55 protein-coding genes (2 of these 55 running past the window's edge) are annotated in these 55344 nt (G+C 69.8%); 27 read left to right on the forward strand and 28 right to left on the reverse strand.

Going from position 1 to position 55344, the window contains the following annotated elements; translation table 11 throughout:
- Positions 1–93 carry the 3' portion of an ArsR/SmtB family transcription factor gene (locus tag ACIO3S_RS13335; protein WP_400464074.1) on the forward strand. It extends 261 nt beyond the left edge of the window, so 93 of the gene's 354 nt are visible here — the last part of the coding sequence; its start codon lies beyond the left edge, outside the window; its stop codon occupies positions 91–93.
- Between the two features lie 17 nt (positions 94–110).
- On the opposite strand, the gene lhgO is transcribed toward ACIO3S_RS13335, so the two are convergent.
- The 3 genes from lhgO to ACIO3S_RS13350 form a co-directional block, all read right to left on the reverse strand.
- Positions 111–1295, reverse strand: coding sequence for an L-2-hydroxyglutarate oxidase (gene lhgO / locus ACIO3S_RS13340; protein WP_400464077.1), 1185 nt, complete (start codon positions 1293–1295; stop codon positions 111–113).
- A complete protein-coding gene (locus ACIO3S_RS13345; RefSeq protein WP_400464080.1) occupies positions 1292–1639 on the reverse strand; it encodes a YciI family protein in 348 nt (115 codons plus the stop codon). Before ACIO3S_RS13345 ends, lhgO begins: the two co-directional genes overlap by 4 nt.
- 109 nt (positions 1640–1748) lie before the next feature.
- The gene (locus ACIO3S_RS13350; protein ID WP_400464083.1) at positions 1749–2654 is read right to left on the reverse strand and encodes a patatin-like phospholipase family protein; all 906 of its coding nucleotides are present in this window, start codon (positions 2652–2654) and stop codon (positions 1749–1751) included.
- Positions 2655–2880: 226 nt separating this feature from the next.
- On the opposite strand from ACIO3S_RS13350, the gene ACIO3S_RS13355 reads away from it, so the two are divergent.
- Both ACIO3S_RS13355 and ACIO3S_RS13360 read left to right on the forward strand, forming a co-directional pair.
- On the forward strand, positions 2881–3555 hold the full coding sequence (locus tag ACIO3S_RS13355) for a Pr6Pr family membrane protein (RefSeq protein ID WP_400464086.1): 675 nt from the start codon (positions 2881–2883) through the stop codon (positions 3553–3555).
- Positions 3556–3651: 96 nt separating this feature from the next.
- The gene (locus ACIO3S_RS13360; protein ID WP_400464089.1) at positions 3652–4605 is read left to right on the forward strand and encodes a hypothetical protein; all 954 of its coding nucleotides are present in this window, start codon (positions 3652–3654) and stop codon (positions 4603–4605) included.
- Positions 4606–4723: 118 nt separating this feature from the next.
- Here ACIO3S_RS13360 and ACIO3S_RS13365 read toward each other — a convergent pair whose 3' ends face one another.
- Positions 4724–5695, reverse strand: a complete 972-nt coding sequence (locus tag ACIO3S_RS13365; protein ID WP_400464092.1) for a GNAT family N-acetyltransferase — start codon at positions 5693–5695, stop codon at positions 4724–4726.
- Positions 5696–5736: 41 nt separating this feature from the next.
- Positions 5737–6786, reverse strand: a complete 1050-nt coding sequence (locus ACIO3S_RS13370) for a LacI family DNA-binding transcriptional regulator (protein WP_400464094.1) — start codon at positions 6784–6786, stop codon at positions 5737–5739.
- 148 nt (positions 6787–6934) lie between these two features.
- Here ACIO3S_RS13370 and ACIO3S_RS13375 point away from each other — a divergent pair, with 148 nt between their 5' ends.
- Genes ACIO3S_RS13375 through ACIO3S_RS13390 form a run of 4 tightly spaced genes read left to right on the forward strand, consistent with a single transcriptional unit; the run spans position 6935 to position 11720 of the window.
- Positions 6935–8203, forward strand: a complete 1269-nt coding sequence (locus tag ACIO3S_RS13375; RefSeq protein ID WP_400464096.1) for an extracellular solute-binding protein — start codon at positions 6935–6937, stop codon at positions 8201–8203.
- A 28-nt stretch (positions 8204–8231) separates the two neighbouring features.
- Positions 8232–9230 carry a carbohydrate ABC transporter permease gene (locus ACIO3S_RS13380; protein WP_400464099.1) on the forward strand — a complete coding sequence of 333 codons (999 nt, stop codon included), beginning with the start codon at positions 8232–8234 and terminating at the stop codon, positions 9228–9230.
- Positions 9214–10092: a sugar ABC transporter permease gene (locus ACIO3S_RS13385; protein ID WP_400464102.1), complete on the forward strand. Its 879-nt coding sequence runs from the start codon at positions 9214–9216 to the stop codon at positions 10090–10092. Before ACIO3S_RS13380 ends, ACIO3S_RS13385 begins: the two co-directional genes overlap by 17 nt.
- A gap of 14 nt (positions 10093–10106) precedes the next feature.
- Entirely contained in the window at positions 10107–11720 is a 1614-nt protein-coding gene (locus ACIO3S_RS13390; RefSeq protein WP_400464105.1) for a glycoside hydrolase family 13 protein, read from the forward strand.
- A 93-nt stretch (positions 11721–11813) separates the two neighbouring features.
- On the opposite strand, the gene ACIO3S_RS13395 is transcribed toward ACIO3S_RS13390, so the two are convergent.
- The 3 genes from ACIO3S_RS13395 to cobA form a co-directional block, all read right to left on the reverse strand.
- Positions 11814–12617 (reverse strand): TrmH family RNA methyltransferase, encoded by an 804-nt coding sequence (locus ACIO3S_RS13395; RefSeq protein WP_400464108.1) that lies wholly within the window; start codon positions 12615–12617, stop codon positions 11814–11816.
- 130 nt (positions 12618–12747) lie between these two features.
- Positions 12748–13488 carry an NYN domain-containing protein gene (locus ACIO3S_RS13400; RefSeq protein WP_400464111.1) on the reverse strand — a complete coding sequence of 247 codons (741 nt, stop codon included), beginning with the start codon at positions 13486–13488 and terminating at the stop codon, positions 12748–12750.
- 57 nt (positions 13489–13545) lie between these two features.
- Positions 13546–14772, reverse strand: a complete 1227-nt coding sequence (gene cobA, locus ACIO3S_RS13405) for a uroporphyrinogen-III C-methyltransferase (RefSeq protein ID WP_400464114.1) — start codon at positions 14770–14772, stop codon at positions 13546–13548.
- 69 nt (positions 14773–14841) lie between these two features.
- Here cobA and ACIO3S_RS13410 point away from each other — a divergent pair, with 69 nt between their 5' ends.
- The gene (locus ACIO3S_RS13410; protein ID WP_400464117.1) at positions 14842–15369 is read left to right on the forward strand and encodes a YbhB/YbcL family Raf kinase inhibitor-like protein; all 528 of its coding nucleotides are present in this window, start codon (positions 14842–14844) and stop codon (positions 15367–15369) included.
- Between the two features lie 50 nt (positions 15370–15419).
- On the opposite strand, the gene ACIO3S_RS13415 is transcribed toward ACIO3S_RS13410, so the two are convergent.
- The 3 genes from ACIO3S_RS13415 to ACIO3S_RS13425 all read right to left on the reverse strand — a co-directional run bounded on the left by ACIO3S_RS13415 (position 15420) and on the right by ACIO3S_RS13425 (position 18013).
- Positions 15420–16082 (reverse strand): response regulator, encoded by a 663-nt coding sequence (locus tag ACIO3S_RS13415; RefSeq protein WP_400464120.1) that lies wholly within the window; start codon positions 16080–16082, stop codon positions 15420–15422.
- Positions 16083–16199: 117 nt separating this feature from the next.
- Positions 16200–16841 (reverse strand): FMN reductase, encoded by a 642-nt coding sequence (locus tag ACIO3S_RS13420; protein WP_400464123.1) that lies wholly within the window; start codon positions 16839–16841, stop codon positions 16200–16202.
- Positions 16838–18013, reverse strand: a complete 1176-nt coding sequence (locus ACIO3S_RS13425) for an LLM class flavin-dependent oxidoreductase (protein ID WP_400464638.1) — start codon at positions 18011–18013, stop codon at positions 16838–16840. The genes ACIO3S_RS13420 and ACIO3S_RS13425 overlap by 4 nt, the downstream gene beginning before the upstream one ends.
- 162 nt (positions 18014–18175) lie before the next feature.
- Here ACIO3S_RS13425 and ACIO3S_RS13430 point away from each other — a divergent pair, with 162 nt between their 5' ends.
- From ACIO3S_RS13430 to ACIO3S_RS13440, 3 genes are read left to right on the forward strand one after another with little or no spacing between them, the layout of a single operon-like run.
- Positions 18176–18973 (forward strand): ABC transporter permease, encoded by a 798-nt coding sequence (locus ACIO3S_RS13430; protein ID WP_400464126.1) that lies wholly within the window; start codon positions 18176–18178, stop codon positions 18971–18973.
- Positions 18966–19793, forward strand: a complete 828-nt coding sequence (locus ACIO3S_RS13435; protein WP_400464129.1) for an ABC transporter permease — start codon at positions 18966–18968, stop codon at positions 19791–19793. Before ACIO3S_RS13430 ends, ACIO3S_RS13435 begins: the two co-directional genes overlap by 8 nt.
- Position 19794: 1 nt before the next feature.
- Positions 19795–20742, forward strand: a complete 948-nt coding sequence (locus ACIO3S_RS13440; protein ID WP_400464132.1) for an ATP-binding cassette domain-containing protein — start codon at positions 19795–19797, stop codon at positions 20740–20742.
- 12 nt (positions 20743–20754) lie between these two features.
- Here the strand turns inward: ACIO3S_RS13440 and ACIO3S_RS13445 are convergent, their stop codons facing one another.
- Genes ACIO3S_RS13445 through ACIO3S_RS13455 form a run of 3 tightly spaced genes read right to left on the reverse strand, consistent with a single transcriptional unit; the run spans position 20755 to position 24933 of the window.
- The gene (locus tag ACIO3S_RS13445; RefSeq protein ID WP_400464135.1) at positions 20755–22128 is read right to left on the reverse strand and encodes a condensation domain-containing protein; all 1374 of its coding nucleotides are present in this window, start codon (positions 22126–22128) and stop codon (positions 20755–20757) included.
- A complete protein-coding gene (locus tag ACIO3S_RS13450; protein WP_400464138.1) occupies positions 22109–23551 on the reverse strand; it encodes a condensation domain-containing protein in 1443 nt (480 codons plus the stop codon). Before ACIO3S_RS13450 ends, ACIO3S_RS13445 begins: the two co-directional genes overlap by 20 nt.
- Entirely contained in the window at positions 23548–24933 is a 1386-nt protein-coding gene (locus tag ACIO3S_RS13455; RefSeq protein ID WP_400464141.1) for a condensation domain-containing protein, read from the reverse strand. The genes ACIO3S_RS13450 and ACIO3S_RS13455 overlap by 4 nt, the downstream gene beginning before the upstream one ends.
- Positions 24934–25260: 327 nt before the next feature.
- Here ACIO3S_RS13455 and ACIO3S_RS13460 point away from each other — a divergent pair, with 327 nt between their 5' ends.
- From ACIO3S_RS13460 to ACIO3S_RS13470, 3 genes are read left to right on the forward strand one after another with little or no spacing between them, the layout of a single operon-like run.
- On the forward strand, positions 25261–26613 hold the full coding sequence (locus tag ACIO3S_RS13460; RefSeq protein WP_400464144.1) for a hypothetical protein: 1353 nt from the start codon (positions 25261–25263) through the stop codon (positions 26611–26613).
- A gap of 1 nt (position 26614) precedes the next feature.
- The gene (locus ACIO3S_RS13465; RefSeq protein ID WP_400464147.1) at positions 26615–28030 is read left to right on the forward strand and encodes a hypothetical protein; all 1416 of its coding nucleotides are present in this window, start codon (positions 26615–26617) and stop codon (positions 28028–28030) included.
- 30 nt (positions 28031–28060) lie between these two features.
- Positions 28061–29002: an alpha/beta hydrolase gene (locus ACIO3S_RS13470; protein WP_400464150.1), complete on the forward strand. Its 942-nt coding sequence runs from the start codon at positions 28061–28063 to the stop codon at positions 29000–29002.
- Here ACIO3S_RS13470 and ACIO3S_RS13475 read toward each other — a convergent pair.
- From ACIO3S_RS13475 to ACIO3S_RS13485, 3 genes are read right to left on the reverse strand one after another with little or no spacing between them, the layout of a single operon-like run.
- Positions 28982–30538 carry an amino acid permease gene (locus ACIO3S_RS13475; RefSeq protein WP_400464153.1) on the reverse strand — a complete coding sequence of 519 codons (1557 nt, stop codon included), beginning with the start codon at positions 30536–30538 and terminating at the stop codon, positions 28982–28984. The genes ACIO3S_RS13470 and ACIO3S_RS13475 overlap by 21 nt on opposite strands.
- A 40-nt stretch (positions 30539–30578) precedes the next feature.
- Positions 30579–31337 (reverse strand): ethanolamine ammonia-lyase subunit EutC, encoded by a 759-nt coding sequence (gene eutC, locus ACIO3S_RS13480; protein ID WP_400464156.1) that lies wholly within the window; start codon positions 31335–31337, stop codon positions 30579–30581.
- Positions 31334–32734, reverse strand: coding sequence for an ethanolamine ammonia-lyase subunit EutB (locus ACIO3S_RS13485; protein ID WP_400464159.1), 1401 nt, complete (start codon positions 32732–32734; stop codon positions 31334–31336). The genes eutC and ACIO3S_RS13485 overlap by 4 nt, the downstream gene beginning before the upstream one ends.
- Before the next feature lie 216 nt (positions 32735–32950).
- Between ACIO3S_RS13485 and ACIO3S_RS13490 the strand changes: the two genes are divergently transcribed.
- Positions 32951–34741 carry a BCCT family transporter gene (locus tag ACIO3S_RS13490; protein WP_350840411.1) on the forward strand — a complete coding sequence of 597 codons (1791 nt, stop codon included), beginning with the start codon at positions 32951–32953 and terminating at the stop codon, positions 34739–34741.
- Positions 34742–34787: 46 nt separating this feature from the next.
- Here ACIO3S_RS13490 and ACIO3S_RS13495 read toward each other — a convergent pair whose 3' ends face one another.
- The 5 genes from ACIO3S_RS13495 to ACIO3S_RS13515 all read right to left on the reverse strand — a co-directional run bounded on the left by ACIO3S_RS13495 (position 34788) and on the right by ACIO3S_RS13515 (position 38701).
- A complete protein-coding gene (locus ACIO3S_RS13495) occupies positions 34788–35456 on the reverse strand; it encodes a nitroreductase family protein (protein WP_400464162.1) in 669 nt (222 codons plus the stop codon).
- A gap of 18 nt (positions 35457–35474) precedes the next feature.
- Positions 35475–36236 carry a sulfite exporter TauE/SafE family protein gene (locus ACIO3S_RS13500; RefSeq protein WP_400464165.1) on the reverse strand — a complete coding sequence of 254 codons (762 nt, stop codon included), beginning with the start codon at positions 36234–36236 and terminating at the stop codon, positions 35475–35477.
- Positions 36237–37325 carry an SPFH domain-containing protein gene (locus tag ACIO3S_RS13505; protein WP_160022691.1) on the reverse strand — a complete coding sequence of 363 codons (1089 nt, stop codon included), beginning with the start codon at positions 37323–37325 and terminating at the stop codon, positions 36237–36239. It lies immediately after the preceding gene.
- A gap of 47 nt (positions 37326–37372) precedes the next feature.
- Complete coding sequence (locus tag ACIO3S_RS13510) at positions 37373–37834, reverse strand: NfeD family protein (protein WP_350840417.1); 462 nt, start codon at positions 37832–37834, stop codon at positions 37373–37375.
- Between the two features lie 69 nt (positions 37835–37903).
- A complete protein-coding gene (locus tag ACIO3S_RS13515; protein ID WP_400464170.1) occupies positions 37904–38701 on the reverse strand; it encodes an ABC transporter ATP-binding protein in 798 nt (265 codons plus the stop codon).
- A 53-nt stretch (positions 38702–38754) separates the two neighbouring features.
- On the opposite strand from ACIO3S_RS13515, the gene ACIO3S_RS13520 reads away from it, so the two are divergent.
- The gene (locus ACIO3S_RS13520; protein ID WP_160022685.1) at positions 38755–39525 is read left to right on the forward strand and encodes a hypothetical protein; all 771 of its coding nucleotides are present in this window, start codon (positions 38755–38757) and stop codon (positions 39523–39525) included.
- 34 nt (positions 39526–39559) lie between these two features.
- Entirely contained in the window at positions 39560–40804 is a 1245-nt protein-coding gene (gene serB, locus ACIO3S_RS13525) for a phosphoserine phosphatase SerB (protein ID WP_160022683.1), read from the forward strand.
- Positions 40805–40884: 80 nt separating this feature from the next.
- Here serB and ACIO3S_RS13530 read toward each other — a convergent pair whose 3' ends face one another.
- Genes ACIO3S_RS13530 through fabG form a run of 3 tightly spaced genes read right to left on the reverse strand, consistent with a single transcriptional unit; the run spans position 40885 to position 42910 of the window.
- Complete coding sequence (locus tag ACIO3S_RS13530; protein WP_400464175.1) at positions 40885–41391, reverse strand: SixA phosphatase family protein; 507 nt, start codon at positions 41389–41391, stop codon at positions 40885–40887.
- Between the two features lie 17 nt (positions 41392–41408).
- A complete protein-coding gene (gene fabI, locus ACIO3S_RS13535; RefSeq protein WP_400464178.1) occupies positions 41409–42182 on the reverse strand; it encodes an enoyl-ACP reductase FabI in 774 nt (257 codons plus the stop codon).
- Between the two features lie 2 nt (positions 42183–42184).
- Positions 42185–42910: a 3-oxoacyl-ACP reductase FabG gene (fabG, locus tag ACIO3S_RS13540; protein WP_400464181.1), complete on the reverse strand. Its 726-nt coding sequence runs from the start codon at positions 42908–42910 to the stop codon at positions 42185–42187.
- Positions 42911–43050: 140 nt separating this feature from the next.
- Here fabG and ACIO3S_RS13545 point away from each other — a divergent pair, with 140 nt between their 5' ends.
- The 3 genes from ACIO3S_RS13545 to ACIO3S_RS13555 are packed head-to-tail and all read left to right on the forward strand — an operon-like array spanning position 43051 to position 44547.
- On the forward strand, positions 43051–43374 hold the full coding sequence (locus ACIO3S_RS13545; protein WP_400464184.1) for a DUF3099 domain-containing protein: 324 nt from the start codon (positions 43051–43053) through the stop codon (positions 43372–43374).
- Complete coding sequence (locus ACIO3S_RS13550; RefSeq protein WP_355021354.1) at positions 43374–43568, forward strand: acetone carboxylase; 195 nt, start codon at positions 43374–43376, stop codon at positions 43566–43568. The genes ACIO3S_RS13545 and ACIO3S_RS13550 overlap by 1 nt, the downstream gene beginning before the upstream one ends.
- 25 nt (positions 43569–43593) lie before the next feature.
- Complete coding sequence (locus ACIO3S_RS13555; protein ID WP_400464187.1) at positions 43594–44547, forward strand: nucleoside hydrolase; 954 nt, start codon at positions 43594–43596, stop codon at positions 44545–44547.
- Between the two features lie 79 nt (positions 44548–44626).
- On the opposite strand, the gene moaA is transcribed toward ACIO3S_RS13555, so the two are convergent.
- Positions 44627–45646, reverse strand: a complete 1020-nt coding sequence (gene moaA, locus ACIO3S_RS13560; protein WP_400464190.1) for a GTP 3',8-cyclase MoaA — start codon at positions 45644–45646, stop codon at positions 44627–44629.
- A 66-nt stretch (positions 45647–45712) separates the two neighbouring features.
- Here moaA and ACIO3S_RS13565 point away from each other — a divergent pair, with 66 nt between their 5' ends.
- Entirely contained in the window at positions 45713–46600 is an 888-nt protein-coding gene (locus ACIO3S_RS13565; protein WP_400464193.1) for an SURF1 family protein, read from the forward strand.
- A 4-nt stretch (positions 46601–46604) separates the two neighbouring features.
- Here the strand turns inward: ACIO3S_RS13565 and ACIO3S_RS13570 are convergent, their stop codons facing one another.
- Positions 46605–48488, reverse strand: a complete 1884-nt coding sequence (locus tag ACIO3S_RS13570; protein WP_400464196.1) for an ABC transporter ATP-binding protein — start codon at positions 48486–48488, stop codon at positions 46605–46607.
- Positions 48489–48718: 230 nt separating this feature from the next.
- Here ACIO3S_RS13570 and ACIO3S_RS13575 point away from each other — a divergent pair, with 230 nt between their 5' ends.
- From ACIO3S_RS13575 to ACIO3S_RS13595, 5 genes are read left to right on the forward strand one after another with little or no spacing between them, the layout of a single operon-like run.
- Positions 48719–50248 carry an ATP-binding protein gene (locus tag ACIO3S_RS13575; protein WP_400464199.1) on the forward strand — a complete coding sequence of 510 codons (1530 nt, stop codon included), beginning with the start codon at positions 48719–48721 and terminating at the stop codon, positions 50246–50248.
- Positions 50238–50624, forward strand: a complete 387-nt coding sequence (locus ACIO3S_RS13580; RefSeq protein WP_160022665.1) for a roadblock/LC7 domain-containing protein — start codon at positions 50238–50240, stop codon at positions 50622–50624. Before ACIO3S_RS13575 ends, ACIO3S_RS13580 begins: the two co-directional genes overlap by 11 nt.
- A 14-nt stretch (positions 50625–50638) precedes the next feature.
- Positions 50639–50998 carry a DUF742 domain-containing protein gene (locus ACIO3S_RS13585; RefSeq protein ID WP_160022663.1) on the forward strand — a complete coding sequence of 120 codons (360 nt, stop codon included), beginning with the start codon at positions 50639–50641 and terminating at the stop codon, positions 50996–50998.
- 58 nt (positions 50999–51056) lie between these two features.
- Complete coding sequence (locus tag ACIO3S_RS13590) at positions 51057–51578, forward strand: ATP/GTP-binding protein (RefSeq protein ID WP_378684983.1); 522 nt, start codon at positions 51057–51059, stop codon at positions 51576–51578.
- Between the two features lie 33 nt (positions 51579–51611).
- On the forward strand, positions 51612–52844 hold the full coding sequence (locus ACIO3S_RS13595; RefSeq protein ID WP_400464204.1) for a hypothetical protein: 1233 nt from the start codon (positions 51612–51614) through the stop codon (positions 52842–52844).
- Between the two features lie 3 nt (positions 52845–52847).
- Here the strand turns inward: ACIO3S_RS13595 and ACIO3S_RS13600 are convergent, their stop codons facing one another.
- Positions 52848–54446, reverse strand: a complete 1599-nt coding sequence (locus tag ACIO3S_RS13600) for an ABC-F family ATP-binding cassette domain-containing protein (protein ID WP_400464207.1) — start codon at positions 54444–54446, stop codon at positions 52848–52850.
- Positions 54447–54509: 63 nt separating this feature from the next.
- Here ACIO3S_RS13600 and ACIO3S_RS13605 point away from each other — a divergent pair, with 63 nt between their 5' ends.
- Positions 54510–55344: the 5' portion of a neutral zinc metallopeptidase gene (locus ACIO3S_RS13605; RefSeq protein ID WP_350840439.1), read on the forward strand. It continues 119 nt past the right edge of the window; only the first 835 of its 954 coding nucleotides appear in the window; the start codon lies at positions 54510–54512; its stop codon lies off the right edge, out of view.

The raw sequence follows: 55344 nt of genomic DNA on the forward strand, positions 1-55344 counted from the left end.
TCCACGCGCATCGGCAAGTGGATCCACTACAGACGCGACGAGGACATGATGTCCCGGCTCGCGGAGGTGCTCCGCGGCTCACAGCGCGCGTGAAGCCTCTTGTTCGCGAGCTAGGACATCCGATCGACGACGTATTCGGCGATGGCGAGGCTCGAGGTCGCGGCCGGGCTCGGCGCGTTGCGCACCGAGGTGATGCCGTCGGCCTGGTGGATGACGAAGTCGTCGACCAGCGAGCCGTCCCGCTCGACGGCCTGGGCGCGCAGCCCCAGCCCCGCACGGGTGACGTCCTCCGCGCCGATCTCCGGCACGTAGCGCTGGGCCTCCCGCATGTAGGCCTGTTTCGACAGTACGCCGCGAAGCTCGGTGAATCCGGTGCGCCAGTGCTCCGCGGCGAACCGCCAGAACCCCGGCCACGCCAGCGTGTCGACGAGGTCGCGCGGGGTCAGCGACGTCCGACCGTAGCGTCGGCGGCTGAGCGCCAGGAAGGCGTTGGGACCGACCTCGAGACCACCGCTCACCCGGCGGGTGAAGTGCACCCCGAGGAACGGGTAGCGCGGGTCGGGGACCGGATAGACCATGCCCCGGACGAGATCCTGTTTAGCGGCGCTGACCTGCATGTACTCACCCCGGAACGGGACGATCCGGGGCGCCTTCGGACCGCCGGTCAGCTCGCCGAGCCGGTCGGACTCCAAGCCGCCGCAGACGACCAGGTGGTCGACCCGGGTCCGGCCGGCGGGCGTCTCGACCTCGATCCCGCCGGTGACGCGGCGGATGCCGGTGACCTCCTCGCCGAGGCGTACCTCTCCCCCGCTGCCGGTGATGGCGCGACCCAGCGCCTCGGCGACGGCGACATAGTCGATGATCGCCGTCCTCGGCGAGTGCAGGGCGGCCAGCCCCGCGGCGTACGGCTCGATCTCCTCGATCTCCTCGGGGCCGACTCGCCTGAGGCCGGGTACGCCGTTCTCGGTGGCCGTCTTCTCCAGCGCGTCGAAGCGCCCCAGCTCGGACTCGTCCACCGCGACGACCAGCTTCCCGCACTCCTCGAACGGGACCTGGTGCTCGGCGGCGAAGTCCTTGAGCAGGTCCCGGCCACGCGTGCAGAGCTGCGCCTTGAGACTGCCGGGGCGGTAGTAGATCCCGGCGTGGACCACGCCCGAGTTGTGGCCGGTCTGATGGGAGCCTAGCCTGGCCTCCTTCTCGAAGACGATCACCGTCTCGCCCGGGCGGCGGCGCAGGATCTCACGCGCCACCGCCAGCCCGACGATCCCGCCGCCGACGACCCCGATCGTGGTCAACGCGCCTCAGCCCCGGAGAGCAGCTCGCGGACCTGCATGGTGGCTCGGCATGCCGCGGCGCACTTCCCCGCCCACGTCAGCGCATCCTCGAGGGTGTCGACGTCGACGACGATGAAGCCGCCGAGATGCTCCTTGCTCTCCGGGTAGGGACCGTCGGTGACCACGCCGGCCTCGTCGACGGTCCAGGCATCCTCGAGACCGCCCTTGATCCCACCGCCGAAGACGAACACGCCCGCCGCGATGGCCTCGCGCGTCATCGCCGAGGATGCTTCGGCGATGTCGGCGACGTCCTCGTCGCGGTAGTCCACCGCCTCGTCGCGGAACGAGATCAGATACTTGGTCATCTACAACCTCCTGTTTCGGGCAGCGCTCGTCGCCACCCCTCACTCGCTCCACGAACGGGTCCAGCCACTTTCGACAGATCCTCGGGATGAACGTACGCCGCAGCTGCACTCATCGCGCCCAGAACCCGGCGAACTTCTCGGCGAGGCGAAGGCCCTGGCGATGGCCAGCCCGAGCCGCGGGCGGTCGGGTCGCCGGGTTCATCATGTTGTCGCCGAATGCCTCCCGCGAGCCGGCGTCGGGGAGGATCGCCTCCACCCTGCTGCCGCCCGCGCGCAGCTCCTCGACCTGTGCGGCCAGGTCGCTGCGCCATCCGGCCGGGTGCCGGGTCCGACCACCGAGCGGCGAGAGCACGAGCACTCGCTCACAGCCCGCGGCCAGGTCGGCGTTCTCGCTCGAGCGCCGGTAGCCGCCGTCGATGTAGCGACGCCCGCCGATCGCGTACGCCGGGCCGCCCGCGCAGCTGGCGGCGACCGCGTCGACCAGGTCGACGCCGCTGTCGCGGTCGAGCTCGATGGGCTCACCGGTGTCGGCGTCCACCACGGTGAGGAGGATGTTGCTCTCCGGCCAGTGCGGGCGCGGCAGTCGGGCCGCGACGGTCTCGCGCCAGCGCTCCCGCCCGGCCGCACCCGCGGTCGCGGCGAGCTCGATCGCGTCCGCGCCGATCCGGCGCCGCATGTCGGGCAGGTCGGCCGATGCCGCGATGATGGCGTCGGTCCGCTCGAGGTGGGCCCAGGAGATGGGGCCGCGCGGTCCTGATGGGGCCTGGGGAATCGGTGTCGAGAGGACGGCGGCGAGCAGGTCGGCCGGGCTCGCGGCGCTGATCTGGGCCGCGGCGGTCGCGCCGGCGGAGGTGCCGATGACCAGATCGGCCTCGGTCACGTCCAGCCCGCCCTCGAGCAGGCCGGCGATGACGCCGATCAGCCAGGCGTTGCCCGCCGATCCACCACCGCCGAGGACCAGTGCTCGCTCGCCGGTGGGCTGGGGTCGTGTCGTCGTGTTCGTTGTCGTGTTCATGGGAGTCGCCTTTCGGGAGTTTCGTCAGGCGCTCCCGGCGACTCCGCCCGGAACTGGGCTCAGTCGCGCGATCGTGGACGGCGGGGAGCACCCGCGGTGGACGCTGCGTACACGGGACTCACCTCCTGCTGTCGGATCACGATCGCGACGACGCTAGCACGGGACACGGCTCCGCTCATCGCCAAATGGCGCCGCGAACGGGCGTCCGTGGCTCTACGGTGAGCGGGTGACGAAGACCTGGTCGATCCTGCGCCTGGTGATGGCGGCGCTCATTCTCGCGGCCGTCCTGGCTGAGTTCCGCAACGCAATCAGCACCGATCCGGCGGAAGGCTCCAGCACCGCGACGATCCTGGTGAACTTCTTCAGCTACTTCACGATCGAGTCGAACCTCTTCGCGTTGGCCGCCCTGGTCACCGGTGCGGTGTGGGCGCTGACCCAGAAGACTCGCGAGCCGGTGTGGATCGCGGTCCTCTTCGCGGCGGCCACCACGTTCATGGCCATCACCGGGATCGTCTACAACCTGCTGCTGCGCGGGCTCGCGCTCGCCACGACACCCTGGGCCAACGAGGTGCTGCACCTGATCGGCCCGGTGTTCCTGGTCGTCGACCTGCTCTTCGCTCCCCCGCGCCGCGGGCTGCCCTGGCGGGCCGTCGCGGCCGTCATCGCGTTCCCGATCGTGTGGGTGGTCTACACCCTGATCCGCGGCGAGCTCGTCGTCTCTCCGCTCACCGGGGACGGCTGGTGGTACCCGTATCCCTTCCTCAACCCGCACATGCAGGACGGCTACCTGGTGGTCTCCTTCTACGTCGTCGGCATCGCAGCGGCGTTCACCCTCGTCGCCTGGGGCGTCGTCGCCATCGGACGTCGGCGCGACGTGCCGGAGCCGGTGGCGGTCGGCTAGACGTTCCGGCAGCAGGGTGCCCCGAATAGGGGATTCACATCACCGCTCACGGGGCGCATCGTGAAGGCGAGGTCTTCCTGCGATCGGAGCTCAACCATGCGTCTCCCCACCAGGCTGCTGTCAGTAGCAGTCGTCCCGCTTCTCGTCGCGCTCCTCGTCGCGCCCGCCGTGGCCGTGCCGCGTCCGTCATCGATCCCCCTTCCCGACGACTTCCAGCCCGAGGGCATCGCGATCGGCGAGGGCAACACCTTCTACGTCGGCTCGCTGCTGGACGGCGACATCTACCGCGGCGACCTCCGCAGCGGTGAGGGATCGACCTTCATCGACCTCGAACCCGAGGACGGCCGGGTGGCGGTCGGCATGCGGGTCGACAAGGCACGCCACTGGCTCGTCGTTGCCGGCGGTGCGACCGGCCGTGCATGGGTCTACGACACCCGGGACGGGTCGACCGTCGACGAGCTCGAGCTCGGCCCGGCCGCGACCACCTTCAGCAACGACGTCGCGATCACCAGGGACGCGCTGTACTTCACCGACACGTTCGCCGCCCTGATCTACCGGGTCCCGATCCTTCCGGACGGATCGTTCGGCGCGACGGAACCGATCGAGGTGACCGGCGTTGCCGCTCAGACCGGCGGCTTCGGACTCAACGGCATCGACTCGACCCACCGAGGGTGGTTGATCGTCAACCACAGCGCGCTCGGCATCCTCGCGCTGGTCGACCCCGAGACCGGCCTGAGCCAGGAGATCCCGCTGACCGGCCCCGCTCTGGTGCCGGGCACCCTCGACGGGCTGCAGCTCGAGGGCCGCACCGCCTGGGTGGTGCAGAACTTCGCCAACTCCGTGGCCCGCGTGAAGCTCTCGCCGGACCTCACCAGCGGCGAGGTCGTCGAGGTGATCGAGTCCGACCTGTTCCGGGTGCCGACCACGGTCGACCTCCACGGCAGCACGCTCGCCGTGGTCAACGGCCGGTTCGACCTCGGTTTCCCGCCGCCGTTCGGTCCTGGAGCACCTCCCGGCACCGAGTTCGACGTGGTGCAGATCCGCCCGTGACCTCCGTGCCTCGACCGTGTCGCACAGGTCGGCCAGCCGCTCGGAGTAGGTGCTGAGGTGCCCTCGGGACCACAGTTGACCGCACAGTGTCGCGGGTGAGCGGAACCCCCGACCGAGCTCAGCCCTCCCGGATCATCCAGCGCTCGGGCGCGGGCAGCGGCTCCCAGCCGTACTTCGCGTACAGCTCGTGGGCGTCCTCCGTCGCGAGCAGGGTCCGGCGGATGCGGTACGGCTCGAGGTCGGCGACCACGCCCTCGATCAGCAGCTTGCCGACCCCCTGGCCGCGGGCGCCCGGGTCGACGATGACGTCGCAGAGCCAGGCGAAGGCGGCGAAGTCGCTGACCACGCGGGCGAAGGCGACCTGGTTCCCGGCCGCGTCGTAGACGCCGTAGCAGCGCGACCCCTTGTTGGCCGCGTCCTGCACCTCGCGCGTCCGGTCGCTGGCCCAGTAGGACTGCGCGAGCATCCGGTGCACCCAGTCGGGGTCGATCCGGCTCTGGTCGGCGGAGAAGGAGTACGCCGCGGGCTTCTCACTCGTCGCCGGCTCTGCGCTCAGCAGGCCGAGCAGGTCGTCCGGCTCGGGCTCGGGTCGCACGACCTGGGGCGCGACGGCGGGCGCCTCGACGGCCCCCGCGAAACCCGGCCCGGGGTCTGGCGTACGACCCGCCTGGTAGGCCAGCGCGGCACCGTTCGCGAGCCTGTCGGCGGCCTCGTTGAGCGGGTGCCCGGAGTGGCCCTTGATCCACTCGAACCGGACGTCGCGGCCCTGCATCGCCGCGTCGAGATCCTTCATGATCTCGACGTTGAGGACGGGCTTGCCGTCGGCCTTCTTCCAGCCCTTGCGCTTCCAGCCGGCCATCCACTTGGTGACCGAGTTGATGACGTACTTGGAGTCGCAGTAGACCAGCAGCGGCTCGCCGGTGTGCGCCGTCTGCCGCAGCAGGTCGAGGACCGCGGTCAGCTCGCCCTGGTTGTTGGTCCCGTGCGGCCACCCGCCACAGGCCCAGGTGGACTCGTCCACATACCAACCCCACCCCGCGGGCCCCGGGTTCCCGAGCGCCGAACCGTCAGCAGCAGCCACAATCGTCACGCGCCCATCCTGCCAGCCGCCGGCGGGCCCGCTCCGGGCGGTCAGGGGTTGACGCGCGGACCGGAGGCCGTTGAGCCCCTCACCACCAGCTCGGGGTGGAAGACGAACTCCGAGTGCGGGGTGCCGGTGCCGGCGATCTCGTCGAGGATGGCGCGGACCGCGGCCTGCCCCATCGCATGGACGGGCTTGCGAACGGTGGTCAGCGGCGGGTCGGTGAAGGCGATCAGCTGGGAGTCGTCGTAGCCGACCACGGAGATGTCCTCGGGGACCCGCAGGCCGCGCGACCGGGCGGCACGGATGGCGCCCAGCGCCATCATGTCGCTCGCACAGACGATCGCGGTGAACCCCTCGTCCAGGAGCTCGGAGGCCGCGGCCTGGCCGCCTTCGAGGGTGAAGAGGGAGTGGCGGATGTGGCCCTTCTCGATCTCCTCGGCGCTCAGACCAAAGCGGTCGGACATGGTCGCCACGAAGCCCTCGATCTTGCGCTGGACCGGGACGAAGCGGCGCGGGCCGACGGCCAGGCCGATCTTGGAGTGGCCGAGCGTGGCGAGGTGGGTGACGGCGAGCTGCATCGCCTCGCGGTCGTCGGGCGAGATGAACGGCGCCTTGACGTCGGGGGTGTAACCGTCGAGGAGGACGTACGGAACCCCCTGGGCGCGCAGCTTGTCGTAGCGCGTCATGTCGGCGGTGGTGTCCGCGTGCAGACCGGAGACGAAGATGATCCCGGTGACGCCGCGGTCGACCAGCATCTCGGTGAGCTCGTCCTCGGTCGAGCCGCCAGGGGTTTGCGTGGCGAGCACCGGGGTGTAGCCCTGGCGGGTCAGTCCCTGCGCGATGACCTGCGCGAGCGCGGGGAAGATCGGGTTGTCGAGCTCGGGCGTGATCAGGCCGACCAGCCCTTCGCTGCGCTGGCGCAGCTTCACCGGACGCTCGTAGCCGTGGACGTCGATCGCCGCCAGCACCGCCTCCCGCGTGGCCGCGGCGACCCCGGGCTTGCCGTTGAGGACGCGACTGACCGTCGCCTCACTCACGCCCGCATGGGCCGCGATGTCAGCAAGACGGGCAGAGGCTGGTGTTATGGGCACGGTCACATCATGCCCCCTCCCTACACGGCCTGCAAGAACTTTCAGAAAGTTTGCAACTTTTGCTGAAAGGCTCTTACATTCTCCTCGACGCGGGGTTACCTTCGTCACACCACCGGGCGGATTCCTTGCCCGGCCCCATATCGAAGGAGAACTCATGCGACGTGGCATCGTGGCCATCGCAGTGGCGGCATCGCTCGCCCTGGCGGCAACGGCATGTGGCGGTAGCAGCGGCGACAGCAGCGACGGCCCGGTCACCATCACCTGGTGGGACACCTCGAACGCGACCAACGAGGCGCCGACGTACCAGGCCCTCGTCAAGGACTTCGAGAAGGCCAACCCGGACATCAAGGTCAAGTACGTCAACGTGCCCTTTGACCAGGCACAGAACAAGTTCGACACCGCGGCCGGCGCCAGCGGCGCTCCCGACGTACTGCGCGCCGAGGTCGGCTGGACGCCTGCGTTCGCGCAGAAGGGCTTCCTCGCTCCCCTCGACGACACCGAGGCGCTCGAGGAGAAGGACGCCTTCCAGCCCAACCTGATCAAGCAGGCCGAGTTCGACGGCAAGACGTACGGCGTCCCGTTCGTCACCGACACCCTCGCGCTGGTCTACAACAAGGCGCTCTTCGAGAAGGCCGGCATCACCGAGGCGCCCACGACCTGGGACGAGCTCAAGGCCGACGCCGCCACGATCAAGTCCAAGACCGGTGTCGACGGCTACTGGGGCTCGACCTCCGCCTACTACGCGCAGCCGTTCCTCTACGGCGAGGGCACCGACACCGTCGACGCCGAGGCCAAGAAGATCACCATCTCCTCGCCTGAGGCCAAGAAGGGCCTGACCACCTGGCAGGGTCTCTTCAACGGCGAGGGCCTGCACAAGGCGGACACCACCGCCGACGCGTACGCCCACATCCAGGACGCGTTCGTCAACGGCAAGGTCGCCGCGATCATCCAGGGTCCCTGGGAGATCACGAACTTCTACAAGGGCTCGGCGTTCCAGGACAAGAACAACCTCGGCATCGCCACCGTCCCGGCCGGCTCGACCGGCGAGGCCGGCGCTCCGACCGGCGGTCACAACCTGTCGATCTACGCCGGCTCGGACGAGGCGCACCAGGAGGCCTCGGCGGCGTTCGTGAAGTTCATGACCTCGGCCGAGACCCAGGCCCAGATCGCGCTGAAGAACTCCACGCTGCCGACCCGCGACGACGCCTACACCGACGAGGTCAAGGCCGACCCGGGCATCGCCGGCTTCCAGACGGTGCTCCCGGCCGCCCAGCCGCGACCCGAGCTGCCCGAGTACTCCTCGCTGTGGGGTCCGATGGACCAGGAGCTGCCGAAGATGGCCTCCGGCGCCGAGACCCTCGACAAGGGTCTGGCCACGCTCGAGACGGCCTTCGCCGACCTGCTGCCCGACTTCTCGAAGTGAACCTGAGCCAGGAAGACCACGTCATCCGATGACTCTGACAGCACCAGCGCCCGCCGCCGAGACCCCGCGGTCTCGGCGGCGGGCGCCCCGCCCCCTCCAGCGCGCGCGAGACTCCTACCGCCGCTACTGGTACGCCTACGCGATGGTCGCGCCCGTCGTGATCGTGCTCGGCGTGCTCGTCGGCTACCCGCTCCTGCGCGGCTTCTACCTGACCCTGACCGACGCCAACAGCCTCAACTCGGCACGCACCATCGGCGTCAACACGATCGACGCGACGTACAAGTTCATCGGTCTGGACAACTACGCCGAGATCCTGTGGGGCCCGGCGGCGTACGACCGCTTCTGGTCCCACTTCGTGTGGACCATCGTCTGGACCGTCACCTGCGTCGTCCTGCACTACGCGATCGGCCTCGGGCTGGCGATGCTGCTCAATCAGCGGCTCCGCGGACGCGTGGCGTACCGCCTGCTGCTGATCCTGCCCTGGGCGGTGCCGACGTTCGTCACCGTCTTCGCCTGGCGGATCATGCTGGCCGACGCCGGCGTCATCAACTCGATGCTCGACACGATCGGGCTCGCCTCGCCGAGCTGGCTCGAGGACCCGACCTGGCAGCGTACGGCCGCGATCATGGTCAACACCTGGTGCGGCGTGCCGTTCATGATGCTCTCCCTGCTCGGCGGGCTGCAGTCGATCGACGAGAACCTCTACGAGGCGGCCGAGATCGACGGCGCCAACGCCTGGCAGCGGTTCCGCCACGTCACCCTGCCGGGGCTGTCGTCGGTGAGCTCGACCGTCGTGCTGCTCGGCGTGATCTGGACCTTCAACCAGTTCGCGATCATCTTCCTGCTCTTCGGCAACACCGCGCCGGACGCGCAGATCCTGGTCACCTGGGCCTATCGACTCGGATTCGGGCAGCAGCCTCGCGACTTCGCCATGTCGGCGGCGTACGGCGTGCTCCTGCTCGCGATCCTGATCGTCTTCACGTCCTTCTACTACCGGTGGTTGAAACGCAATGACCAGCTCGCCTAGCCTCAACGCGCCCAGGACGAATCAGCGCCGCCGAGGAGAACTCGGCCCGGTCGCGCGGGTGGGCACGCACGTGACGCTCACGGTGGCGTCGCTGATCGCGCTCTTCCCGATCGTCTGGCTCGTCTACCTGTCCCTGGGACCCGACAAGGACGACTACCTCCACCCCGGCGGGATCTTCGCGAAGGCGACACTGGACAACTACTCGTTCGTGCTGACCAACACCGCCTTCTTCAACTGGCTGTGGTCGACGCTGGTGGTCGCCGGGGGCACGACCCTTTTCGGCGTGATGTCGGCGGCGACGACCGGCTACGCGGTCTCCCGGATGAGGTTCCCCGGTCACCGGCCGCTGATGTGGGTCCTGCTGCTGACGCAGGCGTTCCCGATCGCGGTGCTGATCGTGCCGATGTACGAGATCTTCTCCCAGCTCCGCCTGGTCGACTCGCACCTCGGCCTGATCCTGGTCAACTGCACCACGATCGTCCCGTACTGCTCCTGGCTGCTGAAGGGCTACTTCGACACCATCCCGGTGGAGCTCGACGAGGCCGGCATGATCGACGGACTCACCCCGTTCGGTACGTTCTGGCGGCTGATCCTGCCGCTGGCTCGCCCGGGTCTCGCGGTGGCCGCGTTCTACGCCTTCATCACCGCCTTCGCGGAGGTCGCGTTCGCCTCGACGTTCCTGCTCGACGACTCGAAGTACACCTTCGCGGTCGGGCTGCAGAGCTTCGTCAGCGAGCACGACGCGCAGTGGAACCTGATGGCTGCCACCGCTGTCCTCATCGCCATCCCCGTGACCGTCTTCTTCTATCTCGTCCAACGACATGTCGTCACCGGTCTGACCGCCGGCGGCGTCAAGGGCTGAAAGGTTTTCTGTTGATGTCCTCCGAGTGGTGGCGTGACGCCGTCATCTACCAGGTCTACCCCCGCAGCTTCGCCGACAGCGACGGCGACGGCACCGGTGACCTTCCCGGGATTCGGTCCCGACTCCCCTACCTCCGTGACCTGGGGGTGGATGCGGTCTGGCTGAGCCCGTTCTACGCCTCGCCGCAGGCCGACGGGGGCTACGACGTGTCCGACTACCGGGCGGTCGACCCGCGGTACGGGACGCTGGACGACGCTCGCGCGCTCATCTCTGCTGCCCATGAGCTGGGGCTCAAGATCATCGCCGACATCGTCCCCAACCACTCCTCCTCGGAGCATGTGTGGTTCCAGCAGGCCCTCGCCGAAGGGCCGGGGTCGCCGATGCGGTCGCGCTACCACTTCCTGCCCGGAAGAGGCGAGAACGGCGAGGAGCCGCCCAACGACTGGGACTCGATCTTCGGCGGTCCGGCGTGGACCCGGGTGCCGGACGGCGAGTGGTATCTCCACCTCTTCGCCCCCGAGCAGCCCGACTTCAACTGGAACTCCCCCGAAGTCGCGGCGGAGTTCCTGGACATCCTGCGGTTCTGGCTGGACCTCGGCATCGACGGCTTCCGCATCGACGTCGCCCACGGCCTGGTCAAGGCCGAGGGCCTGCCGTCCATCGGCCACTCGGACCAGCTCCACCTGCTCGGCAACGATGTGATGCCGTTCTTCGACCAGGACGGCGTCCACGAGATCTACCGTTCGTGGCGCCGGGTTCTGGCCGACTACCCGGGCCGGATCTTCGTCGCCGAGGCGTGGACGCCGACGGTGGCACGTTCGGCGAACTACGTACGCCCCGACGAGCTGCACCAGGCCTTCAACTTCGAGTACCTCGACACCGCCTGGGACGCCGCGGCGCTGCGCAAGGTCATCGACAGCTCCCTGGACGCGATGCGTCCGGTCGGCGCTCCGGCGACCTGGGTGCTCTCCAACCACGACGTCACCCGTCACGCCACACGCTTCGCCAACCCGCCCGGATCGGGGACCCAGATCCGCACCGCCGGGGACCGGCCTCTCGGGCTCCGGCGCGCACGCGCGGCGACGCTGCTGATGCTCGCGCTTCCGGGATCGGCGTACGTCTACCAGGGCGAGGAGCTCGGCCTGCCCGACGTCACCGACCTGCCCGACGAGGTCCGCCAGGACCCGTCGTTCCACCGCGCCAACGGCCAGGACGGCTTCCGCGACGGCTGCCGGGTGCCGCTGCCGTGGACCCGCTCCGGCTCGTCCTACGGTTTCGGCGACGGTGGCTCCTGGCTGCCGCAGCCGGCGGAGTGGGGTCAGCTGAGCGTCGAGGCCCAGGCGGGTGTCGAGGGTTCGACCCTCGAGCTCTACCGCTCCGCCATCCGCACCCGCCGCGACGTCCCCGGCCTCGGTGCCGGCGACGCGGTGACCTGGCACGACGAGGCACCCGCCGGTGTCCTCTGGTTCGAGCGTGACGGCTTCGCCTGCACGGTCAACACCACCAAGGAGCCCGTACGCATCGCCGCCCCCGGCCGCGTACTCCTCTCCTCCTCGGGCCCCGTGCCCGTCACCGACGGCACCGCCGCCCTCCCCGGCGACACGACCGTCTGGTGGCAGCTGGTCTGAGATCCCGGCCGAGTCCGCAGTTGTGGACGCTGAATCTGTAGTTGTGGGCGACGAAAGTAGATCTTCGTCGCCCACAACTACATTCTCGGCCGGTCAGCGGCGGGCGGTGACGTAGCAGGCAACGGCGGTGGCGGCGGCTACGTTGAGGGAGTCGATGCCGGCGGACATCGGGATGATCGCGCGGCGGTCGGCGGCCTGCTGCCAGCGCGGAGAGATGCCGTGACCCTCCGAGCCGAGGACGAGGGCGACCTTGTCGACGCCCTCGACGGCCTTCTCGATGTCGACGGCGTCGTCGGCGAGGGTCAGGGCGACGGTGGTGAAGCCGGCGGCGGAGAGGGACGGGAGCGCTTCGTACCAGTCCGGCAGGCGGGTCCACGGCAGCGCGAAGACCGCACCCATCGCGACCTTGATCGAGCGGCGGTAGAGCGGGTCGGCGCAGCGTGGCGCCAGCAGCACCGCGTCGAACCCGAGCGCGGCGCCCGACCGGAAGATCGCGCCTACGTTGGTGTGGTCGACGATGTCCTCGAGCACGAGGACCGAGCGCGCACCAGCCAGCACCGAGTCGACCGACGGCAGCGGCCGCCGCTTCAGGGAGGCGAGTGCACCGCGGTGCACGTGGAACCCGGTCACTTCCTCGGCGGCTTTCTCGCTCATCACGTAGCACGGCGCATCCGACGACTCGAGCACATCGGACAGCCCGTCGAGCCACTTCGGCGCCATCAAGAACGAGCGCGGCTCGAAGCCTCCGGCCACGGCCCGGCGTACGACCTTCTCGCCTTCGGCCAGGAAGAGCCCCTCGGACGACTCCAGCGACTTCCGCAGCTCTACGTCCCGCAGGTCGCGGTAGTCGGCGAGTCGGGGATCGGCGGGGTCAGAGATCTCGGTCAGGTTCGCCATGTCCGCACAAGAGTAGGTCTGGAGCTCGAGCCACGCCATTCGAGCAAAGAAAAACCCGCCCTCACGTGGAGGAGCGGGTGGATGTCTCCTACTCTATGCCCTGCTGCTCCTCGGAACAAGCCGACACCGCTTACCAGTCCTTCGGCTTTCGATTCCTCCCAACCGGATCAGGCAACTGGTGGCGTTGGAAGTCAGTTGGACCCAGTTGCCTCCACCAGTGGCGTCCCACGCCATCGCCAGAGCTGCCGCGCAGCGCGCCCGCCAGCTGTCCAGGCTGAGGGTTGATGGTTCCGACCGGAACCTGTTCCCGAGCCAATCGCAGCGGAAGGGCCAGGTCGGAGTCGTTCGTGATCACGACCGCAGCATCCACCGCTTGGCTGAACACATCGCGAAGCAGATGCGCCGCCACGTTGACGTCAGATCCCTTCTCTTCCCTACGACGAACGGTCGCAAGGATGATGTCATCGCCCGTGACGTCATCCTGCGTACGCTTCAGAGGCAGCGCCGGGTCCAGGATCTCGCTACCGTTCGACACATAGAGCCGCGGCCGCCGCGACCGTCCTGACGGTGCCGCCAATGGTGCCGCCTTGGCCCACGAGACGTACCGCCCTTCCTCCACGTGATCAACCGATCCATGTTCGAGGAGTGCACGGATATACACGTCCTGGTCGACCCGAGCGGACGGTGAATCGGCCTGGTTCACTCGCGCGGTGCAGTAGACGACACGCTGGACGTCCGCACCGGGCCACCCCAGGTACGGCGTGACCATCGCTCGAATGTCGAGCCAGCGCCAGCCAGCTGTCGAACGGCCGCAGTGCCCGCGAGCCCCGTAGTAGAGGTTGTACGCATCGACATACACACCGACCCTCACTAGATGACCATAGACCCATACTCATGGCAACGAGTCGACGCCGCGCCGACCATGCGGCTAGAAGGAGTCCGGGTGGGCGACGCGGACGACCTCACCGACGACAATGATCGCCGGGGGCTGGACGTTCTCGTCGGCAAGTGTCTTCTCGAGGGTCTCGAGGGTCGCCAGGACCGTACGCTCCGTGGGCATCGTGCCGTCGCAGATGACGGCGACGGGGGTGCCGGGCTCGCGGCCGCCATCGAGAAGGGCGGTTGCGATCGCGGGAGCGTTCTGGACGGCCATCAGGAGGACCAGGGTGCCGCCCAGACCGGCGACGGCGGACCAGTTGGTCAACGAGGTGGGGTCGCCCGGGGGGACGTGGCCGGAGATGACGGCGAACTCGTGCGCGACGCCGCGGTGGGTCACGGGGATCCCGGCGACGCCGGGGACCGTCACCGGCGAGGTCAGGCCGGGGATGACGTGGACCGGGACGCCGGCCTCACGGCAGGCGAGCACCTCCTCGAAGCCACGGCCGAAGATGAAGTTGTCGCCGCCCTTGAAGCGCGCGACCGCCTTCCCCTCCAGGGCAGCCTCGACGATGATCCGGTTGATCTCCTCCTGCTGGGCCGAGCGGCCGCGAGGGAGCTTGGCGACGTCGACGAGCTCGACATCGGCGGGCAGCTCGGAGAGCAGCTCCCGTGGCGCCAGCCGGTCGGCGACGACGATGTCGGCCTCCATCAGGGCCTTGCGGCCGGCCACCGAGATCAGCCCGGGGTCACCCGGGCCGCCGCCGATCAGGGTCACACCGGGCACTCGCTGACGCTCGTGCGGAGCGATCAGGTCACCGGAGCGCAGCCCGTCGAGGATCCGGTCACGCACGCCTGCCGAGCGCCGCGGGTCGCGGTTGGCCAGCACGGCGATGGTCAGGTCGCCGTCCTGTCCGGTCGCCGGGGTCCAGGCGGTGGCCTGCGTGCCGTCGTCGGAGCGTACGCAGAAGATCCGTCGCTCCTCGGCGGCGGCCGAGATCTCCTCGTTGACGTCGGCGTTCTGGGTCGCGGCGATGACGTACCAGGCGCCGTCGAGCACGTCGGCCGAGAAGCGGGCCTGGTGCCAGGTGATCTCGCCCGAGCCGAGCAGCCCCTCCAGGGCAGGGGTCAGCGACGGCGAGACGACCTCGACCCGCGCCCCCGCGGCGATCAGCGCCGGCACGCGCCGTTGCGCCACCCGGCCACCACCCACGACGACCACCCTCCGCCCCTCCAGGATGAGGCCGGCGGGATAGGGAACGGCATGCTCAGAACTCATGGGTACATCCTCGCCCAACACCGGGGTGCGGCCTGACAACGGGTCGATTCGCGGACTACGTTGGTGGACATGGCACTCGATCGTCCGGTGAAGCCGGATCCCTACTCCCTCATGCCCGCTCTCCCCTCCTTCACGCTGACCAGCGAGGACGTGACCGACGGCCAGCCGCTGAAGCAGGACCAGGTCTACGACGGTGGCAACACCTCCCCGCAGCTCAGCTGGAGCGGCGCGCCGGAGGGGACGAAGTCGTACGTCATCACCTGCTTCGACCCCGACGCGCCCACCCCCAGCGGCTTCTGGCACTGGGTACTGGTCGACGTCCCGGCCGACGTGACCGAGCTGCCCGCCGGTGCCGGGGCCAGCACCGCCGAGCTCCCGGGCAAGGCGTTCCACGTCGCGACCGACTTCGGCACCAAGGACTTCGGCGGCGCCGCTCCCCCGGCCGGCGACCAGGTCCACCGCTACTACTTCGTCGTCCACGCGGTCGGCGAGGAGACGCTGGGCGTGGACGACGGGGTCACCCCGGCCGTCGTCTCCTTCAACCTGGCGTTCAAGGCACTGGCCCGCGCCGTCGTGGTGGGCACCTACCAGCACTGAGTTCCGACGTGGGAGTCCTGAGGTCACCGGGTGACCTCAGGACTCCCACGTCAGCCGGATGCCAGGTGGGTCAGCAGCGTCGGCGTACGCCGGTGCTCGACGTCCCGGGACAGCCCGAACGCGAGGAACATCTCGCTCAGACACCGCTCGAACTGCCGCCTGCCGCTGAAGAGCCTGCTGATGATCGCGCGGTCGGGGTACCCGGCGTGGATCAGGCCCAGCACCTCGCTCTGGCGCATCGTCAGCCTCGCGATCGCATCGGGATCGGCATCCGGCGACGCCTCGACCATCCGGGAGATGACCTCCGGGTCGACGACGACCTCGCCCGATGCCACCCTGCCGACGACGTCGAGGAAGTGCGGGACGGTGCGTACGCGAGACTTGCGCAGGTAGCCGAGACCGCCGGTGCCGGTGCTGGCGAAGACGGCGGCCGCGAAGGCCGTGTCGACCGAGTCGGCGAGCACGACGACGCCCATCTCCGGCACCTTCTCGTGCAGCCGGAGGGTGGCGCTGATGCCCTCGTCGTCCGGGCCCAGCCGGGCGTCGGTCACGACCAGCGTGGGCAGCGTGTCGGTCGCGGCCTGGACGAGCGCCTCGGCGTCGCCGGCGTCGGCGACCACCTGGTAGCCACCACGCGCGAGCAGGGCGGTGAGTCCAGCACGAAGGAGAGGCGACTCGTCGGCAACGACGACGCTCGGCTCATAGCTGGACACAACGGCTCCGCTCGGTGCTGGGGGTAGCGGTCGAGACGCATTCTGTCGCACTTCCCCGCAAACCCCCGGTATCTCGCGCCCGTGTTCACATCGGCAGCCGAAGGGAACCCCGTCCGGTCAGAACTCCGGCGGCCCTTCGGAGGCCCGCTTGAGCAGCGTCTCGAAGGACGTCGGGTTGGCGAACTCGTCCTCCACCATCGTCCGATGCGGCGCCGGGGTGGGCGTGCCGCCCACGGCCAGCAGGGCAGCCAGTTCGGCGGCGGCACGATCGACCCGCTTGGGGAGCTCCGGGCCGCCGGCGAAGTCCTCGGTGGCGGCGAAGACCCCGGTCGGGACGACCACCGCGTGCAGGTAGGCGAAGAGCGGCCGGAGCGCGTGCTCGAGCACCAGCGAGTGCCGGGCGGTGCCGGCGGTCGCGGCGATCAGGACCGGCTTCGCGTCCAGGACGCCCTGCTCGAGTACGTCGAAGAACGTCTTGAACAGGCCGGAGTAGGACGCGGAGAAGACCGGTGTCACCGCGATGACGGCGTCGGCACGCCGCACCTGGTCGATGGCCGACTGGAGCGCCGGCTTGGCGAACCCGGTGAGCAGGTTGTCGGTCAGCTCGTGGGCCAGGCCGCGCAGCTCGACGTGCTCGACCTCGACCTCCGCGCCCCGGGCCTGGACGGCCCGGGTCGTGGCGTCGCCGAGCATGTCGGCGAGCAGCTTGGTCGAGGACGGGACCGACAGCCCCGCGGAGACGACGACGATCCGGGTCACAGCTCCCCCTCGAGCACCTTGGCGACCTCGGGGTCGCTCAGGTCGCGGTCGGAGGAGCCGGTGGCGGAGTCGCCCTCGGCGTAGACGGTCGAGTCCTTCGCGCCGCCGGCCTTCTCCACCAGGGAGGCGTGGGTCGGGGCGTCCGGGACGCCGGGCTTGCGCAGCTTCGCGAACTCCGCGTGCAGGGTCGGCAGGATCTCGCCGTAGAGGTCCAGCTGCTCCAGCACCGTCTTCAGCGGCAGTCCGGCGTGGTCGAGCAGGAAGAGCTGGCGCTGGTAGTCACCGACGTACTCACGGAACGAGAGCGTCCGCTCGATGACCTGCTGCGGCGAGCCGACGGTCAGCGGGGTGGCCTCGCTGAAGTCCTCCAGCGACGGACCGTGACCGTAGACCGGGGCGTTGTCGAAGTAGGGCCGGAACTCGTTGATCGCGTCCTGGGAGTTGGGCCGCATGAAGAACTGCCCGCCCAGCCCGACGATGGCCTGGTCGGCGGTGCCGTGGCCGTAGTGCTCGAAGCGCTGCCGGTAGAGCTGCACCATCTGCTTGGTATGGGAGGCCGGCCAGAAGATGTGGTTGTGGAAGAAGCCGTCGCCATAGTACGCAGCCTGCTCGGCGATCTCGGGCGAGCGGATCGAACCGTGCCAGACGAACGGCGCGACGCCATCCAGCGGCCGCGGCGTCGAGGTGTAGCCCTGCAGCGGCGTACGGAACCTTCCCGACCAGTCCACCACGTCCTCCGACCACAGCCGGCGCAGCAGGGCGTAGTTCTCGATGGCCAGGTTGATGCCCTGGCGGATGTCCTTGCCGAACCAGGGGTAGACCGGGCCGGTGTTGCCGCGGCCCATCATCAGGTCCACGCGGCCGTCGGTGAGGTGCTGGATCTTGGCGTAGTCCTCCGCGATCAGCACCGGGTCGGTGGTGGTGATCAGCGTGGTCGCGGTGCTCAGGATGATGTTCTCGGTCTTGGCACCGATGTAGGCCAGCGTGGCGGTCGGGTTGGATGCGATGAACGGCGGGTTGTGGTGCTCACCGGTCGCGAAGACGTCCAGGCCCACCTCCTCGGCGTGCTTGGCGATCTCGACGGTGGCCTTGATGCGCTCGTTCTCCGTCGGGGTCCTACCGGTCGTCGGGTCCATCGTGACGTCACCGACGGTGAAGATGCCGAACTGCATACCCATGGTTCCCTGCCCCTTTCGTGGACTCTTCCACGATAGTTGAAATCCGAACTACTCGGCAAACAGTTGCTGCGTCAACGTTATTCCAGGAAACCCCTTGGCGTACGCAGGCCCTCCTGTGCCAACGTACGTCAGGTGTCCGGGGCGCTGCATCCACAGTTGAGTCTGTACGCCGCGATCGCGACCAGCTCGTTCCGCCGCTACTCCACCTACACCGCGGCCACGCTCGCCGGGATCTTCACCAACTCGGTCTTCGGGATCATCCTCAGTTTCGCCTATCTGGCGCTGTGGGAGCAGAACCCGTCGGCCGGCGGCTACCAGGCCGACCAGGCGGTCACCTTCGTCTGGATCGGGCAGGCGCTGCTGATGACGATCGCGCTGTGGAGCGGCGGCTCGACCGACGACCTTGCCGAGCGGATCCGCAACGGCGACATCGCCGTCGATCTCTACCGTCCCGTCAGCGTCCTCGGCTGGTATCTCGCCGCCGACCTCGGCCGCGGGCTCTACCACTTCGCGACCCGAGGCGTGGCGCCGACCATCGTCGGCGCGCTGCTCTTCGGGCTGGTCATGCCCTCCCCCGCCGGCGCGGTCGCGTTCCTGGTCAGCGTCGTCCTCGCGGTGGTGGTCAGCTTCGCGGTTCGCTTCCTCTTCGCCGCGAGTGCGTTCTGGCTTCTGGACGCGACCGGTCCGCGGGTGCTGCTGAGCGTGCTGGCCACCTTCTTCAGCGGGCTGACGCTGCCGCTCAACCTCTTCCCCGACGGTCTGCGCCAGATCGCGCTGGCGCTCCCGTTCGCCTCCTACATCCAGACCCCGGCCGACATCTGGGTGGGCCGCCACACCGGGCTCGACCTGCTCGCCGCGATCGGGCTGCAGGTGCTGTGGGCGGTCGTCCTCCTCGGCGTCTGCGCGCTCGTGCTGCGTGCCGCGACCCGCAAGGTGGTGGTCCAGGGTGGTTGAATCTCGACAGGCTCGATCACCCGCGACGGAGGCGATCCGTTCCTACTGGCTCATCGCGCTGCTGTGGATCCGGGCGGCGATGGCCTATCCGGTCTCGTTCTGGACGATGACGGTCGGTGGCGTACTGATCACCTTCCTCGACTTCGTGGCGATCTGGCTGATGTTCAGCCACATCGACACCTACGGCGGCTTCACGCTGCGCGAGATCGCCCTGCTCTACGGGGTCACCTCGATCGCGTTCCGGGTCGCCGACATGCTGGTCGGGAGCGTGGAGAAGATCGGCCGATACGTACGCAGCGGCGATCTCGACGCGATGATGACCAAGCCGGTCCCGGTGCTGGTGCAGCTGTGCGCCGACCGGTTCGAGCTGCGCCGGCTCGGCCAGATCGCCCAGGGCATCGCGGTGTTCGTGTGGGCGGCGCCGATCGTGGACTGGAACCCGCAGCGGCTGCTGGTGCTCGTGGTGGCGCTCGTCTCGGGTGTGGTCATCTACTTCTGCGTCTTCGTGACGTTCTCGACGATCCAGTTCTGGACCACGGACGCCTCCGAGTTCGCCAACGCCTTCACCTACGGCGGCAACACGATCATGCAGTATCCGATGACGATCTTCCCGCGCGAGGTCGTCCGGTCGCTCACCTACCTGCTGCCGCTGGCGTTTGTGAACTGGTATCCGTGCCTGTTCCTGCTCGGCCGCACCGACCCGTACGGCGCCCCGGACTGGTTCCGGTTCGCCTCGCCCCTGGCCGCGTTGGCGCTGGTCGGTCTGACCGCGCTCGTGTGGCGCCAGGGGCTTCGTCGTTATCGATCCACCGGGAGCTGATGTGGCACTGATCGAGGTGCGGGACCTTTCCCGAGACTTCACGATCCGCAAGAAGGCGGGTCTGTTGAGACGTACGTCGGTGGTCAGGCACGCCGTCCACGACCTCTCCTTCGAGATCGATGCCGGTGAGATGGTCGGCTACATCGGACCCAACGGCGCCGGGAAGTCGACCACGATCAAGATGCTCACCGGGATCCTGGTGCCCTCCGGCGGGTCGGCGCGGGTGGCGGGCCTGGAGCCGTCTCGCCAGCGCCGGGAGCTGGCCAGGCGGATCGGAGTGGTCTTCGGGCAGCGTACGTCGCTGTGGTGGGACCTGCCGCTGCGCGACTCCTTCGAGCTGTTGCGGCGGATCTACCGGATCCCCGACAAGACCTTCCGCCGCAACCTCGAGGACCACGTCGCGCTGCTCGACCTCGGCGACCTGATGGACACCCCCGTGCGACAGCTGAGCCTGGGTCAGCGGATGCGCGGCGACATCGCCGCGGCGCTGCTCCACGACCCCGAGATCCTCTATCTCGACGAGCCGACCATCGGTCTCGACGTCATCTCCAAGGGGCGCCTGCGGGAGTTCCTGCGCGCCCTCAACCACGAGCGTGGGACGACCCTGATGCTCACCACGCACGACCTGCAGGACATCGAGGCGCTGTGCGACCGGGTCATCGTCATCGACCACGGCACCGCCGTCTTCGACGGCCCGCTACCCTCCCTGCGAGCCAACGGCGACGCCTCCCGCACCCTCGTCGTCGACCTCGTCGACGAGGCCTCCCCCATCGCCATCGACGGCGCTCGGGTCGTGAAGGTCGAGGGTCCCCGCCAGTGGCTCTCCTTCCCCGCCGGCGCCTCCGCCGCGCCGCTGGTCGCACAGGTCGCCGCTGCGTACGACGTCGCCGACCTCTCCATCCACGAGCCCGACATCGAGGACGTCATCCGGCAGCTCTACGCGCGCTGATCCTGGCGGGACTCAGGGCTCAGCGCGGAGGACGGCGAGGTCGTCGGGCTGGCGGGAGAGCTCGGCGAGGGTGTGGCGCAGGCGGTCCAGAAGAGCCTCGACGGACGCTGCGGCCACCGCGGTGTCGGGGTAGCGGACGCGGACGGCGAGGCCGGTGTGGGTGCGGGAGAACCAGATCTGTACGTCGTCGGCCAGGGTCGAGGCGGAGATGTGCTGCGCGTCGCGGTCGAGGTGGGCCGAGCCGCCGGGGACGTGCCGGTAGTCGACCCAGGAGACGACGAAGACGTCGTTGCGGGTCTGCACCAGCGGCTCGGTGAGCGAGCCGAGGACCTGGTCGAGCGGCACCGACCCGAGGCGTACGCCATGACGGACTGCGTCGCCGGCCTCGGCCAGGCCCACGTCGGTGAGCGAGGCGGGGACCGTGAGCGGGACGGTGGTGGTGTACCAGCCGATCGAGCGGGTCAGGGCTTCCGCGGAGCGGGTTGAGACCGGCGCCATCGTGTCCAGCCGGTCACCGCCGCCGAGGTCGGAGATCGCGGTGGCGAGGGCCGCGAGCACGGCGGCGTACGTCGAGGCACCGCTGATGCGGGCGCGGGTGCCGATGCGGTCCATCAGGTCGGCGTCGGCCAGCGGGGCAACGGCGGTGGCCTGGGCGGCCCGCTCGCCCGGCTCGAGACCGAGCGGCAGCGGGAAGGTCGGCAGCCGGTGGCCGCGGCCGCCGAGGAACTCACGCCAGCCACGCAGCAGCGGGTCGTCGGCGCCGACCCAGGCGGGGCCGTCGGTTCCCTCCGCGGCGGCTTCGAGGAACGACCTCACCGGCGGCAGCGACGGCTCGTCGCCGCCCTCGGTGAAGGTGGCGTAGAGGTGGGCGAGCTCCTCGACCGCGACCGCGACCGAGTGGGCGTCACAGTGCAGGTGATCCATGCCGAGGACGATCGTGGAGCGGTCGGGGCGGGAGATCGCGGCAGGCAGGAAGGCTGGATAGGCGAACGGCCCGCACCGCTCATCGAGGGCGGCATGCAGCACGGCGCGGGTCTCCTCGACGGTGCTGGTGTGGCCGACGGAGGTCACCGACCACGTGAGCGTGCCAGGGTGGTGCCGGCGGGCCTGGAGCTCCTCGGACCCGGCGACGACCTCGAGCTGCAGGCTGCCGTGGCGGGCGAGGAAGGCCCGCCAGGTGCGCGACAGCGCGACCGGCTCGATGGGGCCGTCGACGTCGAAGGCGGCGGCCAGCCATACGGTCGGCGCTCCGGCCAGCGCGCCGGCGAGGTGGTTGCGCTGGTTGAGCGAGAGCTCGGCGGGCGCGCCGTGGGCCGGAGCGGAGAGGTCCCAACGGAGCAGCGTGCCCGGCCGGGGCTCCCACAGGTCAGCGGTCGTGACCAGCATGTCCGGTCCCGATGATCTGGTCAGCATCGACTGGACGTACAGGCAGGCCGAGGTCGGCGAGCACGTCGTGCACTGCCTCGAAGTAGGTCGCCACGGCACGCCCGCCCTGGGCGGTGTCCGGACTCTGCGTGACCACTTCGAAGCGGTCGACGAAGCGGTTGACCCACAGGCTCGCGTTGGCGGTGCGGCCCTCGCCGGTGAAGTGCAGTCCGGTGTCGAACGGGGTGGTCCCGGCGCCGGGGAACTTGCGTACGTCGAGGTAGGAGACCATCTGCGGGCTGGCCAGCTCGGTCGGCGCGAGCACCCCGCCGGCGACCATCGCACCGAGCGCGACGTGGACCGGGGTGCGGGCCAACTCGCGGGCGGTGCCGAAGGCCTTCTCCGCCGCGAGCACGGTCTCGGGGAAGGTCTCCCCCAGCGCCATCGAGACGGGAGCGAAGTTGCAGAACCAGCCGTGCGACGTCGCGGTCTGCTGCGACCGGGTGCCGAGCACCGTGATCCCCAGATAGTCCGAGCTCCCGGTCAGGCGCTGCTCGGCATGGGCCAGGAGCGCGAAGACGCCGCTGGTGAACCGGCCGCCGGCCGCACGGCAGAGCTCCTCGAGCTCGTCCACCGCGTCGCCCTCGAGCGCGGTCCAGGACCGGATCCGGACCGGCGCGGTCTCGCCCGGGGCCAGCCCGAGGTCGACCGGGAACCGCGGCAGCCGACCGCCATGACGCGAGACGATGTCGACCCACTCGCGCACCGCCGGTGTCTCCGCGTCGCACTCGGCGGCGAGCTGCTGCTCGGCGGCTGCGTACGTCACGAAGCTGTCGGCCTCCGGCAGGTCCGGCGACGGGGCACCCAGGGCCGCGGCGTAGGCCGCGCCGAGCTCGGCGGGGACCATCAGCTGCGAGGCGCCGTCGGTGAAGGCGTGGTCGCAGCCCCAGAAGTAGGTGAAGCCCTCCTCGCGCACGATCGCGCCGAGCAGGAACGGCGTCCAGGAGTCGGGGCTGCACTGCTCGTCCCACAGGCTGACCAGAAGCTCCTGCCAGCCACCGGACCAGTCGGCGGGCGCCTCGACCTCGACGGCCTCAAAGGCGATCGCGTCAGCCGGTACGAGGTGGCGCACCGGCGTGGCGCCGGAGAGGTCGAACCAGGTGCGCAGCCCCTCGTGACGAGCGACGAACGAGGTCAGCGCCGCGACGTAGGCCGACTCGTCGAAAGCCACGTCGAACTCGCCGCAGGTCCCGGTCCAGGCGCGGTGCACCCCGCCGGCGGCGACCTTGGCCCGGTAGGCGTTGAGATGGTCGGCCTGCAGGAACGAGGGAGCCCCGGGAGAGACGGGCGCCGCGTCGGCCGCGGCGCGGCACTCGGCCGTCGGCCGCAGCACGACCACCCGGCCCGGCGCCGGTGCCAGCTCCGCGAGCCCCGCGATCCTCATGCGGTGCCCTCCAGCTCGGCGGCCTCAGGGCGCGCGATCTCCTCCAACAGCGCGCTCATCCCGCCGATCAGGTCGCGCACGACCCGTTCGGCGGCGACCGTCTCCGGGTAGCGCGTCGAGACGTTGAGACCGTCCCGGTCACGCACGAGCCACAGGTAGACCTCGTCGTCGGCGCGGACGGGTGCCCGCAGCGTACGGGCGTCCCAGGCGTTCCAGCGCTCGGCTCCGGCGATGAAGCGGGTGTCGACGAAGGTGACGACGAAGTGCGGGGCGTCGTCGACGCCGAGCAGGTCGGCGACCCGCGCGAACGGCTGCGGGACCAGCGGCTTCGCCGCGGCGAGCGCGGCCTGGACTCGGCCGGCGACCTCGGGCAGCGTGGTCGCGCCGGTGATGTCGAGGGTGATCGGGACGAGGCCGACGTACCAGCCGACCGCGGCGGCGTGCTCGGCGGTGTAGCGGGTGTGCATCGGCGCCACGAAACGCATCCGCTCCACGCCGTGCTGGGCGCGCAGGACGTACGCCATCGCGCCCATCATCCCGGCCTGGAAGGAGACACCGGCGCTCTTGCACAGCTCGCCCAGGACCCGGGCCTGGCGGGGGTCGCCGAGCCACTGCGACAGGCTCGCCTGCGGCAGCGGCTCCGCCGAGGCGGGTACGTCGGTGATGCCCGTGACCGGGAAGTCGGCGAAACGAAGTCCCCCGTCAGGACCGGTGAGCCAGTCGCGCCAGACCTGCACCGACTCGCTCTCCAGCGACATCGTCTCGCCGGTGACCCGCTCGGCGGCGGCGTGGTCGATGTGGCTGCCGGTGGTCGCCGCGGACAGCTCCGCGAACGGCTCGCCGGCCAGCGCCCGCTCGTAGAGCGAGGCGATCTCCTCGAACCAGAGCAGCTGGGAGTAAGCGTCCATGACGCCGTGGTCGGCGCCGAAGACCAGGGTGAAGCCGTCGGCGTCGGCCACGGTCGCGAAGACGACGTAGGGCCAGGCCGAGGGGTCGATGTGATCAGCGAGGAAGTCCGAGATGCGGCCGCGGGCGTCCTCGCCGTCGAACCGGCCGAGAACGGTGGTGCTCACCGACACGTCAGCAGCCGCGACCGCACGACGGCGCCGGCCGGCCGGTGTCTCCTCGACGGTCCCGCGCAGCGCCTCGTGACGCCCGATCCAGGCGCGGAGCGCGAGGCCGAGCGCCTCGGTGTCGAGCTGCCCGGGCAACCGCATGATCGAACCGATCCAGGAGCCCGCCTCGGCGGTGTCGAGGTGCAGCTCGTGGTTGTGGGACAGCCGGCGGTCGTCGTCGACCCAGGCACCCGGCTCCGCAGCGGGGATCCACGCGGTCACCTCGCCCGGGGGTACGTCGTACGCGGACAGCTCGGTGTACTCCATCGGAGGTGGAGTTCCTCTCTGAGGTGGGGGGCTCGTTGCGGCAAAACGTCTTCTCGGGGACCCGAACGAACCTCAAGAACGCCGTAGCCCGAGAAGGCGACCCGCCTGGGACGACAGCGATGTCGTCCACGTCGCGGCCTATTGTGCACACAGGTCCGCCCCCGAATTCGACCGCCCCGGACGTGGGAATCGCCACACTTCTTAATTGCCCCCGGGGGTTTACATGACGTATCAAACTCCGATTGACTCCTCCCCCTGCGCGCGCTATCGCTGTGTGATCTCGCCGGGCCTCTGCCCGGCCGCCCGCCAATCTCGAGGACTCCCCCCATGCCCGTTGCCACCCGTGCACCGATCGACAACTCCGGCCGCCTGCAGTTCGCCGACGACCTCTTCGCCCGCCGCCATCGCGGTCTCGGAAGTCCGATCGCCAACCAGTGGATCTGGCGGCTCAACAGTCCCTACGACGCCGACCGGCTGCGCTACATCGCCGCCGGCCTGGCCGAGGGCGGGCTGTCGCGGAAGCTGCACCGGGCGAAGTTCCCCGGAGCCCGCGACCTGTGGACCAACGCCGACCGCGAGCCGTCGCTCGAGCTCTACGAGGAGGTCCTCCCCGTCGCCGAGGTCACCGACTGGCTCCAGGAGCGTCACAGCGACCACCTCGACCCGCACGAGGGTCTGACCTACCGGCTCACCGCGATCAACCTCGACGACGGCACCTCGGTCGTCTCGATGCTGCTCGCCCACGCCGTCGGAGACGGCGGCTCCGTGCTCGACGCCGTGTGCCGTGCCTCCCGCGGCGAACCGCTGCGGCTGCCGCCGGCGCCCGCCAAGGGCTGGGACCGCCTCCGTGCCGAGGCCGCCGACAGTCGCGCGCAGTGGCGCGCCGTCCGTGACTGGACCAAGGCCCGCCGGCAGGCGAAGAAGGACGGCACCGCGGCTCTGGCCACCAAGGCGCCCCGCGTCTACCCGGAGGCCGCCCCGAACCCGGCGCCGGAGACCTGGCGGATGCCGCGGATGATCACCGAGTTCGACACCGAGACGATGACGAAGATCGCCGCCGAGCACGGCGGCTCGACCAACGCCTGGTTCATCAACGTCGTCGCCGACCTGCTCGTCCGCATCGACCACGTGCCGCTCGACCGGGGCGACGTCCCGGTCTCGCTGCCGATGAGCGACTTCCAGCCCGGGGACGTACGTTCCAACTCCACGCGCGTGGCCATGGTCGAGGTGCCCCGTGACGTGCTCGACAAGCGCGACCTCGCCGAGATCAAGAAGCTCTCCAAGGCGGCCTACATCCGCCTCGGCCAGGCCGGCCCGGGGCTGGTCCCGGTGCCGCTGGCGATGATGCAGATGCTGCCCGACGCCGTGCTCGACAAGCTCCCGCAGCCGCCGGCCGCGGCGTGCATGGCCTCCAACCTGCCCCAGCTCCCCGACGACTACCGCTACGCGATGGGTGTGGACGTACGCCTCGTGGCCGGACTCGCTGGCTACCAGAACGCCACCGCCCAGGATGCCTACGACGTCGGCGGCGGGATCATCGCCTGGCTGATCCAGTCGGGGCCACGTACGACGCTCAACCTGGTCGCCGCCGAGCCCGACCGTGTGCCCGACCTGGACTTCCTGAAGAGACTGGTCGTCGAGGAGCTCGGCTCGTGGGGTCTGACCGCCGAGGTGTGGTGACGTGCCCCGGCCCGAGATGCTGTCATCGCTGCCGCCCGCGAGCCTCGGCGCCCGCCCGGCACCGTTCGCTCCCGAGCGCACCAACCGGCTGACGTACGACGACGAGGTCTTCCTCCGCTCCGCGACCGTGATCGGCGTCCCGGTCGTGGCCCAGACCGCCTGGCGGTTCCCCACCGAGATCCCGATCGAGGCGGTCCAGGACCTGGTCGACGAGCTGGCCGAGGGCCCGCTCAACCGCCTCGTCGTACGCCCCAAGGTCATCGGCGCGCGCTCCCGCTGGGTGCCGGCGACGACCGCCGAGCCGGTCCACCTGCACCCCGACCGGATCAAGCCCGACCAGGTGGTGGCCTGGCTCGACAGCACCGCCGACGAGGTGCCGTTCGACCCGGTGAAGGGCCCGCTGTGGGCGTTCTTCATGGCCCACACCACCGACGGCGGCACGGTCGTGGCCTACAACGCCTCCCACATCGTCTGCGACGGCGGGATGAAGCTCGGCGCCGTGATCGCGGCCGTACGCCGCCAGCGCCTGCCGCGGCTCCCGGTCTCCGAGGCGGAGCCCGAGGTCACCCGCAGGGACGACCGGCGCGACGCACGCACGATGGCACGCGCCGCCGTTCGCGGCCTCCGGGAAGCCCGGAGGGCCGGGAAGCTCCCCGTGCTGGAGGCCCAGTCCTCCGAGAAGCGGCCGGTGCCGGCCCCGCAGCCCGACGACGACGTCGTCCACGAGGTCGCCGACGCCACTGCAGACTGCCCCGTCACGGACTGGAACGCGGCCGCGGAGCGGGCCGGTGGCACCGCCAACGCGCTGCAGGTCGCGATCTCGGTCGAGGTCCTCCTCGAGGCCGGGATCGTACGCCCCGGCGAGCCGGTCAAGATGTCGCTGCCCGTCTCGCTGCGCGGCGAGGGCGACCTGCGCTCCAACGCCACCTCGGGTGTCTCGATCGCGGTCGAGACCGAGCTGCGCGACGGCGTCGGCCGGGTCACCGACCTGGCTCACATCCGGGAGCGGTCGAAGCGGGAGTTCTCCGCGCTCTTCAAGGGCACCCGCCCCGACCCGATCGCCCACATCGCGCCGCTGGCGCAGATGATCCCGGACCGCCTCGCGAAGCCGCTGCTCAAGAACGTCGTCACGCCGCTCGGTCTCGCCTCCAACCTGGGCCGGCCCGACCCCGACTTCGTGGCGCCGTTCGGCGTCGCCGCCGAGTCGGTCGTCTTCCGTGCCCTGGCGCTCGGCGCGACCCGCGGCGGGCTGCGCCGGATGCGCGGCGGGGTGACGTCGTGGTGGTGCGAGGTCGGGGACACCTGCAGCTTCGGTATCCGCGCGCTCGACCCCGACGCGGTCCCCGACTCCGAGCGGCTGAAGGAGATCGTGACCACCGTCTACGGACGCTGGGGCCTGGTGCCGACCTTCTGGTGATCCAGCGCGGCCTGGTGAGAGGATGCGTTCATGACGATCGACGTACTCGGTGAGCCCTACACCGTGGAGACCATCGACCTCGCGGACGACTTCGAGGGCACGGTCGTGGCCACGCTGGTCAAGCGGCCGGCGGACGGCGACGCCAAGGGCGCCGTCCTCTACGTCCACGGCTTCTCCGACTACTTCTTCCAGAAGGAGTACGCCGAGTGGTGGACCGCCCGCGGCTACGACTTCTACGGCCTGGACCTGCGCAAGTACGGTCGCTCGCTGCGGGAGCACCAGTCGGGAACGTACGTCGGTGACCTGGCCGAGTACTTCGACGAGATCGACGCCGCTTGGGAGCGGATCACCGAGCGCGACGGCCACTCGCACATCATGCTCAGCGCCCACTCCACCGGCGGGCTCACGGTCTCGCTGTGGGCCGACGACCGCCAGCCCGACGCGCTGGCCGGGATGGTCCTCAACTCGCCGTGGCTCGACCTGCAGGGCTCGTTCCTGCTGCGCTCGGTCGCCAGCCCGGTGGTGCGCCGGGTCGGCCACCGGGCCCCGATGCGCGAGCTCGGCCGCGACGTCAGCGGCTTCTACACCATGTCGCTCCACGTCGAGCACGACGGCGAGTGGGAGTTCGACCTCGGCCTCAAGCCGGTCGGCTCCTACCCGATCCGGCTCGGCTGGCTCAAGGCGATCCGCGACGGCCACGCCCGGCTCCACCGCGGTCTGGACGTGAAGGCTCCGGTGCTGGTGCTCTCCTCCGACCGCTCCAGCAAGCCGAAGGCGATGGGCGAGCTCGTCCACTCCACCGACATCGTCCTCGACGTGCGCCAGATCCGCCGCTGGTCGACCGCCATCGGCAGCCACGTCACCTACATCGCGGTCCCCGGGGCGAAGCACGACGTGATCCTGTCGCGCCCCGAGGTCCGCAAGCAGGCCTACGCCGAGATCGAGCGGTGGCTAGCGGCGTACGGCGTCTGAGTCGGTTGAGTCGAGGGTCGTCTTCGGGCCCTTGAACCACCTGCGCGCCGAGAGCCGCCACCACAGCGCGAGGAGGACCAGCGAGCCGACGGTGAGGATCGGCGCGTAGTTGACCGACGCCCAGGAGAAGTCGTCGCTGGTGATCCAGCCGGAGGGCACGAACGGCAGGACGAAGTAGACCGAGATGATCGCGATCTCGGCGACGGCAACCAGGTTGAGCCACTTGTAGTGCTTGCCGAGGGTCCACTGCCCGGTCTCGAAGGCATCCCCGGCCCGCCAGCGCAGGAAGATCGGGATCGCGAAGGCGAGGTAGAGGCCGATCACCGCGACCGAGGTGATCGCGTAGAAGGCCAGCGGGATGCCGCCGACGCCCCACAGCGCGGGAAGCGTGATGACCGCACCGACGACCGCCACCAGGAGCACCGCGTTCACCGGGACCTTCCTGGTCGGGCTGACCTTCGCCCACAGCGACGAGCCGGGCACCGCCCCGTCGCGGGCGAAGGCGTACGTCATCCGGGAGGCGCTGGTGAGACAGGCGGTGGCGCAGAAGAGCTGCCCGGCGGTGGAGATCAGCAGCACCACGAAGTGCCAGGAGTCCGGCAGCGCCTGACCGAAGATCACGTCGACCGCGCCACCGCCCGCGCTCACGCCCTCCGGGTCCTGGACCGCGAAGAGGAAGGCCAGCAGCAAGACGTACCCGCCGACCGCGGAGTAGAAGATCGAGCGCCAGATGCCCTTCGCGGCACCGTCGGCCGCGCCCTGGGTCTCCTCGGAGAGGTGGGCGGAGGCGTCGAACCCGGTGATCGTGTACTGCGTCAGCAGGAACCCGAGCGGGAGCACCAGGAACCAGTACTTCGCGTCGGCATAGCCGGAGTTGTTGATCCGCTCGGTGAAGACATAGGCGAAGCTCTGGTGGTCGTCCGGGACGATGACCAGCACCAGCACCACGATCGCGGCACCGGCGACGTGCCACCACACCGAGATGTTGTTGATGACTGCCAGCAGGTGGCTGGAGTAGATGTTGGCGAGCGCGGCCAGCACCAGGATGACCAGGAAGATCAGGTAGACCCGGCCCAGGGAGTAGCCCGCGGCCCAGCTCTCGCTCAGGGTCGAGAGGGTGAGGTCGAGGAAGGTGGCGGCGCCGTACGCGACGCTCGCGGTCACCGCGAGCAGGCCGATCAGGTTGAGCCACCCGGTGAAGAAGCCGGCCGCCGGGCCGCCGAGCTTGGCCGCCCACCAGTAGATGCCGCCCGAGGTCGGGTACGCCGAGACCAGCTCGGACATGGTGAACCCGATGATCAGGATGAGGCCTGCGATGATCGGCCAGCCCCACGAGATGGCCACCGGTCCGCCGTTGTTCCAAGCCTGGCCGAACGTGGTGAAGCACCCGGCCAGGATCGAGATGATCGAGAACGAGATGGCGAAGTTCGAGAACCCCGACCAGGTGCGGGACAGCTCCTGCTTGTAGCCGAGACGGGCGAGATGTGCTTCGTCGTCGAGCTGGGTCGGCTCGACGGTTTCAGGTGCCTCGGACATGGCACGCCTCCGGATTCCGTGGGGGTGGATGTGTCTGAGGCTAGAAACGGTCCGTGGCGGTCGTGGTCGCGCCAGGTAACGGCGCTGTGAAAGATCCGTCCTTGAGCGCCACCCCGGTCGCGCCGAGCGCCCGCGCCCCGGTGACCAGGCTGGCGATGGTGCGCGCGGCGGTCGCATGATCCAGGCCGTGGCGTGGACGGATGTTGGAGACGCAGTTGCGGGCCGAGTCGAGGACGCCCGGCCGTGGGTCCCAGGTGAGGTAGGCGCCCAGCGAGTCGCTGGAGGAGAGACCCGGCCGCTCCCCGATCAGCACCAGGACCAGCCGCGCGCCCACCGCCCGGCCGATGTGGTCGCCCAGGGCCACCCGGGCCTGGGTGGCGACCACCGGCGCGGCGAGGGTCGTGGCGCTGTCGAGGAGCGGGACCAGGTGCTCCAGGACCGGCACCGCGTGCTTCGCCACCGCCTCGGCGGAGAGGCCGTCGGCGACGACGACCGCGATCTCGGCCTCACCCGGTCCGAGCTCCAGGTCGGTTCCCGGCACCCGGCCGAGGTCGGGCCGGGTCAGGTAGGTGGCCCGGTCCGGTGCCGCGGAGGCGACCACCGTCGGCGTACCCAGTCCCAGGGTGTCGAGCGCCTCGACCAGCGCCTCGACGTCGAGCGGGAGATGGACCGCATCCCGAGCCGCGGCATGGGCGGCGCCGAAGGAGAGGACCTCGGCGGTCGGGACCGAGTTGCCGGCCCGGCCGAGGCCGATCCGCGCCGGCGTGGCCTTGCGCAACGGCTCCCAGAACTCGCTCACCGGGCCAGCTCCTTCAGCACCGTGGCGGCCGGGTCGATGTCGCGTACGGAACCGTCCGGGTCGAGCAGGCCGGTCGAGGCCAGCCACTCCTCGAGCTCCGGCGCGGGGCGTTTGCCGAGGACCTGGCGGACGTAGAGGGCGTCGTGGAAGGAGGTCGACTGGTAGCCGAGCATGACGTCGTCGGCGCCCGGGACAGCCATGACGTACGTGCACCCGGCGACGCCGAGCAGGGTGAGCAGGTTGTCCATGTCGTCGGAGTCGGCCTCGGCATGGTTGGTGTAGCAGACGTCGACGCCCATCGGCACACCCAGCACCTTGCCGCAGAAGTGGTCCTCGAGCCCGGCGCGGATGATCTGCTTGCCGTCGTACAGGTACTCGGGGCCGATGAAGCCGACGACCGTGTTGACCAGGAACGGCTTGAACGCCCGCGCCACCCCGTACGCCCTGGCCTCCAGGGTCTGCTGGTCGACCGGTCTGCCGCCGCTGCCGAGGTGGGCACCGGTGGAGAGTGCCGAGCCCTGGCCGGTCTCGAAGTACATCACCTCCGTCCCCACGGTGCCGCGTGCCAGCGACCGGGCCGCCTCGTCGGCCTCCGCGAGCATCGCCAGGGTCACCCCGAAGCCCTCGTTGGCACCCTGGGTGCCGCCGATCGACTGGAACGGCAGGTCGACCGGCAGCCCCGCCTCGATCAGGTCGATCGTGGTGGTGACGTGGGTCAGGACGCAGCTCTGCGTCGGGATCTCGTAGCGAAGGCGTACGTCATCGACGAGCCGAAGCAGGTCCGCGACCGTACGCGGGTTGTCGGAGGCCGGGTTGATCCCGATCAGCGCGTCCCCGGATCCCAGGAGCAGGCCGTCCAGGATCGAGGCCGCGATGGCCCCCGGATCGTCTGTCGGGTGGTTGGGCTGCAGCCGGGTCGCCAGCCGTCCCCGCAGGCCCATCGTCGTACGGAAGCCGGTCACCACCTCGGTAGCCGCCGCGACCGCGATCAGGTCCTGGTTGCGCATGATCTTGGAGACCGCCGCGACCATCTCGGGGGTCAGCCCCGGCGCGACGGCGGTCAGCGCGGCCGTGTCACGCCGCGCGGCGGCGCCGAGGAGCCACTCCCGAAGGGCACCCACGGTCAAGCCGCTGACCTGCCCGAACGCGTCCTTGTCGTGGGTCTCCAGGATCAGCCGAGTGACGTCGTCCGACTCGGCCGGCACCACCTGCTCCTCGAGGAAGGTGGTCAGCGGAAGGTCGGCGAGCACCATCCGCGCCGCGACCCGCTCGGTGTCGGACCGTGCGGCGCATCCGGCCAGGACGTCGCCGGAGCGCAGCGGCGTCGCCCGCGCCAGCACCTCCACCAGACCGTCGAACTCGAAGCCGTGCCCGTGGAGACTCTGCCGGTAGCGCATGAGATCAACGGTAGAGCCGCAATATTTCCACGGTGTGAGGCTCAGGCACCAGTGCAGCACGTCGGACCACAGCGCGAGAACAACACGCGAACCCACTCGACACAGTCGATCCAGAAGTCGCTTTCAATCGACAGCCGCGCCACCCCGGTGAACAGAAGGCAAAGACAGTGCGCGTTAGGGTGCTGTGGTCCCGAACCCAACCGGAAGGACAACAGTGTGACTTCTGAGAAGAAGACAGACAGTCCGAAAAATTCCGACCATCACAACCCCTCTGGTCTCATCAAATCCCCCACGGGCGAAGTCGTTCCCCACCCCGCGCTGGACCTGCCGATCTCGAGCGAACAGGAACAACGCAAGGGAATCGACTGGGTCGTCTTTGGCATCGCCGCGGCCATCGCGATCGCGTTCATGGCCTGGGGCTTCATCAACACCGACGGCATGGGCAAGGTCGCCGGCGACGCCCTCGCCTGGGTGCTGGACAAGGCCGGCTGGGTCTTCGTCCTGACCGCCAGCGGCTTCGTCATCTACATCATCTGGCTCGCCGTCAGTAAGTACGGCAACATCCCCTTGGGCCGTGACGACGAGAAGCCGGAGTTCAAGACGGCTTCCTGGATCGCGATGATGTTCAGCGCCGGAATGGGCATCGGTCTGATGTTCTACGGCGTCAGCGAGCCGATCTCGCACTTCGTCACCCCGCCGCCGGGCACCGGCGAGGCGGGCAACCCCGAGGCCATCCAGCACGCGATGGCGACCACGATGTTCCACTGGACGCTGCACCCGTGGGCGATCTACGCGGTCGTGGGTCTGGCGATCGGCTACGGCGCCTACCGCAAGGGCCGCGTCAGCCTGATCTCCTCGGCCTTCACGCCGCTGCTCGGAAAGAAGACCGTCGAGGGTCCGGCAGGCAAGGCGATCGACATCTTCGCGATCTTCGCGACCCTGTTCGGCTCCGCCACCTCGCTCGGCACGGGCGCGATCCAGATCGAGAGCGGCCTGCAGATCGTGGCCGGGCTCGGCGAGGTCGGCAACAACGTCCTCATCGGGATCATCGCGATCCTGACGGTCTGCTTCGTGATCTCGGCGGTCTCGGGTGTGGCCAAGGGCATCCAGTGGCTCTCCAACATCAACATGGTGCTGGCCCTGCTCCTGGCGCTGTTCCTGTTCGTGGTCGGCCCGACGGTCTTCATCCTCGACCTGATCCCGACCTCGCTCGGCACCTACATCGGCGACCTCGCCCAGATGTCGGCCCGCACCGGCGTCGGCGGCGAGGAGACCTCCGCCTGGCTCGGTTCCTGGACCGTCTTCTACTGGGCCTGGTGGATCTCCTGGACGCCGTTCGTCGGCATGTTCATCGCGCGGATCTCGCGTGGGCGCACCATCCGGCAGTTCGTCGCCGGCGTGCTCCTCGTCCCGAGCGCCGTCAGCGTGATCTGGTTCTGCATCATGGGTGGCACCGCCATCGACCTGCAGCGTGACGGCACCGTCGACATCGCCGGTCTCGGCGGGGTCGAGTCGCAGCTGTTCACCACGCTCGACCAGTTCCCGCTGGCCACGGCGATGAGCATCCTGGTCATGGTGCTGGTGGCGATCTTCTTCGTCTCCGGAGCCGACGCGGCCTCGATCGTGATGGGCACGCTCTCCGAGCGTGGCGCCGAGGAGCCGAGCCGGCCGACGGTGGTCTTCTGGGGTGTCGCGACCGGTGTCGTGGCCATCCTGGGCCTGATCGCCGGTGGTGCGGATGCGTTGTCAGGTCTGCAGACGATCACGATCGTGGCGGCACTTCCGTTCGTGGTGATCATGGTCGGGCTGGCGGTCTCGCTGCAGCGCGACCTGGCCCATGACCCGCTGATCGTGCGTGGTCAGTACGCCGCGGAGGCGGTCGAGCAGGCCGTCATCACCGGCGTCACCGAGCATGGTGACGACTTCGCGCTCGCGGTCGTCGAGGACGACCACAGCAACAACGGCGCCACGCCGGCACCGGCCGCCGTGACCGACGACAAGGCCTGATCCTCGCGGTCTGAGCCTGATGGCGGGGTCCTTCGGGACCCCGCCATCAGTCGTTCGTGAGGGGCGTTCCGGCGTACGTCTCCCGGGTGACGAACTCCTCGACCGGCAGCCGCCGCAGCCTGGTGAGCTGCTTGACCGGCTTGCCCAGCGGGACGACCGCGGCGACGGCGTACCCCTCAGGAGCGCCGAGCAATTCGAGCACCGCCGGCTCCTCGGCGACCACCATCGTGGTGATCACCCCGCCGAAGCCCTCGTTACGCGCCGCGAGGAGGGTGTTCCACACCAGCGGATAGACCGAGGCGCCGGAGATGACACCCACCCGGTCCAGCTCGGAGTCGAGGGAGGCGACCGCGCCGAGGTCGACGAGGAAGACGAGCACCACCGGAGCCGTACGCAGCGGCTCGGTCATCCCATGCGGGACCCGGGTCGCGGCGATCTGCTCGTCGGTCACCGCCGTCGGGTGCACCGTGTTCCACGGCATCTCTCCCGCCTTCTGCTGCGCCATGTACCTGCGGGCACCCGTCGCGGTCAGCTCGACCAGACGCTCACGGGTCTCCTGCCTGCGTACGACCACGACGTGGCCGCCCTGCCGGTTGCCGCCGGAGGGGGCGAACCGGGCGTTGTCGAGGATCCGGGCGAGGATCTCGTCGGGTAGCGGGTCGTCGGTGAAGTCGCGTACGGCATGGGTGGTCCGCATCGCCTCGTAGAGCTCCATGGCTCCATCCCAGCAGACTCAGCCCAGCAGGAAGGCGACCAGTGCGGTGATGCCGACCACGACGATCACACCGCGGAGCACGTTGGGCGGCAGCCGGCGGCCGATCCTGGCACCCAGGAGACCACCGATCGTCGCGCCGACGGCGATCAGGACCGCGATCGTCCAGTCGACGTCGGCCACGAGGGCGAAGATGAGCCCGGAGATGCCGTTGGTGATGGCGACCAGCACGTTCTTGAGCCCGTTGAGACGCTGCAGCGACTCGGCGACCCCGATGCCGATGATCGCGATCATCAGCACACCCTGAGCGGCCCCGAAGTAGCCGCCGTAGACGCCGAGCATCGCGATCGCCGGCCAGACCCACCAGCGTTCGCTGCCATCATCGGGAAGGTCGCCGTGCCGTCTGGCGACCCACCGCGAGATGCGCGGGCCGGTGATCACCAGAACCACACCGAGCCCGATCAGCACGGGGACGATCGCCTCGAACGCACCCGGCGGCAGCACCAGCAGCAGGATCCCGCCGACCGCGCCGCCGATGAGTGCCGCAGCCCCCAGCCGCAGGATCCGGCCGCGCTGCCCGGCGAGCTCGCGACGGTAGCCCCAGGCGCCGGCCAGCGAGCCCGGCACCAGGCCGATCGTGTTGGACACGTTGGCGACGACCGGAGGTACGCCGAAGGCCAGCAGCGTCGGGAACGTGATCAGCGTCCCGGAGCCGACGGCAGCATTGATGGTGCCCGCCCCCACCCCGGCGAGCAGGATGAGGGCGGACTGAAGTGGATCCACTTAGACGGTCGGCTCTGCAGGAGGCTGCGGAGCCTGAGGCCGGTTGGGCGCCTCGGCCTGCTTGGCCTCGGCGAGAGCCTCCTCGACGGCCGCGGCCGCGGAGGACTGCTCACGGTCGAGCTTCGGCTCTGCCGAACCCATGTCGACGCGCTTGACCGGGCCCTCGACCTCGTCCGGGATGCCCTTGAGACTGTTCATCGTCGAGCCGAGGCCTTCGAGCGCAGCGCCGATCTCGCTCGGGATGATCCACACCTTGTTGGCGTCGCCCTCGGCGATCTTCGGCATCATCTGGAGGTACTGGTAGGCCAGCAGCGACTGGTCGGGGCGGCCGTCGTGGATCGCCTGGAAGACCGTCTGGATGGCCTGGCCCTCACCCTGGGCGCGCAGGATCGCGGCCTCACGGTCGGCCTGCGCCGCGAGGATCTGCGACTCGCGCTGACCCTCAGCGTTCAGGATGGCGGACTGCTTGTTTCCCTCCGCCGAGAGGATCGCGGACTGACGCTGACCCTCGGCGGTGAGGATCGCGGCGCGCTTGTCACGGTCGGCGCGCATCTGCTTCTCCATCGCGTCCTTGATGGACATGGGCGGGTCGATCGACTTGATCTCGACGCGCTTGACCTTGATGCCCCAGCGGCCGGTGGCCTCGTCCAGGACGATCGAGAGACCGGAGTTGATCTGCTCGCGGCTGGTCAGCGTCTCCTCCAGGGTCATGCCACCGACGATGTTGCGCAGGGTGGTCATGGTGAGCTGCTCGACGGCCTGGATGTAGTTGGCGATCTCGTACGTCGCCGCCACCGGGTCGTTGACCTGGAAGTAGATGACCGTGTCGATCGAGACGGTCAGGTTGTCCTCCGTGATCACCGGCTGCGGTGCGAACGCGACGACCTGCTCACGCATGTCGATCATGTAGCGCACCTTGTCGACGAACGGGATCACCGCGTTCAGGCCGGGGTCACGCTTCGACTGGAACTTGCCGAAGCGCTCCACGATGCCGACCCGCGCCTGCGGGATGATCTTGATCGTCTTGGCCAGCGTGGTGATCACCAGCACCGCCAAGATGACCAGAAGGGCCAGGATGATGCCACCCATTGCCAATCAGTCCTTGTCTATTCGTGTTGCGTCAGGTTGCCCGGAAACTACGGAGTCCCGAGCTCCGGAAGAGGATGGACGTACGCCGTCGCTCCTCTGATCTCGAGCACCTCGACCGGCGTGCCGGCCGCGATCACGAGCGTCTCGTCATAGGGCTGAGCGGTCCAGAGCTCGCCCGCGAGCTTGAGCTGCCCCGGCTTGTGGGCACTGATCTCGACGGGCGAGATGGCCTGGACCCCGATCAGCTTCTGCGCGCCGATCTGGATCTCCGGGCCGTTGTGGAGCCGCCTGGCCAACCCCGGGCGTACGACCGCGAGCATGGAGACCGAGACCGCCAGCGCGACGATCGCCTGGATCACGAAGCTGTCGGTGAACGCGCCGGTCAACGCGCCCGCGAAGGCGCCGGTGGCGAGCATCAGCAGGATCAGGTCGAGGCTGAAGAGCTCTCCGACGACGAGCAGCGCTCCGAGTGCTGTCCAGATCGCCCAGTCCCAGTCCTGCCAGTCCATGGGCGTCACCCTATCCAGACGGGCCACGCGTTGTGGGGAGGTTTGGGTACCGACTTCTTAACGTTAGGCCTACCGGGTGTGGCGGGCGCGACGCTTGGCCCAGAAACGGCCATCGCTCGCCTCGAGCTCGAGCGGCATACCGAAGGTCTTGGAGAGGTTGGCCGAGGTCAGCGTGTCCTCGATGAGCCCCTGGGCGGTGATCCGGCCGGAGCGCATCATCAGGACATGGCTGAAGCCGGGCGGGATCTCCTCGACGTGGTGGGAGACGAGCACGGTCGCCGGGCTGTCGGGATCGTAGGCGAGCGTCGACAGCGTCGAGACGAGGTCCTCGCGGCCGCCCAGGTCCAGCCCGGCGGCGGGCTCGTCCAGGAGCAGCATCTCGGGGTCGACCATCAGCGCACGGGCCAGCTGGACGCGCTTGCGCTCGCCCTCGGACAGGGTGCCGAACATCCGCTCGCCGAGGTGCTTGATGCCGACCTCGATCAGCAGCGCCTGGGCGCGGTCGTGGTCGAGGTCGTCGTAGTGCTCGCGCCAGCGCCCGACCACGCCGTAGGAGGCGCTCACCACGACATCGCGGACGAGCTCGTGGCGCGGGATCCGGTCGGCCAGCGCGGCGGAGGTGAGGCCGATGCGCGGGCGCAGCTCGAAGACGTCGATGCGGCCGATCTGCTCGCCGAGGATCTTCACTACACCCGACGTCGGGTGGAGCTGGGCCGCAGCGGCCTGGAGAAGCGTGGTCTTGCCGGCGCCGTTGTGGCCCAGGATCACCCAGCGTTCATCCTCTTCGACCACCCAGCTCACAGAGTCGAGAAGGGCGTTGCCCCCGCGGCGTACGGTGACGTCGGTGAACTCCAGCACGGCTGCCATGGCGGCAAATCTATCGGCAGGGGTTGCCCGGCTCGGGGTTAGGGTAGGCGCCCGTGAGTGTCGACGAATCCGATGCGCTGGAGACCACGCCCGAGGCCCTGCGCCTGGCCTGGTGGGTGACGGCGTGGCTGCGCGGTGAGGCGGTCACCGACCTGGTGCTCGATGCGGTGATCGGGCCCGATGCGACCCATACCGTCAGCGGGCTGGCCGCGCTCGGGCTCGGTGGCACCGAGGGGGTCGCGGACACCTTCGTGAGCGGGATGGGACGGCTGCGTACGGAGGGGGCGACCTGTGTCGGGGTCGCTTTCCCGGCCGAGGGCGACCCGGTCGGGCTGGGCGGGCCCCGGGCCTTCAACACGGCCGCGATGGAGGCCGGCGAGGCGGTGGTGAGCGACGCCGGGATCGGGCTCGTGCCGGTCCGGGTCGGCGCGGTCGTCGAGTGGCAGGCGTATCCGGCACAGCGGCGTCAGCTCCCCGACGTCGGCGAGGCCGACCGTGCCCTCCGGCTCGCGCTGACCGAGTCGGCGACGGCGCTCGCCGAGCTCGACGTCGCGCGGTGGCGGCCCGAGGTCGCCGACCGGCTGATGAACCTCCGCCACCGGCCTTCGCTGGCCGGGGCTCCCGGGGTGCCGTCGCGGTGCGTGGAGCTTGCCGCCCGGGGCGTACAGGCCCGGGAGATCGTCGCGGTGGCGCTCGAGGACGAGGGCGGCGCCGTGTCCGCCTCGGAGATGCTGCGGCGGCGGGAGGCCCTGGTCGGCCTCGACCGCGCCGCGCGAAGGGCGCTCACCGCGGCCGGATCGCCCGAGGTGTGGCCGCCGAACTGAGACGCGGCCGCCGGCTCCACTATCGTTTGCAGAGATGACCGAGGAATTCGACGCGCTCGAGCGCCGTCCCGACACCCTGCTGATCACCCTCGCCGGAAACGACCGTCCCGGGCTGACCTCGGCCACCCTGGCGACGCTCGCGTTGGCGGGGGTCGACGTGGTCGACCTGGAGCAGATCGTGCTGCGGGCGCGGCTCGTGCTCGGGCTCCTGGTGACCGCGCCGGCTGACGCGGCGAGCACCGACGCGCTCAAGCACGCGATCGAGGAGACCGCCCACGCTCTCGACATGACCGTCGAGATCGAGGAGGGCGTCGGCGACACCCCGCGGGAGCCTGCTGACCGCGCCCGGGTGACGGTGCTGGGTCTCCCGCTGAAGGCGGCCGCACTCGCATCTGTGACGCGGACGATCGCCTCTGCCGGCGGCAACATCGACCGGATCATCCGGCTGGCCCGCTACCCGGTCACCGCCTTCGACCTGCACGTCTCCGGCGCCTCTCCCGACGAGCTGCGGGTCACGCTGGCGGCCGAGGCCGCCGCCCAGGGCGTCGACATCGCCGTGCAGCCCGCCAACCTCGTCCGCCGCGGCATGCGCCTGATCGTCATGGACGTCGACTCGACGCTGATCGACGGCGAGGTGATCGAGATGATCGCCGCCCACGCGGGCTACGAGAAGGAGGTCGCCTCGGTCACCGAGGCGGCCATGCGCGGCGAGCTCGACTTCGAGGAGTCGCTCCGCGGCCGGGTGAAGTACCTCAAGGGCGTCCCCGCGACCGCGTTGGACGAGGTGTACGCCGGGCTGCAGCTCAACCCAGGAGCGCGGACGATGGTCCGCACCCTGCGCCGCCTCGGCTACCGCTTCGCCATCGTCTCGGGCGGGTTCTCGCAGATCACCGACCGGTTGGCGGCCGACCTCGGCATCCACTACGCCCGCGCCAACGAGCTCGAGATCGTCGACGGCGTACTCACCGGCGAGGTGGTCGGCGAGGTAGTCGACCGAGCCGGCAAGGCTCGCGCGCTCCGCGAGTTCGCCGCCGAGATCGGCATCCCCGAGGCCGCCACCGTCGCCATCGGCGACGGCGCCAACGACCTCGACATGCTGGCCGCCGCCGGCCTCGGCATCGCTTACAACGCCAAGCCCGCGGTGCGTTCGGCCGCCGGGACCGCGATCAACGTCCCCTACCTCGACACGATCATGTATCTCCTCGGCATCTCCCGCGAGGAGATCGAGGCCGCCGACGCCGAAGCCGGCATCGTCACCCCCGCCCCGCCGCTCATCTGACCCGCCCCCGCCGAGTCGGCCCATCCTGACCTGAAATCCCGCCGAGTCGGCCCGTCAAGACGCGCCGACTCGGCGGGACGTCAGGCGCGAGCGACGTGGAAGGCGGTGACGGAGGCCTCGGCCTCGTCGAGCTCGGACCAGTCGCCGTCGTAGGCGAGTACGGCGACGGCGGATGTCGGGAAGCCGAGGGCGAGCTCGTTGCCGGCCTCGTCGTCGCCCTCGCCGTCATCGAGGAGCTGCACGAGCGAGAACACGGTCGGGTTGTGACCGATCACCACGACCGTCGAGATGCCGTCATCGATGCCGCGGACGAGGTCGAGGGCGGTGGAGGTGCCGGCGGCGTACAGACCTTGGTCGTACTCGGCCAGCGTCAGGTCCCACGACGCACCGAGCGCGACGTCCTCCCAGGTCTGGGTGGCGCGGTCGGCCGCCGAGACCAGCACGTAGTCGGGGACCACGCCCTGCTCGGCCAACCACTCCCCCGCTGCGACCGCGTCGGCATGGCCGCGCTCGGTCAGCTGACGCTCGTAGTCGGTGGGTGCCGACGACTCCGCCTTGGCGTGCCGCATGATGACAAGGGTCCGCATGCGGCAACCCTATGACCTCACGCACCCAGCGAGTGATAGCCCCCGTCGACATGGATGATCTCGCCGGTGGTCGCCGGGAAGAAGTCCGAGATCAGCGCGCAGACGGCCTTCGCGGTCGGGCCCTGGTCGGTGTTGTCCCAACCCAGCGGCGCCCGGGTGCCCCAGCCCTCGTCGAGCTCCTCGAAGCCCGGGATCGCCTTGGCGGCGAGGGTCTTGAGCGGCCCCGCGGAGACGAGGTTGCAGCGGATCCCCTCAGGACCGAGATCGCGGGCGAGGTAGCGCGAGGTCGACTCGAGCGCCGCCTTGGCGACACCCATCCAGTCGTACGCAGGCCAGGCGATCGTCGCGTCGAAGGTCAGCCCCACGATCGAGGAGCCGGGAGCCAACAGCGGCTTGGTCGCCATCGCGAGCGACTTCAGCGAGTAGGCGCTGACCTGGACCGCCTGGGAGACGTCGTCCCAAGGGCCGTCGAGGAACTTGCCGCCCAGGAGCGTCTCGGGGTTGCCGTACGCGATCGAGTGCACGACCCCGTCGAGCCGCTCGACACCCTCGGCCCGGAGCACGTCGGCGAGGCCGTCGAGGTGCTCCTGGTTGGTCACGTCGAGGTCGAGCACCGGCGGCTCCTCGGGGAGCCGCTTCGCGATCCGCTTGGTGATCGACAGCGCGCGGCCGAAGTTGGAGATCAGGACGCGGGCGCCCTGCTCCTGGGCCACCTTGGCTACCGCGAAGCCGATCGAGGAGTCCATCGTGACCCCCGCGACGAGAACAGTCTTGCCGTCCAACAAACCCATGATCAGTGCCCCATTCCAAGTCCGCCGTCGACCGGGATCACGGCCCCGGTCACATAACCCGCATCAGCCAACCACGTCACGGCCGAGGCCACCTCGTCCGGTGACGCATAGCGCCCCAACGGCACCCGGTCCGTGATCGCCTTCTGCTGCTCATCGGTGAGGACCGCGGTCATCTCGGTCTCCACGAACCCAGGCGCGACGACGTTGGCGGTGATGCCCCGCGAGCCGAGCTCGCGCGCGAGCGAGCGGGCCATGCCGACCAGCCCGGCCTTGGACGCCGCGTAGTTGACCTGGCCGGGGTTGCCCATCAGCCCGACGACCGAGGAGATGAAGATGATCCGCCCGCGGCGCAGCCGCAGCATGCCCTTCGAGGCACGCTTGGCGAGCCGGAAGGACGCGGTCAGGTTGGTGTCGATCACGGAGGTGAAGTCCTCCTCGGACATCCGGAGCACGAGGGTGTCCTTCGTGATCCCGGCGTTGGCGACGAGGACCTCGACGGGTCCGTGGGCGGCCTCGGCTGCGGCGTACGCCTCCTCGACGGCGGCCGGGTCGGTGATGTCACACACCAGGTCCAAGGCGCCTTCCGGGGCCCCGCCCTTGCGGGAGGTCACGGCGACGTGGTCGCCGTTGGCGAGGAACGCCTCGGCGATCGCCCGGCCGATGCCACGGCTGCCGCCGGTGACGAGCACCGAGCGGGGTGGCGTTGTGGGGTTTTCACTGTCAGTCACAGGCGCGACGGTAGCGATTACTTCGGCGTACGACCAATGTCTTGGATTTGCTTGTGAGAACCATCCAAAGTCCTTCGGAGCGCCCCTGTTGGGACCACACCATTGACCGATTGCCATCGGCCACGACCTAGACTGGCGGTATGTCCAAGGCGCAACCGATCAGGATCACCACCGCCGGGCGTAGCCGCGCCGAGGACATCGCGATCCGTCAGAAGCGCTACGCCATCTCGATGTCGATCCGCTCGCTGTGCTTCATCGGTGCCGTGATCGCCGGTCTGGCCGGCATCGGCTGGCTGTGGCCGATCCTGATCGCGGGGGCGCTGATCCTGCCCTACGTCGCGGTCGTCATGGCCAACGCGGCCAACACCAAGAGCGACGAGATGAACCTGATGGACTCGCCCTACGGCCCGCGCCAGCTCACCAGCGGGCGCGAGCAGCAGCTCCGTGAGAAGGGTGAGCAGTGATGGGCGCGCTCGACTCCGACCTGTGCTCGGCCAAGGGCTGCCAGGACTCCGGTTCGTGGGAGCTGCAGTGGAACAATCCCAAGATCCACACGGCCGATCGGCGTAAGATCTGGCTCGCGTGCGAGACGCACAAGGAGTCGCTCAGCGACTTTCTGGGAGCGCGCGGATTCCTCAAGGACGTCGTCCCTCACTAGCCGTTTCCCCCGGAGAGGTCGTGCGATGAACCCGATCCCTGTGCTCCTCGACTGCGACCCCGGCCACGACGACGCCATCGCGATCCTGCTGGCCCTCGGCAGCCCGCACATCGACCTGCTCGGCATCACCACCACCTTCGGCAACTGCCGGGTGGAGAAGGCGACCTACAACGCCCAGCGGATCCTGGCGCTGGCGCACCGGCCCGATGTCCCGGTCGCCACCGGTGCTGCCGGGCCGCTGGCCGGCGAGATCCACATCGGCGACTTCATCCACGGCGCGACCGGGATCGACGGACCCGACCTTCCCGAACCGCTCGCTGCGCCCGTCGCGGTGGGCGCGGTCGAGTTCCTGCGTACGTCCCTCCTGGCCGCCCCGGAACCGGTCACCGTGGTCGCGACCGGACCGATCACCAACGTGGCGGAGCTGCTGCGCGACCATCCTGAGGTCGGTCCTCACATAGCGGAGATCGTGTTCATGGGCGGCTCGACCGAGCGCGGCAACACCACGCCGGCCGCCGAGTTCAACGCCTACGCCGACCCCGAGGCGCTCGACCTCGTCCTCACCAGCGGCCTGCCGATCCGGATGGTCGGGCTCAACCTGTCCCATCAGGCGCTGGCCACTGCCGAGGTCGTCGCGCGGATGCGGGCCATGGATCATCCGGTGGGCCGGGCGTGCGCCGACCTGATGGGCTTCTTCGGCGGCACCTACTCCGACATCTTCGACTTCGCCGCTCCCCCGGTCCACGACCCCTGCACCATCGCGGCCCTCATCGACCCCGGCCTGATCACCTGGCACAAGTCGTTCGTGGCGGCCGAGACCGCGGGCCGCTGGACCCGCGGCGCCACCGTCGTCGACCTGCACGGCCGCCTCGACGAGCCGCCCAACGCCCAGGTCGCGATCACCCTCGACGTCGACGGCTATTGGGACCTCGTCCTCGACGCCCTCGACCGCGTCGGACACCCAGTCGCCGAGAAGTGAGTTGTGGGCGTCGAAAGTCGACTTTCGACGCCCACAACTACAGATTCGGCCGCCGCTTCGACGGTCTCGGCGGAGGGGGCTAGCCGCCGATGGCACTCATCGGGCGGTCGGGCTGGAGGAAGCCGAGGTCGTCGATGCCGTGGCCGGCGCGCTTGCCAGCCATGGCGGTGACCCACCGGGCGGCGAGATCGTCGTCGGAGGCGCCGGCACGAAGCGGCGTACGCAGGTCCGACTCGGAGCGCGCGAACAGGCAGTCGCGCACCTGCCCGTCGGCGGTGAGGCGCACCCGGTCGCAGTCGCCGCAGAAGGGGCGGGTGACGGAGGCGATGATGCCGACCTTGGCCGGGCCACCGTCGACGTAGAAGAGCTCGGCGGGCGCGCTGCCGCGGGGTTCCTCCGCGGGCGTCAGGTCGAAGGCCGCCGACAGGGCAGCCAGAGTCTCGTCGGCGGTCACCATCTTGTCGCGCGACCACCCGTGCTGGGCGTCGAGAGGCATCTGCTCGATGAACCGCAGCTCGTAGCCACGCTCGACCGACCAGCCGAGCAGCTCGGCAGCCTGGTCGTCGTTGACTCCGCGCAGCAGAACCGCGTTGATCTTGATCGGTCCCAGACCGGCGTCGGCCGCGGCCTCCAGCCCGGCGACCACGTCGGCCAGCCGGTCGCGCCGGGTGATCTCAGCGAAGATCTCCGGCCGGATCGAGTCCAGCGACACGTTGACCCGGTCGAGCCCGGCCTCGGCGAGGGACCCGGCCATCTTGGCCAGGCCCAGCGCGTTCGTGGTGATGGAGAGCTCCGCCTCGGGGGCGACCTCGCGGGTGCGCGCGACGATCGAGACCAGCCCGCGCCGCACCAGCGGCTCACCACCGGTGAACCGCACCTCGCGTACGCCGAGCTGACCCGTGGCCACGCCGATCAGCCGCACCACCTCGTCGTCGGTGAGCACCTCGTCGCCGGGCAGCCAGTCGAGCCCCTCCGCCGGCATGCAGTAGGTGCACCGCAGGTTGCAGCGGTCGGTCAGAGAGACCCGCAGATCTGTCGCGACCCGGCCGAACCGGTCGACGAGCCTCTGCTGGGTCTGATCTGTCGGGGAGGTCGTCATCACACCAGTCTAGGCAGGCTCGACCCGGATCGTGAGTGAGGACCGCATGCCAGTTAGTCTCGTAGGGTGAGTTCGTTCCGTTTCCTGCTCAGCCGACGCTGGGCCGGTTTCACGGTGTTCGTGCTGATCCTGGCCTACGGGACCTGGTGGCTGGGCCAGTGGCAGTTCGACCGTCTCGAGGACCGCAAGGCCAGCAACCAGATCGTCCGCGTCAACGAGCACGCCGAGCCCGCGCCTGTCTCCGACGTACTGGCCCCGGGCCAGAAGGTCGCCGAGAAGGACGAGTGGCGGCGGGTGACCGCGACCGGGACGTACGCGGTCGACGACACGATCATCTGGCGCTACCGCACCCCCGACGACGCGAAGGGTGTCGACATCGTCGTCCCGCTGGTGCTCGCCGACGGCAGCGCCGTGCTCGTCGACCGCGGCTGGCTGCAGACCGAGTCGCAGGACGAGTTCGAGGACCTCCCGGCGCCGCCGTCGGGTGAGGTCACGATCACCGGCTGGGTCCGCGCCGACGGAACCGGTGACTCCACCGACGTCGCCCAGGTCGACGGCTACCACGCCACCCGCGCACTCTCCTCGACCCAGGTCGCGAAGGTGGTCGACGAGCCGCTCCTGACCGGCTGGCTCCACCTCGACAGCGAGTCCCCCGAGCCCGCCACCCAGCTGCGCCAGGCCGACCTGCCCGAGCTCGACAACGGCCCCCACTTCTTCTACGGACTGCAGTGGTGGTTCTTCGGCGTCCTCGCGATCGCCGGCTTCTTCTACCTGATGTACGACGAGCGGCGCACCCAGCGCCAGGACGCCCCTGCACAAGACGATGACACCGCCGACAGCGACGAGCCGGCCGACGAGCGCACCCGCAAGAAGGCCGCCAAGCTCGCCCAGAAGCGGGCCGTGAAGGCGGCCTACCAGGCGGCGTACGAGAAGGAACGCAGCGGGAAGAGCTGACCGCCTACCGGCGGAACTGCGTCTCGTAGAGCTCCGCGTAGAGCCCGCCCGCGGCGAGCAGCGAGTCGTGGGTGCCGGACTCCACGACCCGTCCGGCCTCGACGACCAGGATGCGGTCGGCGGCGCGGATGGTGGAGAGCCGGTGGGCGATCACGATGGACGTACGTCCCTCCAGCGCGGCGTCCAGAGCGGTCTGCACCGCGGCCTCGGACTCGGAGTCGAGGTGGGCGGTGGCCTCGTCGAGCACGACGATGTGGGGCGCCTTCAGCAGCAGCCGGGCGATCGCGAGCCGCTGGCGCTCGCCGCCGGAGAGGCGGTAGCCGCGGTCGCCGACGACGGTGTCGAGGCCGTCCGGGAGGCCCTTGATGACGTTGGCGACCTGGGCGGCCTCCAGGGCGGCCCAGACGTCGCCGTCGGAGGCGCCGGGGCGGGCGTAGAGCAGGTTGCCGCGCACGGAGTCGTGGAACATGTGGGCGTCCTGGGTCACGTAGCCGACCGCGGCCTCGAGCGACTCCAGGGTCACGTCGCGCACGTCGAGGCCGCCGACCTCGACCGCCCCGGAGCGTACGTCGTAGAGCCGGGCGATCAGGTGGGTGATCGTCGACTTCCCGGCGCCGGACGGTCCGACCAGGGCGACCATCTCGCCCGGTTCGGCCACGAAGTCGATGTCGGTCAGGACCTCGCGCACCTCCCGGCTCTCCGGGCGCGCGATCGTCTCGAGGGAGGCGAGCGAGACCTCGTCGGCGCCCGGGTAGGTGAAGGCGACATGGCGGAACCGCACCGACGCGGCGTCCGCCGGCACCTCGACCGCGTCCGGCTTCTCCTTGATCAGCGAAGGCAGGTCGAGGACCTCGAAGACGCGGTCGAAGCTGACCAGCGCGGTCATCACGTCGATGCGTACGTTGGAGAGCGCCTGCAGCGGCCCCAGCAGCCTCACCAGCAGCAGACCGAGTGCGGTCAGGGTGCCGAGGGTGACGTCGCCCTGGATCACCATCCAGCCGCCGACGCCGTAGACCAGCGCGGTCGCCAGTGCCGGGACCACCTGCATGGTCGCCCCGAACAGGCGGGTCAGCAGCGCGATCCGGATGCCCAGACGGCGTACGACGTCGGCTCGCTGCGCGAACGCGGCATCCTCCTCCTCGCGGCGGCCGAAGAGCTTGAGCAGCAGGGCCCCACCGACGTTGAACCGCTCGGTCATCGTCGTCGCCAGCGCCGCGTTGCCGTCCATCTGCTCGCGGGTCAGGCCGGCCAGCCGCCGGCCGACCCAGCGCGAGGTCAGGAACAGGATCGGGAAGAGCGCGACGCACATCAGCGTCACCTGCCACGACAGCACCAGCATCGCCGCGCCGACGACGACCAGCGAGATCAGGTTGGAGACGCTGTTGGACAGGGTCGAGGTGAAGGCCCGTTGCGCACCGAGCACGTCGGTGTTCAGGCGGCTGACCAGCGCGCCGGTCTGTGCCCGGGTGAAGAAGGCCAGCGACTGGCGTTGGACGTGGCCGAAGACCTGGGTGCGCAGGTCGAAGATGAGTCCCTCGCCGATGCGGGTCGAGAGCCAGCCCGAGACGATCCCGAAGCACATGTCGATGACGGCCACCAACGCCATCGCCGCGGCCAGCCAGACCACCAGCGAGACGTTCTTCTCGAGCACACCGTCGTCGATGAGGCGCTGGGTCAGCAGCGGGGTCACCACCACGAGCGCGGCGTCGAAGACCGTGAACACCAGGAACGCGCTGATCAGAGCCCGGTGAGGCCCGGCGTAGGAGATGACGCGCTTCAGCGTGCCCTTCGGCAACCCGCGCTGGAGAACCGTCCGGTCGGCACGTAGGTTGCGCATGATTCCGCCGCCGCCCATCGCCCCGCCGCTCGCACCGAAGCCTGGACCCATTTGTGACACCCCGTCACCCTAGTTCGCCCGGCGACGTTCGGCCGCCTCGGGATGGTTCGTCGAAATATGGTCAAAATCACCCGGGGTAGGTGACCAAGCGCTCTGTTGGTGGTATGAAGTGGAGCGCGTGTGTGCGCCGGTCTCCGGGGGCTGGATCAGGATTCGTCCAGACTGCCCTGAACCCGCGGGTTCATGCCCTGACTGCTCACCCCCACACCAGGTGCCCTGACATGACCCGACCACTCCTGGTCCGACTCCATCGAGCCGGTCCATGGTTCTGCAGTACCGCGATCCTCCTCTTCGTCGCGCTCTCCCCCGTCATCTTCGTCACCGCCTCCGGTGACCAGTGGTTCTGGCCGTGGATCCTCGCCGGCGTACCCGTCGTCGCCCTCACCCTGTGGCTCACCGCGATGGCCTACGACACCACCCCTGCCGAATCCGTAGAAGCGGCGGCCGAGTCTGCAGAAGTGGACGACGAGTCCGCCGTTGCTGCGATCGAATCGGCAGATTCGGGCGCCGAGACGGCAGTCTCGGCGCCCACAAGTGAGGACTCGATCGCCGAAAGTGCGGACTCGGTCCCCACAAGTGCGGATTCGGCCGGACCGGCGTGGAGGGGTGGGGAGGCCGGGATGCGGGTGGCGGTGCTGTCGCTGTCTCGCAAGGTGCAGGCGTCGGCGCACCGGATCCAGGAGGAGTCGACGCGGATGGTGGCGAAGTTCCCGGCCGAGCCGGACGTGCTCGAGGCGGGGATGCGGGTCGACCACGCGGCGGCGCAGCAGGCGCGGCTGGCGCAGAGCATCGCCACGCTGTGCGGGGAGCAGCCCGGACAGCACTGGCGCGACCCGCTCGCGATCGCCGACGTCGTACGCGGCGCGGCCGGCAGGATCACGGCCTACCGCCGGGTCCGGGTGGAGGGTGACCCGCCGGTCGCGGTCCAGGGTGCGTACGTCGAGCCGCTGATCCACCTCGTGGCCGAACTCCTCGCCAATGCGACACAGTCGTCGCCGCCGGCGACGGAGGTGCTGGTCACGATCCGTTCCGTACGCCGCGGCGCGGCCCTCGAGATCGACGACGCGGGCGTCGGCATGGACGAGACCAACCTGGCCTGGATGCGTGAGATCGCCTCGGGCACCCGACAGGTTCGCCTGCACGACCTCGGCGAGATCCCGCAGACCGGACTGGCGGTGGTCGGCACCTACGTACGCCGCCACGGCTTCCGCGTCGACCTGACCGAGTCCGTCCACGGCGGCCTGCGGGTCGCTGTGCTCGTCCCCGAGGCGATGACCACCCCGCTGAGCCCGGCCGCGCTCGAGCCGGTCGCGCCGCGTACGCCGACCTCGACCCCCGTTCCCGCCGCGCTCCTGTCGAAGGCGCCGAAGGCCCCGTCCCCGTCGACGACCCCGCCGCCGGCCTGGCCCGTCCACAGCACCCCGAACGCCCCCGATCCCGTCCCGGACCGCGAGCAGAGCGAGCAGCGCGAGCCGTCGCTGTTCACCTCCGACGGCCTACCGCAGCGCCGATCGAAGCGCGGCCAGCGCTTCGCGACCGGACAGCAGATCGCGGCGAGCCAACCCGTCCCGGCGCGCCCCGAGCCGACCGCCGAGCAGGCGGGCGCCTGGATGAGCAGCTTCCTCAGCACCCCGGCCACACCCGCGGCCGGCACGACCATCCCCCACCAGGCCGTCGACCCCGAAGGCGGCAGCACCGCCGCGGAGACCGATTCCGCATCCGAGAACCACTGGAGGAACCATGACCGATGAGAACAGCTGGATGCTGGAGCTGGTCGCGGGAGTACGCGGCGTACGTCATGTCGTGGTCCTCTCCGCCGACGGGCTCGTCCGGGTCCGCACGAGCCACACCCCGCGTGAGGAGGCCGACAAGCTGGCCGCGGCGTGTGCCGGCCTGACCTCGCTCGGTCACGGGATCAGCCGCCAGTTCGGCGCCGACGCCCACCCCCGTCAGGTGATGGTCGAGTTCAACGGCGGCTTCCTGTTCATCCGCGGCGCCGGCGACGGCTCCCGCCTCGCGGTCGTCACCGAGATGAGCATCGACCCGGCGCTGGTCGCCCAGCAGATGCAGGCGACCGTCCTGATGCTCGGGGAGCGCGCGATGAGCACCCCGAGACGTTCGATCTGAGCCGACCCGACCCGATGCCCGACGCTTCTGACGACTACGTCGACCACCCGATCCGGTCCTACGTCCGGACGGGTGGTCGTGCCCGGCCGACCCATCGGCTGACGCCGGCGACGCTCCTGATCGGCCACACCAGCCCGGCGGCCACGGACTCGTCGGTGGGCCGTCAGGAGCGCGAGGTCCTCTCCCAGTGCCTCGGCGTGATCTCCATGGCCGAGATGGCAGTCCATCTCGGCCAGCCGGTCAGCGTCCTGGCGGTGATCGCCTCGGACATGATCGACGCCGGCCTGATCGGCGTACGTCCCGACAGCGACGCCGCCGCCGGCCCCTCCCGCGAAACCCTCCAGAAGGTCCTGCATGCTCTCAACCACCTCTGAGCCCACCCCTGGCGGCAACCACTATCTGGCGCCCACGGTCGTCGAGTCGGTCAAGATCCTGGTGGTCGGCTCCTTCGGAGTCGGCAAGACCACACTGATCGGCTCCGTCAGCGAGATCGAGCCGCTGCGCACCGAGGAGACGATCACCCAGGCCAGCGAGGGGATCGACGAGGTCGCGGCGACCCCGGAGAAGACGACGACCACGGTCGCGATGGACTTCGGCCGGATCACGCTGACCGACGAGATCGCGCTCTACCTGTTCGGCACCCCGGGGCAGCGCCGCTTCTGGGACCTGTGGTCGGGCCTCGCCGAGGGCGCCGCCGGTGCCCTCGTCCTGGTCGACACCCGCCGGCTGGAGGACTCCTTCGAGGTCCTGGACCAGCTCGAGACGCGTACGTCCCTGCCCTTCGTGGTAGCGATCAACCAGTTCCCGGGCGCGCCGAACTACGAGCCCGACCAGATCCGCACGGCGCTCGATCTCGACGACGAGACCCCGATCGTGGTGTGCAACGCCAAGAACCGCAACGCCTGCGTCCGAGCGCTCGCCGCGCTCGTGCGCCACGCCCTGAAGACGCACTGACCCCCGATCCACGACCGACAGGCACTCCTCGCGATGACTCCCACCCGCACCGTACGTCTCGCCGACCTCACCGACCTCGTCCAGGCGCCCGAGACCGTCGGGCCTCGGGCGAGAGAGGTGCACCAACGGCTCCGGGCCGAGTGGGGCCCGGTCGCCCCCGGCGAGCTCTCCCCCGGCGTACGCCTCTGGTTCGCGATGGGCTATGCCGAGTTCAGCGAGGTCATCCGCAACGAGGACGTCTTCTCCCGCAACGGCGACAACTGGAGCGCGGTGCAGGAGGGCAAGATCCTGCCGGACATGCCGATCTATCCCTTCGTGACCACTCGGCAGAACTCCTTCCACAACGACGGCGAGCTCCGTCGGCGGCTGCGCTCGCCGGTCGACCGGGCGCTCTCGCGGGTCGACGAGCACGGCTACGCCGCGAAGGTACGCAGCATCTGCAACGACCTCGTCGACGACATGCTCGAGCGCGGCGAGGCCGATCTGGTCCAGGACTACGCCGTGCTGATCCCGCTGCTGTCGGTCGCCGCGATGTTCGGCATGGGCCACGAGGTCGGCGACTCGATGCGCAAGGCCGCCCACAAGGTCCTCGGTGGCGGCCAGCTCGCCCAGGAGGGCGTCATCGAGCTGGCCGTGGAGATCGTCGACCACATCGCCAAGCGCCGCAGGGAGCCCCAGGACGACCTCACCTCGCACCTGATCGACGACCCCGGCCTGTGGGACGACAACGAGGTCATGGAGGCGATGATCGTGATGATCATCGCCGGCAACGAGCTGACCATCGCGACCATCACCCAGACCCTGCTGCTGATGCTCTCCGACGAGCGTTTCGCCGGCCGGCTGCGCGGCGGCCGCCTCGACGTCGACCAGGCGATCGAGGAGGTCATGTGGCGCGACCCACCCTGCTACAACATCACCCCGCGGTTCGCGCTGCGCGACGTCGAGCTCGGCGGTCAGCTGATCCGTAAGGGCGATGCCGTGGTGCCGTGCATCGCGGCCGCCAACGTGGACCCGCTGATGACCGGCGGCGACCCGTGGCTGGAGATCGGCAACCGCGCCCACATGTCGTGGAGTGCAGGGCCCCACTCCTGCCCCGCCCAGCGGCCGGGCACGATCATCGTCCAAGCGGCCGTACGCACCGTCCTGGAGCGTCTCCCCGAGGTCTCCCTCGCGGTGCCGGCCGACCAGGTCGAGCGCAACACCGACTCGCTCTCCTACCGCTACCCGACCTCGATGCCGGTGACGTTCGTCCGCACGCTGACCTGAGCGTCAGGCGAGCGAGACCAGGTCGGCGTACTCCTCGTTCCACAGGTCCTCGACGCCGTCGGGGAGGATGAGCACCTTGTCGGGCTCCAGCGCGTGGACAGCGCCCTCGTCGTGGGTGACCAGCACGATCGCGCCCTCGTAGCGGCGGATCGCGTTGAGCACCTCCTCGCGGGAGGCCGGGTCGAGGTTGTTGGTGGGCTCGTCGAGCAGGAGCACGTTGGCGGCGGAGACGACCAGGGAGGCCAGGGCCAGCCGGGTCTTCTCCCCACCTGAGAGCACCCCGGCGGGCTTGTGCACATCGTCGCCGGTGAAGAGGAAGGCACCCAGCACGGTGCGCGCCTCGGTGTCGGTGAGCTGCGGCGCCGATGACTGCATGTTCTCCAGCACGGACCGCTTGGTGTCGAGGGTCTCGTGCTCCTGGGCGTAGTAGCCGACCTTCAGCCCGTGGCCCGGCACGACCTCGCCGGTGTCGGGCTGGTCGACGCCGGCCAGGATCCGGAGCATCGTGGTCTTGCCGGCACCGTTGAGCCCGAGGATGACCACCCGGGTCCCTCGGTCGATCGCCAGGTCGACGGCGGTGAAGACCTCGAGCGCGCCGTAGGACTTGGAGAGGTCGTTGGCGGTGAGCGGGGTCTTGCCGGAGGGCGCGGGCGAGGGGAACTTGATCGCGGCGACCTTCTCCTGCTTCCGCTCCCCCTCGACGCCGGCCATGATCTTCTCTGCGCGCTTGAGCATGCTCTGCGCGGCCGTCGCCTTAGTGGCCTTGGCGCGCATCTTGTTGGCCTGGTCGGTGAGCGTCTTGGCCTTGTTCTGCGCGTTCATCAGCTCACGCTTGCGGCGCGCCTCGTCGGTCTCGCGCTGCACGAGGTACTGCTTCCACGGCATGTTGTAGATGTCGATCACCTCGCGGTTGGCGTCGAGGTGGAAGACCTTGTTGACCGTCTGGGCGAGCAGATCGTTGTCGTGGGAGATCACGATGAAGCCGCCCTTGTAGGACTTCATCCAGTCGCGCAGCCAGATGATCGAGTCGGCGTCGAGGTGGTTGGTCGGCTCGTCGAGGATGAGCACCTCGGCCGACGAGAAGAGGATGCGCGCCAGCTCGACGCGTCTCCTCTGGCCGCCCGACAAGGTCTTGAGCGGCTGGGTCATGATCCGGTCGGGGATGCCGAGCGACTGGGCGATCTGCAGGGCCTCGGTCTCGGCCGCGTAGCCACCGCCCGCGTCGAGCTCGTCGTGGGCGCGCTGGTAGCGCTTCATCGCCTTCTCGCGCACGTTCGGATCCTCGGAGCCCATCTCCTCCTCGGCGATCCGCATGCGACGTACGGCATCGTCGAGGCCGCGCGCGGACAGGATCCGGTCCTTGGCGATCACCTCGGGATCGCCGACCCGTGGGTCCTGGGGCAGATAGCCGATCTCACCGGCGTTGGACACCGTTCCGGAGGCAGGCAGGTGGTCGCCGGCGAGCACCTTCGTCAGGGTCGTCTTCCCAGCGCCGTTGCGGCCTACGAGCCCGACCTTGTCGCCGGGTCCGACTCGGAATGTGACGTTCTCCATCAAAAGTCTGGCGCCGACGCGGACTTCTAGGTCATGGGCAGTGATCATCTCCGTCACTAGTGTATGGGCGGGGCACTCGGTCCCACACATCACCACCTCCAGGGGGACAAGATGCGGTTCAACCCGAAGGCCAGACTCGACACCAGCCGGACCTCCGGCGGTGGCGGTGGCGGGTTCGGTGGTGGAGGTGGCGGCCGGATCCCGATCCCCGGCGGCAAGGCGAGCGGTGGCATCGGCACCGTCATCGTGCTGCTGCTCTTCTTCCTCATCACCCAGTGCACCGGCGTCGGCCCGCAGGTCCTCGGCGACAGCGGAGGCACGACGTCGGTGGGCACCGGCACCTTCGGCGGCATGCAGGCGGCCGACGGCGGCGAGACCGGCGACTTCGGGTCGTGCCAGACCGGCGAGGACGCCAACAACGACGAGAACTGCGCCTTCGTCGCCCTCGAGAACTCGATGACCGGCTACTGGGACTCCCAGCGCGACCTCTCCGGCCGGTTCCAGCCCGAGCAGGCGGTCGTGATCTTCTCCGACCAGGTCCAGACCGGCGGCTGCGGCTCCGCGTCGAGCTCCGTCGGCCCGTTCTACTGCCCGGCCGACCAGACGATCTACCTCGACCCGACGTTCTTCGACTCGATCTTCGAGCAGCTCGGCGGGCAGGACACCACCTTCGTACGCGCCTACGTGCTCGCCCACGAGTACGGCCACCACATCCAGAACCTGCTCGGCACCATGGGCCAGGTGCGCACCCAGCAGGGTCCTGAGTCCGACGCCGTACGCCTGGAGCTGCAGGCCGACTGCTACGCCGGCATGTGGACCGCCGCCGCCGAGGACGACGGGTTCGTCGAGGACATCACCGACCAGGACATCACCGAGGGCATCGATGCCGCCAAGACCGTCGGCGACGACCACATCCAGTCCCGCACCACCGGCCGCGTCGACACCT

It is taken from the genome of Nocardioides sp. NPDC087217 (assembly GCF_044744805.1).
In the GTDB taxonomy this organism is placed as follows: Bacteria; Actinomycetota; Actinomycetes; order Propionibacteriales; family Nocardioidaceae; genus Nocardioides.

Coding starts and splice junctions, on each gene's coding strand:
- ACIO3S_RS13380 (WP_400464099.1), top strand. CDS start 8,232: ATGACTCTGACAGCACCAGCGCCCGCCGCCGAGACCCCGCGGTCTCGG.
- ACIO3S_RS13575 (WP_400464199.1), top strand. CDS start 48,719: ATGACCCGACCACTCCTGGTCCGACTCCATCGAGCCGGTCCATGGTTC.
- ACIO3S_RS13585 (WP_160022663.1), top strand. CDS start 50,639: ATGCCCGACGCTTCTGACGACTACGTCGACCACCCGATCCGGTCCTAC.
- ACIO3S_RS13450 (WP_400464138.1), bottom strand. CDS start 23,551: ATGAGGATCGCGGGGCTCGCGGAGCTGGCACCGGCGCCGGGCCGGGTG.
- ACIO3S_RS13375 (WP_400464096.1), top strand. CDS start 6,935: ATGCGACGTGGCATCGTGGCCATCGCAGTGGCGGCATCGCTCGCCCTG.
- ACIO3S_RS13455 (WP_400464141.1), bottom strand. CDS start 24,933: ATGGAGTACACCGAGCTGTCCGCGTACGACGTACCCCCGGGCGAGGTG.
- fabI (WP_400464178.1), bottom strand. CDS start 42,182: ATGGGTTTGTTGGACGGCAAGACTGTTCTCGTCGCGGGGGTCACGATG.
- moaA (WP_400464190.1), bottom strand. CDS start 45,646: ATGACGACCTCCCCGACAGATCAGACCCAGCAGAGGCTCGTCGACCGG.
- ACIO3S_RS13460 (WP_400464144.1), top strand. CDS start 25,261: ATGCCCGTTGCCACCCGTGCACCGATCGACAACTCCGGCCGCCTGCAG.
- ACIO3S_RS13505 (WP_160022691.1), bottom strand. CDS start 37,325: ATGGGTGGCATCATCCTGGCCCTTCTGGTCATCTTGGCGGTGCTGGTG.
- ACIO3S_RS13555 (WP_400464187.1), top strand. CDS start 43,594: ATGAACCCGATCCCTGTGCTCCTCGACTGCGACCCCGGCCACGACGAC.
- ACIO3S_RS13495 (WP_400464162.1), bottom strand. CDS start 35,456: ATGGAGCTCTACGAGGCGATGCGGACCACCCATGCCGTACGCGACTTC.
- ACIO3S_RS13595 (WP_400464204.1), top strand. CDS start 51,612: ATGACTCCCACCCGCACCGTACGTCTCGCCGACCTCACCGACCTCGTC.
- ACIO3S_RS13510 (WP_350840417.1), bottom strand. CDS start 37,834: ATGGACTGGCAGGACTGGGACTGGGCGATCTGGACAGCACTCGGAGCG.
- ACIO3S_RS13550 (WP_355021354.1), top strand. CDS start 43,374: ATGGGCGCGCTCGACTCCGACCTGTGCTCGGCCAAGGGCTGCCAGGAC.
- ACIO3S_RS13515 (WP_400464170.1), bottom strand. CDS start 38,701: ATGGCAGCCGTGCTGGAGTTCACCGACGTCACCGTACGCCGCGGGGGC.
- ACIO3S_RS13360 (WP_400464089.1), top strand. CDS start 3,652: ATGCGTCTCCCCACCAGGCTGCTGTCAGTAGCAGTCGTCCCGCTTCTC.
- ACIO3S_RS13600 (WP_400464207.1), bottom strand. CDS start 54,446: ATGATCACTGCCCATGACCTAGAAGTCCGCGTCGGCGCCAGACTTTTG.
- ACIO3S_RS13345 (WP_400464080.1), bottom strand. CDS start 1,639: ATGACCAAGTATCTGATCTCGTTCCGCGACGAGGCGGTGGACTACCGC.
- ACIO3S_RS13395 (WP_400464108.1), bottom strand. CDS start 12,617: ATGGCGAACCTGACCGAGATCTCTGACCCCGCCGATCCCCGACTCGCC.
- ACIO3S_RS13425 (WP_400464638.1), bottom strand. CDS start 18,013: ATGCAGTTCGGCATCTTCACCGTCGGTGACGTCACGATGGACCCGACG.
- ACIO3S_RS13410 (WP_400464117.1), top strand. CDS start 14,842: ATGGCACTCGATCGTCCGGTGAAGCCGGATCCCTACTCCCTCATGCCC.
- ACIO3S_RS13445 (WP_400464135.1), bottom strand. CDS start 22,128: ATGCTGGTCACGACCGCTGACCTGTGGGAGCCCCGGCCGGGCACGCTG.
- ACIO3S_RS13580 (WP_160022665.1), top strand. CDS start 50,238: ATGACCGATGAGAACAGCTGGATGCTGGAGCTGGTCGCGGGAGTACGC.
- cobA (WP_400464114.1), bottom strand. CDS start 14,772: ATGAGTTCTGAGCATGCCGTTCCCTATCCCGCCGGCCTCATCCTGGAG.
- ACIO3S_RS13475 (WP_400464153.1), bottom strand. CDS start 30,538: ATGTCCGAGGCACCTGAAACCGTCGAGCCGACCCAGCTCGACGACGAA.
- ACIO3S_RS13350 (WP_400464083.1), bottom strand. CDS start 2,654: ATGAACACGACAACGAACACGACGACACGACCCCAGCCCACCGGCGAG.
- ACIO3S_RS13485 (WP_400464159.1), bottom strand. CDS start 32,734: ATGCGCTACCGGCAGAGTCTCCACGGGCACGGCTTCGAGTTCGACGGT.
- ACIO3S_RS13390 (WP_400464105.1), top strand. CDS start 10,107: ATGTCCTCCGAGTGGTGGCGTGACGCCGTCATCTACCAGGTCTACCCC.
- ACIO3S_RS13385 (WP_400464102.1), top strand. CDS start 9,214: ATGACCAGCTCGCCTAGCCTCAACGCGCCCAGGACGAATCAGCGCCGC.
- ACIO3S_RS13570 (WP_400464196.1), bottom strand. CDS start 48,488: ATGGGTCCAGGCTTCGGTGCGAGCGGCGGGGCGATGGGCGGCGGCGGA.
- ACIO3S_RS13530 (WP_400464175.1), bottom strand. CDS start 41,391: ATGCGGACCCTTGTCATCATGCGGCACGCCAAGGCGGAGTCGTCGGCA.
- ACIO3S_RS13470 (WP_400464150.1), top strand. CDS start 28,061: ATGACGATCGACGTACTCGGTGAGCCCTACACCGTGGAGACCATCGAC.
- ACIO3S_RS13545 (WP_400464184.1), top strand. CDS start 43,051: ATGTCCAAGGCGCAACCGATCAGGATCACCACCGCCGGGCGTAGCCGC.
- serB (WP_160022683.1), top strand. CDS start 39,560: ATGACCGAGGAATTCGACGCGCTCGAGCGCCGTCCCGACACCCTGCTG.